Genomic DNA, 57,671 nt, shown 5'->3' with positions numbered 1-57,671 from the left:
TGGCTTTGTAGTGATTTAAGATGTTTGCAGCACCTGTGATACCTTCTTTAGCCATTAGTGAAGGATTAGTCGTCACGCCGTCTAATACTCCAAGTGCTTCTGCTTCCTTAATTTGATCTAAGTTAGCGGTGTCAATAAAAAACTTCATAAATTTAAAACTTAAAATTTGTTATGTTGTGTGCCAAAAATACGATATTAATTCCCGTTTACCGTATTCTTCTGCCTCTTTTTTAGCCTTTAATTTTATAGTGATTCATTAGGAGTTTTTCATACATTTTTCCTGGTAGAATCTTTTTCAAAAACAGCGAAAACTTTTGCATTGGTGCACCAATCACGTAGCGTACTTTGGGGTTAGGAGTTTGGATAATTTTGTATATCGCATGTGCCATTTCCATAGGGTCTCCTCCACTATCTACGTGTTCATTCATCATATCTAAAGACATTTTGTAGACATCTTCATAAGGGGATTGCTCTAAGACAGGGGCATGATAACGTCCTGCAGCAATATTGGTGGCAAAATCCCCCGGAGCCACATTCGTTACTTCAACACCAAAAGGTTTAACTTCCATACGCAAGGATTCAGTGATTAGCTCTAAAGCTCCTTTTGAAGAGGAATAATACCCTCTAAAAGGCAACCCCATATAACCTGCAATGGATGTAACGTTAATGATTAATCCTTTTTTCTGTTTGCGCATCGTTGGCAAAACTGCTTTTATTACTGCAATGGGACCGAAGACATTGGTTTGAAAGTTATTGACAATTTCTCCTGTCGGCACTTCTTCAATTGCACCTGTAATTCCCACTCCTGCATTGTTGATCAAAATATCAATGCGCCCTTCTTTCGCAACAACTGCTTGAACAGCTGTTGTGATACTCTCTTCGTCTCGAACATCTAATTGTACCAAAGGAAATACCGAAGTGGCTACGCCAGCTGGATTTCTACTTGTTCCATACACTGTAAATCCCTTTTCTTGTAAAAAGGTTCCTATTGATTTTCCGATACCTGATGATCCACCTGTAATAAAAACTACTTTACCCATGCTTTTTCTTTATTTCAACAAATATAACACAACTAACAAAAAAGACAATTGGAAGTAAGCTTTTAAAAAACAAATGAATTATACTACACGCTCAAACATTCAAAATAATTAGTATTTTTGAAACAGGCAAAATGCCTGTATTCCAAAAACAGCTTTCCATATGAAAAAGTATATCCCCTTACCCGCACTATTTTTAATAGCGTTGGCTTTCGTACAGTGTCACTCTCCTCAAGCGGTGGTACAACATGATCCTATAGCTACTAAAGAGGCTTATTTTAACCGAATTTCTAGGGACTCCATCCAAAAGAGCTTACTAGTTTTAACAGCAGATAGCTTAGAAGGACGTCGTACAGGAGAGCCTGGTCAGAGAAAAGCAGCTCATTATTTAGCAAGCTACTATAAGCGATTAGGCATTGGTACGCCACCAAACACAAGTAGTTACTTTCAACCTGTTCCCGCTTCTTTTATGACCAATTGGCAAATGAAACTAAAGGATAGTGAAAATGTTTGGGCTTTTATTGAGGGAAGTGAGAAACCTGAAGAGGTATTGGTTATTTCTGCTCATTTTGATCATATGGGTATTCTGCTTAACAAGGTGTATTATGGGGCAGATGACAATGGCTCGGGAACTTCTGCGGTTATGGAAATTGCCCGTGTATTTCAATCACTCGTAAAGGAGGGAATCAGACCGAAACGATCGGTTCTTTTTCTCCACGTAACAGGTGAAGAGTTTGGCTTATTCGGCTCTAAATACTATACACAAAACCCACCTATTCCCCTGTCTCAAACAATTGCCAATCTCAATATTGACATGATTGGAAGACGAAGTGAAGAGCATCCCTCTACGCAAGACTATATCTTTTTAGTGGGATCAGACAAACTAAGCCAGGATTTACACGATACAGCGGAAAAAGCCAATACGGAATCTGTACAGCTTGTTTTGGATTATACCTTCAACGACGATGACGATCCCCAACAGATTTACTATCGCTCTGATCATTACAGCTTTGCCAAAAATAACATCCCAGCGATTTTCTTTTACAACGGAACGCATGAGGACTACCATTTACCTTCTGATACTTTTGATAAAATAGATTTTCCTATTCTAACCAAAAGAACACAACTAATATTTGAAACAGCTTGGAAATTAGCAAATGGAGACCACAGACCCAGACTCAACTAAATTGAGGGTAAAAATGGCAAAAATCGCTGATATTTCGATTTTTGTTCTGTGTTTTATTCACCTCATTCTTTGGATCATGCGCGCTTCCTATATCACAGGTTCTCACACAGGTGAATGGACGGCATGGGTATACAATCAGCTATACACGGTGATGTATTATGCGCTGTATATCTTACCTATTGCCTTGGGGTTGAGTGTAATCAACAGAAAATTATCCGTCGACTCTTTTGCTTTCTTGTCTTTGAAGTCGTTGGTTATTACCTATATACTTATTTTTATTTTGAGATAAAAGGATGAAGCATTATGCGCTTCTGCTAAGGCAAGACTCCCTTCTTTTCTCTACTTTGAGTCGGGCATTGACCAATAGCCTACAATCGTTTGTTGCTCCAAAAGTACTTCTACTGTTATCTTCTGTTCATTCTTAATTAATATTGCATCCCAAGGTTGAAGATCCCAAAGATCGCCGTTGATTACTGCGGATCCTACTTCTAATGCAAATAACAAGATAAAAGGTTGATGGGTTTTAAAGGGGTGATTGCGTACCTCAACTACCTCATCGATAATACGTTTGTGAAGCATCAAATTGAAATCAGTTCCTTGCGTATAAGAGGTAATGGAATCGATTGACTTAAATGCAAACAATTCGTGATTTTTATACTGCTTGTCTATTCCATTGATGGTTAATTGCAACGGACCATCGAGCATGGCTAAATAGCGATGGTAGCCTTCGAATTTGGTAAATTCAGAAGGAATAGCCTCTATGGTGGCACTGCTGATTCGAAAGTCAAAATTTCGATTCGCATAAACCGCTTCTTTGGGATAAATTGCATACTCCCTTGTTTGTCCACCTGTCCATCGACTAGTGATTACCCTGTCTTTTGCTATGAATTCAATATGCATGTTAACTGGTTCTTGAAAACTCAAAATTACTACATTTTCTACGTCCTTAACTCCCTAATTCTAGTTGATTTTTTACTAGGTTGTAGTATTCTCCTTTTTGAGCAACTAACGTTTGGTGGTTTCCTTGCTCTATGCATTTGCCGTGTTTCAATACCACAATATGATCCGCTTGTTTGACGGTCGACAATCGGTGCGCAATGATCAATACGGTCTTTCCATTAAAAAAAGCTTGTAAATTATCGTGAATAACTTTTTCATTTTCAGCATCTAAAGCAGAGGTTGCTTCATCAAAGAAAAGGTAATGTGGATTCTTATACACGGCGCGAGCAATTAAAATACGTTGTCTTTGTCCTCCAGAAATTCCATTACCAACGGCACCAATTCTAGTGTGATACCCCAAGGGTAATGCTGAAATAAAGGATTCAATATTAGCTATTCGTACAGCATTAGCTAATTTTGATTCACTAATTGCTTGATCATTTGTTGCAATATTACATGCGATCGTATCCGAAAAAATGTAACCGTCTTGCATGACTACCCCAGCATTTTCTCTAATACTTTTGGGCGATAAGGTTGATACGTCTTCTCCATTATACTGAATACTCCCTTGGGTTGGTTCATAGAATCGTAAAAGCAACTTCATCAGTGTTGTTTTACCACTTCCACTAGCCCCTACAATAGCGGTGACCTTACCTTCTGGAAAAAACAAATTTAGGTTTTTCAATACATAAGGCGATTTGGGGCCTTCATACTGAAAGGAGATGTTTTTTAAATGAATTCCACGGATTTCAATTTTTTCTTGTTTCTCTTTTGTAACAGTTAAGGGTCTTAAAGACTCTTGCTCTTCGATGGAATGTTGTTGCACTTCATTTAATCGAGTTAAACTCAACTTTGCATCTTGGAGTGATCGGAAAAAAGAGATGAGTTGATTTATTGGACTATTCATCTGACCGATGATATAAGAAACACTAAGCAAAGCACCTAAGGACATTTTTTGATGCACCACTAAATAAGCTGCAAGAAAGGTTACAACGATATTTTTCAACTGATTGATACATTCGAATCCAGAGAGTTGCACTTGATCTACTTTTAAAATCCTTCTATTAATAACGAAAAGTTTTTGTTGTATTTCTTCCCATTCGATGCGTTTGCTTTCCTCTAATTGGTTTAATTTCATCTCAGCAACACCATTTATAATTTCATAAATTGCTTCTTGGTTTTCACTGCGTTGTTGAAATCGAAAATAATCAAGTGCTTTTCTCTTTCGCATCCAATACAAAGACCAAGCAATCGAAACAAGGGTTAAAGTCAAATATACAAGAACAATTTGTATGTCATAATACCACAATACCCCGAAGAATACAGAAAAGGTAAACATCGAAAAAACCGTTAATAAACTATCTGAGGTTAAGAACTGTTCAATTCTTTCATGATCTTGAATCCGTTGATTGAAATCGCCCATCAATTTAGTATCAAAAAATTTGATGGGCAGTTGTAATAGCTTCTTTAAAAAATCGGAGATAATTTGAATGTTGATTTGGGTTCCCATAACCAACAAGATCCAATTTCTAGAAACACTGAAAACAATATTCCCTAAAAAGAAAGCGAGTTGAACAATCAATACATAGGTAATCACCGCTAAGTTCGATTTATTTACTCCTTCATCAATGAGTTGTTGGGTTAAAATAGGGAAAACCAGGGTTGTCAATGTTCCTAGAAACAGTAATCCAACTAACTGTAACACTTGTTTACGAAAGGGTTTGAGGTAGTTGAGCAAATAGTGAACTGTTTGCTTCTGGGGTTTGGGTATGGACTGATTAGAAAAGGATTTTGTCGGTGTCAAAAGCAAAGCAACTCCTCGCTCTCCATCAGCTAACCAAGCTTTTTCAAATTTCTCTTGGGATAAGGCAATCAATCCAAAGCCTGGATCTGCAATTTTGTATTGGGTTTGTTTAGTAAAAATGGAAGTTGATCTTTTATACAGAACAACAAAATGATTTTGATTCCAATGCAAAATACAAGGTAGCAACGCTTGTTCTATATCTTGTACTTTAATTTTTACTGCCTTTGATTTTAATTCTATTTTCTTAGCAGCCAAACTAATCCCCAATAAGGAAACGCCTTCTCTCGAAATGAAACACTGTTCTCGGATGTATTGTATGTCTACTTCTTTGCCGTAATGTTTGGCTATCATCGCTAAACATGCAGGACCGCAATCCATTTGGTCGTGTTGGGGGGTGAAGATCATTTATGGTATATCTTATTTATTCATTGTTAATAAAACATGTTCAATATGTTGCTTATCTTGAGTTCTATTCTTAATAAAACTGTGTATTATATTCTGACAATCTTTAAAAGTACAATCATTATTCTTCATTAATATCAACTCTAGTTTTGATAAGATTGTACAGAGCATAATATCTGGCAAAATATTTTGAACAGGTGACTCAAACAAATCTATAATACATAGCTTAGCCTCCATATAATTCTCCTCGTAATACAACTTTAAAAAACTAAATCCTAGATGAAAAACCGAATTATCATCATTATTGCTTTTCAATTCAATCTGTATCATTAAGTCTCTTAATTTGTCTTCAGCTAAATATTTTAAAAGTATAGCATCTACAATATGAGACGTCCAATAAAAGCTACTTTCAATATTTCCTACGTCATACTGTTTCAATAATCTACCTTCCTTATTGTAAACAGAATACAAAATAAGTTCTATTGCAAGACTATTTGCGGTTTGAAAATCTTTGGAACGAAAATATACTTTAAACAAGTTTAAAATTTGTTCGCCTTTTAAAAGGGTTTCTAACTTTAAATTCCCTTTTAATATCACATTCGCATTTTTTATACAATTCTCTATATCATATGATGCTAATTTGAAATTTGAAATTGAATAGTAATAATAAGCACGCATAGGAAGATATGAAAGGCTTAAATAAAATTTAAGCTCGTTATCAAGGGAATCATACAATCTATCCATTTCTTGTAGGTCAGCTTCACTCTTTCTATTGGAATTATTTTTAAATAAGAGAAAAGTCTTTTGTATTTTAGAAAATGTATAAATCATCAATACTCTTTTTTTACTTGGAATTAGAGAATTAATAAAATCCAGTATTTCTAAAAAAATAAAACCTCTTTCAATGTTTTTCAAAGGTTCATTTTTTTGTAAATATTTTTCTAATAAAAAAGCGGTGTTATCCATCATCAATCATTTGTAAAATTATACATGATATCGTCAAGATATTGAAGAGAGAGTCTATCCTCAATATTGTACTTAAAAGAAGGGCATGCTGGATTTCCTTTATACCAATTTATTGGACAACTACCTCCACAGACTGGAAGAAAATTACAGTTCTTACACCAAGTATTATATCTACTATTTTTAATATCTTCATACCAATTACCTAGAGGAAGTTTCTGTCTATTTTTCTTACTAAATTCACTATTTATATGACCTATGATAAAAGGACTATCCACATAATCAAACTTTGGAGTATAAGGTACTTCCCAGCAATAGGCTATTCTACCTTTAGTGTCAATTATTTCCGAATTTTTATCTGTTATCATACAAGTAGAAAATTTTCTTTGTGGTAATAAAGGGAGATTTCTCTTGAACCCTAACTGTCTTAATTTAATTAAATAATCAATTTCGATTTCACCAAAGGCTTCAGATGAAAGACCAAATTCCTGATGAGCTTCATTTTTCCCCCAATCATGAATCGGTTCAAACTGCATGCTTATCTTCTCTTGTAATCCTAATCTATAGATACTATCGATAAGATTATTAATGTCTAAGTAATTTTTTTTACTAACATTACATCTGATTAATATATTACATCTATATTCATCGTAATTAGCGCTGTTCACTGCGTTTTTAATATTAGTCAAAATTTGGTCATAGGTCTTTCCCTTTTTACTTTTCATAAACCTACTACCATCATGTAATGATTCAGTACCATCTAATGTTATTTGAAATTGGGTTATCCCCATTTTAGTAAGTTCCATAAAAACCGACTCTTTCATTGCTAAACCATTTGTAATAATAGATGCCGTATATTGTATGTCTCTCAATTCTGTATAGTTAATTAATTTTTGACTTAAATATCGCATACCATTAAGTCCCAACAAGGGTTCAGCTCCATACCAAGTGATTTCTACTCTTTTATAATTGTACTTATCTATCTGATTTTTCAAATATTCAAAAATTTGGTTTGATTGATCATTTGTTAGGTTAATCTTCTCATGAACTTGTCCGCAATATTCACATCCAAGTTGACAATTGGCTGAAGGTTGAATTGTATAGCTAAACACGTCTGAACTTGTTTCCATAGCTGCAACAAAAGAATTAATTATCGTTTCAAATTCATTTTCTTTTTCAGGAACAAGAATCTCATTACTAAAAAGTTCTAGTAAAGAAGAACTATTAATATTTTCTAACTCATGCTTTTCTATTAAACCAAAAATTAAAGATTTTATCCTCAGTAATTGTGATGTTCTTGTAGAATACACCAACGTAAACCCATTTTCTAATTCAGTTTTTGCTATATATTGAGACAGTTTAAACATTTTTCATTTTTTTTAATTTCTCTACTACTTTTTAATGTTTTTCCCTACTTATAAATAGTCTTATTGAACTATTAAATAGTTCAATAAGACCTAATTAGTTTATTTATTTGGTTCGAGCACATGATAAACTCCACATGCAAATCCTGAACAATCAGATTCTTTTTTCTTCAAAGCTTGATTTCCCCCTCTCAACTTAATAATTTCTGAATCTTTTAAATCTGATTTCTTGTCGATGTCTTTAAGAAAGACTCTTAATTTTTCATTTTTCATTTTTGATAAATTTTTAATTTACCTAAACTTGAATAGGCTTTAGGCATCTCCTTTATTTATATATAAATGTTTTTGTTCCTTTTCATTTATTTAGAACAGCTATTTTTAATCTATATTCTTTTAAGAATTATAACAAATTAGTAACAACCATGACATCTCCTATAACAGCGTCAGCGTCTTAAAGAACAACTAACCCACAACCGCTTATTCAGTTAATACACCCTACCCTTTTCCTCTTCATTACTCGTATTTTGTTGTTTTACTGAAATATTTTTATTCCCAAAGGAATAAGACAGAGAGAATCGAACATATTGTGTATCATAGTATTGTTTGAACGTTTGAAATACATTTTGAGTTGTATTAGAAAGTAACATTCGATCCGATCCGAAGATATTATTAGCGTTCAATGAACACTGCAATTTCTTATCTACTAGTAAAAACTTTATTCCTGCGGTTACATTGGAATTTGGACCTGCCTTATTTCCAACATAGTAGGAATCAAAATCTTGTTCATAACTAATTTCAGCTATCACTGTCTTTGCTTTATTAAAGGTCAAGGTAGTCGTAGCGATAAAATAAGCGCCCCAGCCAGAATATTTGGGTTTTAAATAAATCGTATTTGTTTTGGATTCCGCATAAAATGTATTGAATTCAAATGTATTGGTCCACCAAGAAAGAATATCAATACTTGCATACATATTGTAATTAATACTATGCGTGGAATAATAATTTGACTGCGTAAATTTTTGAAAATTGTGTTCTTCATTATGCGTCGTCAGCTGTCCAAATCCGTCCTTCACTTGACTAAGAGATACCGTCGTATTCAATCTATTTTTGAAGGAGTGAGAGAGTTCTAAAGTTGTAGTAAAAGAAGGCTGTAAAAAAGGATTACCTTCTTCGTAGGATGTTGAACTTAAATACCATCGGGCTGGATTCAAATTCGCATAAGAAGGGCGTTGTATCCGCTTACCATAGCGAAAGGAGATATCGTGATTGTCATTTAATTTATAAGCAACATATAAAGTAGGAAACAACTCCATATACTTTTTCTTGTTGGTTTGATTCACGCTAAAAGAACTCCCTTCATTTTGGGTAGATTCAGCGCGTAAACCGGCTTTTATCTGCCATTTTTCTCCCCATGATTTAGCACCTGAAAAATAGAGTGCCTGCGTATTTTCTCGATAAATAAAATAATCCTCTTGCTGATTTACTGGTTTTAGTTCTTCTACTGTCTCAATATCAATATCACTGTTGATTTTAGTGAAGCTTATTTTTCCGCCAAATTCCAATGTTGTCCAAGCATAAGGAAATTCAAAATCAATCTGACTCGACAAATTATCAATATGTTGCGTATTGCTATTATTTACTATTGTAGTAGCATGGAAGGGATCCGAAGCCTGAATCATTTCAGTGGTTTGTTTATTCTTTTTAGCTGAGGAATAGAGGAAATAATCCACATCTATTGTATACTTCTTACCTAGCGTATCTAATTTCGTCTCCAATGCTACTGTAAAAGCATGATTGTAATTATTGTTCTCTGCATTACTTTTGGAAGATAAGTCCCTAGATAAACGTTGATCTTCTTTCTTGTAAATCGCTGTTACCCCATCTTCCTCCGTCTTTGGTGTAGCCTTACTCCCTATGTATTGAAAACTAATCTTACGCTTATCATTAATAGCGTAACCAAGGTTAAACATACTAGAAAAACCTAAATTTTTCATCTGATCATATAAATCACTTTTCCAATGTTCTTGAGGATAGTAGTAATGAATTTCATTGGTGTAAATAGTTTTGTTTTGCCTCAGTGACGCGTCTATTAATAGGCTTACCTTATCTTTTTGATAATTGAAGGTATTACCAAAAGAAGTCGATGGGTAAGTTGCCTGTGTATAAGCAATTCTACTGGTATTGCTCCAGCTGTTCTGTGTTGATTTTTTTAATTTAATATTAATCATTCCGCCATCTCCTTCAGCACTGTACTTTGAAGGTGGAGTTGTCATTACCTCAATACGCTCTATATTGGCACTAGCTATTCCCTTTAAATATTGAATTAATTCATCTCCTGATAATAGGATAATTTTATCATCAACCAAGATTGAGAGATTGGACTTACCTGCTACGTCAACCTTATCATTTTTAACTCGAACACTAGGCGTTGCTTTCAGTGCATCTAAAGCATCTCCACCACTAGCAGCAACCGAATTCTCCACGTGAAAAACCAAGCGATCTACTTTGCGTTCGATGAGTTTATTCTTTGCTGTAATGGTGATACTATCTAATACGACTCCTTCATCAACTGTGAGTTGACCTAAGTTGATATCTTGAGTTAACGTGATAGCTTGACTGTATTTTTCTTTGCCAAATTCTGCGAGTGTCAACGTATAGTTTCCACTTACAGCAGATAACGTAAAATTGCCTAAACTATCCGTATAAGTATGAGGCGGGTTAGAATCAGTGGCATTCACGAGGTAAACATCCACAAATTCAACAGGGTGATTTTTTGTATTGACGACCTGTCCTTCTAAACGAAAAGATTGACTATAACTCGCACCTCCTAAGAGCAATAGTATAAAAAAAGAATGAAGGGGTATTTTATACATAATAGAACTATTTTTTAAATCAATATATAAAAATCAAACACAACGAGTTGACTATCATTATATTGTGATTTATTTTATCTAAATTATGTGATTTGTTTTTATTAGTTGCTACACTCAGGGGTAGTTTTTTGTATCACATGTCAAAACCGCTCTTTAGGGAGTATAAATAGTCCCTACTCTTAGGAGTAGTTGAAAGATTAAACCTCTCATACAATTAAGAGTCGGTGTAGGCACATGCCCCTATTCCTAACACTATTCAAACATTCAACACTTATTACATACAGCTAAGAAATATCTTTGATTTACATCTATTATTTTCTATTATTTTTAAAGTAAAACCTCTATACCGATTATGGAAAAAAGAAAAAAAAGAAATGGACAACAGGAAGAAATGGAAACAAGCTCTCCTAACTATCAAGAAGCTGTACAAGCCTTAGCTAGAATGACATATAAAAGCATTTACATCATTGATCATCAAAAGAAAGTATTTGATTATGTATCGGATAATCCACTTTTTCTTTGTGGATATTCCGCTCAGGAAGTACAAAAAATGGGATTTGATTTTTATACGCAATGCATCCCAGACAGTGATCAGAATACATTAATTAAAATAATGAAAGCGGGATTTAATTTTTTGCAAGCTATTCCCATTGAAGAACGAATACAGTATACATTAGCCTGTGATTTCCACCTTAAACACAGGCGAATTCCCGTCTTTTTAATTCACCACGAGCTAACTCCACTTTGTTTAACAAAAACCGGAGAATTGTGGAAATCTATTTGTATTGTCTCTCTTTCTACCGCGCATCACATAGCAAATAGTAAGATCTTTAAGCGAAACAGCGCATCTACATGGACGTATAATTTAAAGCACAACACATGGAAACCCGAAATCAAACCTAAACTTTCCCTTAGAGAATTGGAAATTTTACAATACTCCATCAGAGGGTATCAGATACAAGAGATAGCTTCTTGTCTCTATTTAACATGCGATACAATTAAATTCCACCGGAAAAAGATTTTGGAGAAACTCCAAGTACATACTATAGCGGAAGCTATTCGCTTCGCTATTGTCAACAAATTACTTTAACAATCCCTATTCCATGTCTCCCTATAAGTACAAAACACGAACTGCGTTCATGTTTTGCATCATAAGTTTACTCTTTTAAAAAAAGCGTTTGATCACATGGAAGATTTGAAGAACATCTTTTAAATCATATTCCATAATGGAATAATTAGCATTGCGACTTGACAATTGGACCTTTTGCGTCTTAGAGTCGTATTGAATAATATCCTTGTGTAGAATATGATCTTTGGTCACCAAAATAAAACCATACTTGGTTCGCTTAAATCCCTCTCCCCACAAATCTCTATTCACCTCTCTAGTTAATACCTCTGCACCGTTAGGAGTATCTTCTATATTTCCTGCATTCATTGTTTCTCCAATGACTTCAAAGGCTTGATAATATCCTAATTCAAAGTAATCAACAGAAAACTCAACGCTGTCAAAGTACTTTTTTAACTCTTCTACTTCTAAATAGTGTTTACTATAGGTTGCGTGTTTAGCAAATGGAACCTTAAAAACCTCAATATACATCTTTCCGCCTGGATAAAACGTAAAGGTATTTCCTCTCTTATTATAAAGAATCTCAGGTATATCACTTTTTGTCAAGTAGGTCGCTTCATTGTCCATCAACAAATTAATCCCTTTCATTTGTCCTTTGATTACATCTTCTTGCACAATTTTGGGCTGTGATAAAAACAAACTTCCCTCTCCAGTAAGCAACCATTTTCTATTTAAAATTGGCGCAAACGTAACAAGTCGATTGACAAAACTATTGCTGAGATTGACACGTCCATTAATAATCTGAGAAAAAGAGGACTTCTTGTACCCTAATTTTTGAGCTAAGTCTGTGTGATTTTTAGCTAGCCCTTCGAAGACCACCCATTTAACTGCTTCATTGACACGTTGAATTTTATCCATATATATAAAGAATTTATGAAAAATACACGAACAGTATAGGTAATAATTTTGGAAAATCTAAAACTTCGTTCGTATATTTGTTTTCTACCTAAAAGACAAAAATAAATAAAATACAGCAACAAATAACACACAATAATGATAATTAAACAACAATTACAAATATTACTTATAAATAATACAATAATCAAATATTTAAAATTCAGTTCTTATGAAGTCAAATTTATCTTTCCCATCTCAACTTGACTTTTCTTCCGATTTATTGCAAAAAGTAAATCGATGTATAGAGGAAAATCTCATTTATACCCTTTGGTATGGTCCTGTTTGGGGGTCTCAACAATTTCGCGTTTTATGGATGTACACATCAAACAAACTTGAACTCGAGCGTATATTTTCGACGAGCTATTCTACCTCCCTTTTTTCTAAGCATCAGGTGCTTATAATCGTACTCGATGCAAAGGATATGTCCTTCCACGATCAAATAGGCAATACGCTTTTTAAAACTAGCTTAACGAAAGACCGCCTCATTTATCAGCAAAGAGATTTCTCTTTGCAACCGCGACTGTATAAGCCTATAAAGGAATTTAAAACGCAGTATTTGGATAAACATGCGCTACTTGCTGGATATTGTCACGATTTTGTTGCTTCCAAAATTAGCGGTAGTAATTTGGCGTATATGAAGTCTTTAGCCTATAGCTTTGAGGTGCTAGAACTTCTTCTTTTAGGAGTTAAAAATACGTGTGATTCGTTTACGGATCGACTGCTTTTATTGGAGCGTATTCTTCCTCAGATGAAAACACTTTTTGTAAAAGGCAAGAATCGATCCTACTATATGTTAGATTATTTGGATCAAGACGATACGTGGAATGATGCCCTAGAAAAAGTGCAACAAAATCTCCTGGAAATTGTATTGGATGTCTTAGAGGATATCGATCTGGAAACGACGCTACTCACTTCTAAACAAAAGAGCAAAAAGAAAACGAAACCTTCATTCAAATACAAAGAGAAGCTACTGCCTCTACTTGAAACAAACTTGGTTGAAGAGATCTACCAATTTCACGAGACGCTGTATTGTAAAGAAGGAAGGCAAATCCGACAATGCTATCTCGTGGTGATAACCACTAAAAAAGCCACAAAGGAGTTTCAAGAAATAAGCAGGGCTATTGCCACAAAAGACGCTGAAATTCACTTTACGATGCTCTCCCATACTCGGCTATATATTCAAGAACATGCCGATTTATTTGCAGCGTTTTTTAAGCCTATTTTAAAACCAAAAAACTGCCTCTACTCTAGTGGTTATTACCCCCAAATTCACTGGCAGAAAAAATACTGGACCTCGGAACAGGACTACCCTGCTCTTTGGAGAAAAAACTTAGAAAAATCGGATAAAATGATTCAACATGATTTACAACAACAAACGAATGAAATGTTTATCAGCACGTATCAATTACACCAATGCCTTGTCGTAAAGTTACAACTTTACATCCTACATCACCTTGCTTACTTACCTAATACGAGTCACTTAGACACTTTACTACAACTAGCCCTTTATGCACAAAATAAGGAGGCGACAACGTTAAATAGTCTATACAATCAACTGGGACCTTTACTATTTGTGTATACGTCTCAAAAAAGAGAAGAAAAAAAATATAATTTGGTATTAGATCCTCCGACGATTCAACGCTTAAAACAATTTTTTTCTACTATTGAAGTCTTAAAAGCCTAAGTAGCTAAAACAAATAACACTTAGGCACATGATGCTAAAAAGCCTAGATTATAACGCTGATCAGGGGATAATCTAGGCTTTTTACGCCATCTATAGGGGAATATAAATCTTCTGTAAAATTTCTTCGTACTCTTTTTCACCAATACTAGCAAAGGTAATTCCTCCTCCACTCTTGTAGAAAAAATGTTCTCCCTCTTGTTCTATAAATCGAATCATAACTGCACTATCTAGTGTATTTCCATCAAATATTCCGCAAATTCCTGTATAATACTTGCGTGCATAGCCTTCGACTTCTTCAATGATCTCAACGGTTTTTTCTTTGGGTGATCCTGTTATAGATCCTGCTGGTACTAGCTTATTTAATAAATCTCCGAGTGTATCTTGCCAATCTTCTTCCAAATCTCCACTTATTTGAGAGCTCATTTGCAACAATTCCCCTTTGGAAGTTTTCAATTGGTCCAAATAGCGAAAGCGATCTACGCCTACATTTTTTGCCACTCGGTTTAAATCATTGCGAATTAAATCGACAATCGTATAGTGTTCGGCTGTTTCTTTCGGATCTTGTAATAGCAACTGTTCGGCTTGTGGTAAGGAGGCATCAATAGTTCCCTTCATCGGATAGGAATAAATACGATTGTCTTTGATTTGCACGAAGGTCTCTGGTGAAAAACAAACCATTTGCTCTTTTATCCACAATTTATACTTGGCCTTACTTGCAAAAAAAACATCTTTTAAGCTTCCTTCTAATGCAATGGGTGTGGATACGGTAAGGTTAATTAAATAGGTATTGCCCTTTTGTATTTGATCTAGGACGTGATCAAACTTTTGCTTGTACGACTCATAATCAAGGGGATATGCTTTTAATTGGGGCACTACCCCTCCTTCTTTAAGGTTCTCTCGATTGGTCTTTGTATTGAAATGATAGCAAACTTCTTCTTTATCTAAAGTATCCAAAGGGATAACGTCACCTTTTTCACCTTTATAGTCAATAAAAAATAAAAAAGGTTTTCTTTCCTTTCCCAATTTATTCATCTTTGAGATAATTGTATCTTTGATCCCCATATTCACACGTCTATTGAAAGTCAAAAATACAAATTGTTTATGAGCCAAAAGAAGGAAATACTAATTATCGACAATCGCGATTCATTTACGTATAATTTGTATCAGTTATTTGATGAACATCCTCTTTGTAACGTGCATGTTCAGTACAGTGATGAGGTCAATCTCGACGATCTAGAGCGCTATGATCAGCTAGTAATCTCCCCAGGACCTGATGTGCCTCGTGCGTATCCTATCTTATTCGAAATTCTGGCGCGTTATGAACACACTAAACCTATCTTGGGTGTTTGTTTAGGTCATCAAGCCATTGGTGAATATTATGGCGCTAACCTTTACAATGTACAACACGTTTTTCACGGACAAGCAAGACCTCTAGAGTTACTCTCCCCCGATCTTCTATTCAACAATATAGAGAACCATACTGTTGTTGGGTTATATCATTCCTGGGCCTTAGCTCAGGATCATTTTCCTTCAACCTTAACTGTTACGGCCGTAAGTAGTGATCAGATTATTATGGCTTTTAGGCATCAAACTAAAAACGTTAGGGGAATTCAGTTCCATCCGGAATCGTACATCACTCAAAAGGGTAGGCAAATGATAGCCAACTGGATTGAACAATAGAGGTCAATTCCTTGCTTGGCCGACTTTTTTTGGTGTTTTTATTGGGCTAATTCAAGTGTTTTTTCCTCGACATTTTGCCTTACTTTTATAATTCTACGCTAAATATATTGCCAAGCTAAATGTAAAATAGTAACTTCAATCGATAAAAAAGAAATGTATCTTTAAATGGAAGCAGGAATAATACAAGACCCCAAAGTCCAAAAATATCTCCCTTATCTCGGTGCACTGGCCATTTTTATGCAAGCCTTGGATGGTACAATCCTAAACACAGGACTCCCTTCTATTGCGGCTAGTTTGGGAGAATCTCCTTTAGAAATGCAGAGTATTATAGTGTCCTATACGCTTACTGTAGCACTGTTAATTCCGTTAAGTGGCTGGTTGGCGGATCGCTTCGGAACAAAGCGTATTTTTATTCTTGCTGTTGCCTTATTTACTTTAGGATCTTTGTTTTGCGCGTTGTCCAATACATTAAATGAACTGATTTTTGCGCGTATTTTTCAGGCCATTGGCGGTTCTATGATGGTTCCCGTCGCACGTCTTACTTTGCTTTATGCATATCCTAAGGATCAATTACTCAAAATTATAAATTTCATTACTATTCCTGCTTTAATTGGCCCTATGTTAGGTCCAACGGCTGGTGGTTTTTTAGTGGAAAAATTATCTTGGCATTGGATTTTCTTAATCAACTTGCCCGTTGGGATTATCGCCATTCTTCTCGCTCGATCTATTATTCCAAATTTCACCAACAAAGTGGATCGCTTTGATGTAATGGGATGGATATTATTCAGTGGTGGATTGACTATGCTGACGTTAGTGATTGAGCGATGGAATTCTCCTGCTTTATCGGCGACTCAATTGGTCGGTCTATTTGTTGTAGCAGTCTTACTCATCATTGCCTATATTGGGTATGCTAAACGCAGTACACATCCGTTGATTAAACTAGAGCTATTCAAAATAAAAACGCTCAATATTGGTTTAATTGGCAATTTAGTCACTCGTTTTGGCATTGGTGGAATGCCGCTAATGATCCCCCTTTTGTTGCAAATCGGATTTGGTTATTCTGCTTTTTACGCCGGCCTAATGATGATTCCTCAAGCGCTATCGAACTTGATTTCTAGAAATTTTGTCGTTCCGATTGTCAAGCGTTTTGGCTATAAAAAAACATTGGTATTCAATACTATTGCAACGGGTATTTTAATTAGTCTCTTTTTCTTTGTCAACCACGATACCCCTTTTTACGTTATTATTCTATTGATGGTTTGCAATGGTGCTTTTAATGCCGTTCAGTTCACCTCTATGAATACGATTTCCTTAGCAGATTTAGACAACAACACCTCTAGTGACGCCAATAGCTTACTCTCAGTTACGCAACAATTGGCAATTAGCTTGGGAATTTCTATATCAGCTATGTTTTTACAACTCTTTCGAAATAGTAATATTGACACTGTGGATCATCCAACGGCCGTTTTTAACTATACGTTTTTAGTCATGGGTGTCTTAACAATCTTATCTAGTACCGTATTCATGAAACTCAATAAAAACGATGGTGCGAGTTTAGCCGGAACGCAAGCGTATGATTCTACTAAAAAATAAACCTCAAGCCATTGGCTTGAGGTTGCTGCAAATTAATATAAAACAACATAACTAAATAGTTATAGGGATTGCATCAATAGCATAGAAGGCGCGTGATTTAACCAGATACTTCTCGTTTCAACCAACTTCTTCCAACTGTCTAAGCTTATCAGCATCAAATCAAATTCTTCGATGAATTCTTTTGATACGACCTTATTGCTAATGAGGCGAATATGATTGGGCTTATATTGCTCAATAAGCCTGATATTTTCTTTAAATTCCGTGTGATTCTCTAATTCTCCTGTCGCATCTAAAATAGATACTTGTACTTCGTTATTTCGGATCATTTTTTGCGCATAGGGCAGTAATTTCAAATCTCCTTTACTAAAAATAGGCAAGAATACGTGTTCTAATTTTTTAAAATCTTTGTTAATCAAAATGCCCAGTGGCACTTTCGTACGATTCATAATTTGTTGTGTACGTGCATTAAACCAAGAATTTTCAAACAGTTTTTCTCTACCAGTTACTTTATTCAACAGTACGTCTGGGTTGATGATTCGCGTGGTAAATCCCAGGATATTTCCTAAAACGGAACCGCGATAGATCGAGTATCCCATTTCAATAAGAAGCAAATCACAGGTTTCTTGATGGACCATGCCGACCACATCACTTTCAATATCGTTTGAAACTTTGTAATACGTTTGCACTTCTTGGTCCATTTCTGTTGCTTGCTCTTGTACGGCTTCAAATATTTCTTCCTCGTAATCTTGTGTATGGAAGGAATTCAACTCTTCACTGTCAATCATATGCATAGCTGTAATGCGAGTATCAACGGTTGATTTTCCTGTAAATGCATGTGCCAATCGCATCAAGGGAGCTAGACTCAATTTATTTTCAAAGAAAAGAAAGACTTGATATTTTCCGATGACTACACCTTTGTGTTGCGGCTCATCACCTAAGGGACCAAAAATCTTGGCTATTAAATCCAAAAGAGGTCCGGTCATGAAGGTAGTCGCTAAAGCCATAATAACCATCATGGCAAATACTTCACCGGTCATAACCCCTAGATCAAAACCAATATTCAACACGATCAACTCCATCAATCCACGGGTATTCATTAAAGCACCAATCGTTAGACTATCCCGCCAATTAATACCCACAAATTTTGCTGTTATTGCACTACCTACAAATTTTCCAACAGTCGCAACTAAAATAATTAGTCCTGTTATCTTCCACAAATACGGTTCGTTTAACAACCCTATTTCTGTACGCAATCCAGTATATACAAAGAACAAAGGTAAGAACAACACAACGGCAACATCTTCTACTTTTTCAATAAAAATAGTTCTAAACTTCATGTTATCAGGCATAATAGCCCCTGCCATAAACGCTCCAAACAAGGCGTGAATTCCGATTACCTCTGTACAATATGCTGAGATAATTAAAATTAACAAGAAAATTGCTACTGTTCCTTTGCTTAGTAATTTGCTACTCCCTTGATACTTAGCAATACGAGCCAAGAAAGGACGCACGAGTTTCAACATCACAATGACATAAAGAAAAGCTAGCGCGATGATATAAAGAGAACTGACAAAACTACCTGCTTGTACAATAGCAATTACAGCGGCTAATAAACACCAAGCTGTAATATCATCAGCTGCTGCACAGGTAATTACAATCGTTCCAATTCTGGTTTTTTGGAGTCCTCTTTCTTGTACAATCCGCGCCAAAACTGGAAAGGCGGTAATACTCATTGAAATTCCCAAGAACAATCCAAAAGACAAAAAGTCTACACCAGCAGGTGCAAAAGATTCAAAGATATAATACGCTAATGCCATTCCCAATGCAAAGGGAATCACAATACTCGCATGGCTAATTAAAACGGCATCATGCGCTTTGTTTTTGAGTATTTTGAGGTCTAATTCCATTCCAATGACGAACATAAAGAGGATTAAACCTATTTGGCTTAAGAAGCTAAGATTGCCCAAAGATTGAGTAGGAAACATCACTTCGGAAAACACTGGAAAATACGTTCCCACTAAAGAAGGACCTAAAGCGATACCGGCAATAATTTCTCCAATTACCGAAGGTTGTCCGATTTTCTTGCAAATCCACCCAAATACTCGGGCTACCAAAACAATGGTCACGATTTGTGCTAATAGCAAAGCTAGAGGACTTTTTAAATTGTGTATTAAGGTCTCTAGAAAGTTTTCCCAAGCCGTATTATCAGATACAATGGCTTTGGTGTTTACTTCTAACTTTGAACCTTGTGTAACTACCCAATAAATTAAAGCTGTACACCCTCCAATAATGGACACATAAAGAAGAGAATTCCTATATTTTGACATGATATTTACGATTTTCTATTTCAAAGACAAAAGTCTAAATTATAAACATCGCAAAGCTTCTTACTGAGTTCAAAACAAGCTTTCTTGTAATGAAGAACCAATATCCTGTAATGAAAGTTATATCTTATCTAAAAAATCGGTTTTAAACGTTACCCCTAGTGTAAGTTCGAGGGGCTTTCCATTCGCTGTACTCAGCTGTGTTGTGATTAAATCATGCCCAAAAAATCGCACTATTTTTAAGGCGATAATTTCTCTTTTGTTGATTCTACAAAATTTAGATGCAGGAAGGGCTTCAACTAACTTATCTAAAGCGACGTTTTTTGCGATTAATTGTTGTTCTCCTTCTAAATAAATTTCTTTATCTCTACCGTCATTTTCACAGGTTTTAATATAGAGAATATCGTCAAATTGTATAATTGCCTTCCCTTTATTTGAATTTATCGTCAGAGAGGTGTTTTGTTCCAGTGGCTTTAACTGGCGCATGGCTTTTTGAATGGCACGTTGCAAACGTTCCTTCTTAATGGGTTTAGCAATATAATCGATGGCATCAACTTCAAATGCCTCTAAGGCATATTCTTTATAGGCGGTTACAAAGATCACTCCTTTATTTGTTAAGAGCTGAGCTACACTAAGTCCATCTATTCCTGGCATATTGATATCAAGTATTGCCACTTCAAAATCTAATGTTGTAGCTACCTCTAAAAAAGTAGTTGGATCATCAAATACTTGAACGACTTCTATTTCTGGAATTTGCTCACAAAGCATTTTTAAATATTTCAACCCCAGTAATTCATCATCTAAGAGTATACATTTTAGCTTTGAAATCATATAAGTTTATTTTTAAATGCATGGAATGGACTTGCTCATCTTCAGATTTTTCCAATTTATAGTAAGGGCCGTAGATCAAGTGCAAACGCTCTCTCAATGCGGATAACCCATAGCCGCCTTTTTCTTTTCTCAGCGAAGCTTTAGATGATTTCTTATTGGAAACAACCAAATCAAACTGTCCTTTTTTCAATTTAAACAAAATCGTAATAAAGGCGTCATTTCCCGTCAAATCTGCGTGTTTAAAGGCATTTTCTATTAACTCTACACAAATTAAAGGCGCTACTAGATCTTCTGCATACAAAGCCTCTACTTCTCCTATATTGGATCGAACATCTAAACGGAATAACGGATTGAGCTTGATTTTATTGATATCGATTAAACGCATGGCAAATTCGTGTTCTTCTTTTAACGTCACTAGTTTGCGTTGGCTATCATAGAGAATATAATCTAATACCCCAGCCATCTTATCTAAAGCATAATACGTTTGATAGGCATGAGATTGAATCGAGTTTAATATATTCTTAAACAAATGGGGATCTAATCGAGATTCGAGATTCTCTAACTGTAAGTATCTCAACTTGGTATCAAACAACTCCTTCTCTTTTTCAAAAACAACACGTTGCTTGTTATAGTTGAACAAAAAGTACAACAAGATGCCTATGATGATTAATAGGAGAACAATAATAAATAGGTATAAATACTCCATACTTTTATTTTACTGCTTCTTTATGAAACAAATGTACTGTTTTTTTGTGATGGTGGTTGCGCCTTGGTTGTGGTTGGTTGTGAAGATTTTCAATCAAAAGAGGATTAAGCCGATAACTCATAACCGATAACAGCTAACTAAAAAAAGAGAGAAGTACGGTAGCACTTCTCTCTTTTTTTTATCCGATAAAGGATAACAAGTTTAGAAATCTATTTTGGCAATTTTAAACTCATCTCCTCTTTTAATCAAATGAAAGGTTTCAACTGCACCACTTTTTTCGTATTGAACATCATATTCAAACTCAAACTCTTTGGTTTTTTCTTTTTTATTTTCTTCTGTTAGGTCTCCTTCTTTAAAAACAGCTTTTACGATATGTCCTAATTCAGCTTCTCTTTGTTTCAATTTAGCAAAAAAATCAGCTTCTGTAGTTGTTTTAAAGAAATCTTCATCTAGATATTGTTTCAAATCATCATACTTTTCTTCGCCTAAATTATAATAGTACCATCCTATCAAAGTCTTCCCTGCATTCTCATCCCCCAACGCTCTACTGTTTTTTGTTTCTTTACAGCTAACAAATAGAAAAACGCTACAAATAATCACAAATAAGTTTCTCATAAAAAATGTGGTTTATAGTTAATCAATCCTTTTTCACATCCTATCAACTCGCAAGATGCACTTTAAAGTTAAGAAAAATTTACGATTTTAACAAAATAAAAAACAATTTTTATTAGGAACTTTTCTTCTGAAAATAATAGGTATAAACCCAAGTTAAAGTAAACGTGGGGATGATATCTAATCCGGGGGAAATCTCTTCAATAAAGTTGACAATTGCTCCTACCTTTCCTACTTTACCAGGATACATTTTTGCGAGAATAAAAGCGGAAATAGGCGCCCAAACTACATCACTAAATTCTCCTAGAAATGGCAATAAATAGCTAGCCATTCCTATTAAATCAAGAAATAGTCCAGTAATAAGTTGCCTGCTCTTTATTTGTTTTACCTCTAGCTGTTCTTGTGGTGTCATCGTGCTTATTCTTTCAATTTTGAAGCATAGTTCATTTTAAATTTCTCTACCTTGGGTTTAACTACCATTTGGCAATACGGATTTTCTGTTCCCTTGCGCTCAAAGTAATTTTTGTGATAGTCTTCTGCTACGTAAAAAGTTGAAGCTGGACTTAGCTGTGTAACAATGGGTTGGTCGAATACTTTTTCATCGCTTAAAATTCCTATATACTCCTTTGCTGCTTGCTTTTGTGCTTCATCCAAATAAAAAATCTCACTTCTATATTGCGTACCTACGTCTTCTCCTTGTCTATTCAAGGTTGTTGGATTGTGTGTTGCAAAAAAGATCTCCAACAGTTCGGTATAGCTCACTTCATGCTCGTTGTAGGTAATCTCAACTGCTTCTGCATGTCCTGTTTCACCTGTACAAACCTGTTCATACGTCGGATTGGCATTTTTACCTCCAATATACCCTGGTAATACCTCTACCACTCCTTTTAAACGCTTAAATACTGCTTCTGTACACCAGAAACACCCGCCTCCAAGTATTGCTTTTTTCATGTATCTTCTACTTTTTTTTACTGCCTTTTAATTCAGTCTAAGTTATCAATAATCGACGGAAGTCAATAATCATTTGAAATATTTTTCTATTTTTAATTTTTAATTGATTCAAAACATTGTTATTTTGTAATCGATCCAAAAACAAAGGTATGATACGAGCGACGAATATTAGAAAATCTTATGACCAATTAGAGGTTTTAAAAGGTGTTGATCTGCACATTAAGGAACGAGAAATCATTTCTATTGTGGGAGCATCGGGTGCGGGAAAGACAACCCTTCTTCAAATCTTAGGGACATTAGACAAACCGACGATTCAACCCAACAGTTCGTTAATCATTAACGATACAGATGTTCTCAAGCTCAATGACAAAGAAATCTCTAAATTTAGAAATCTAAATTTGGGATTCATCTTTCAATTTCATCAATTACTTCCTGAGTTTAACGCCTTAGAAAATGTTTGCATTCCTGCCTATATTGCAGGAAAAGACAAAAGAGAAACCGAACAAGAAGCCAAAAGGCTTCTAGACTATTTGGGGGTTTCTCATCGTATGGATCACTACCCTTCTGAACTTTCTGGAGGAGAACAACAACGCGTTGCTGTTGCTCGAGCCTTAATCAATAAGCCCAAAGTGATCTTTGCAGATGAACCCTCTGGTAACTTAGATACCAAAACAGCAGAAAACCTACACAACCTCTTTTTTCAACTGAGAGATGAATTCAACCAAACGTTTGTGATTGTTACGCATAACGAAGAATTAGCGGATATGGCTGATCGCAAGTTGATCATGACGGATGGTTTGATTACTTCGCAGTAACGCATTCGCGAATCCTATTCTATTTTCGACGCTAACTTGTCCAAATTGTCAACACCAAGAACGAGAAGAAATGCCAGTGACTGCTTTTCAATTCTTCTATGTGTGTAAATCGTGTCAGCCCCTCTTAAAACCCTTAGCAGGTAATTGTTGTGTATTTTATAACTATGGAAATATAAAATGCCCGCCGATTCAGCGGAGCAATTCTTGCTGTTCCTCATAATAATTTCCTAGCTTTGTTAGATGAATCAAACAGAACTCAAAGAATTTTTAGACGAGAAAGTAGTCCTGTACAACAATCCTTCTTTTATCGTGGATGACCCAGTACAAATTCCTCATTTATACACCCAAAAAGAAGATATTGAAATTGCAGGTTTTCTAAGTGCTACTATTGCATGGGGTAATCGCAAGATGATTATCAAGAATGCGCATAAAATGATGGATCTCATGGGAAATTCCCCCTATGATTTCGTAATGAATCACAACGAAGACCACTTAGAGGCTTTGGATGGTTTTGTTCACCGTACCTTTAACAGTATTGACTTCGCTACTTTTATCCAAGCGTTACAACATATTTATCGCCATCATGGTGGATTAGAAGAGGTGTTTAGTACTTCCGATCTGCCACTACAAGCACGCATCTCTAAATTTAAAACGCTGTTTTTTGAGATTCAACATCAAGCACGTACACAAAAACACATTTCTGATCCGTTAAAAGGTTCGGCTGCAAAAAGGATTAACATGTACCTAAGATGGATGGTCCGCAATGATAATGCTGGTGTAGATTTTGGTATCTGGAAAGGCGTATCTCCAAGTGAGCTTTCTTGCCCACTTGATGTACATTCAGGAAATATGGCACGTAAATTAGGAATACTAAAACGCACACAAAACGATGCGAAAGCCCTTTTAGAGTTAGACACCGCTTTGCGTGAACTGGATCCTATTGATCCTGTAAAATATGATTTTGCCTTGTTTGGATTGGGTGCGATTGAAAAATTTTGATGATTGTTCGTTGTTAAATATTTGTTGATTATTGTTCTTCAAATAAATCAACTATCAACTAATAAACAATAGTTTGGTATTCCAACGGAATTTTACCGAAGTAAATCGCTTTGACAATTCCATCGGATACCCCTATTTTAGGGACGTAAATTTGTTTGGCTCCACTGGATTTCATCGCAAAGGTATAAATGCGCAACGCAGGAATAATTACATCGGCTCGATCGGGATTTAACCCTAAAATGGCAATGCGCTCATCGTACGTCATCTCTGACAAACGGGTTAATTGCTGATTCAAATAACTATAAGTCAAAGGTTTATCCTGACTTTTTCCAGACATCTTGAAAGCCTTATTGATATTTCCTCCTGATCCAATAACAATCAAATCATTCAGGTGTTTGGTTTCTTCTTTGACCCAGCTTTGTATATCATTCCAAACGCTTTTAGAAACCATATCATTCAACAAACGCACGGTTCCGTTGCGGAAAGATTTAGAGGCTATGGGCTCCCCTTCTTTAAAAATGGTAAACTCTGAACTTCCCCCACCTACATCTACGAACATGACATTCTTCGTTTGGTTGATGAAGTTTTTTAAATCCGTTGAGGCAATAATCATCGCTTCTTTCTCTCCATCAATGATGTTAATTTTTATTTTTGATGCGGCTAAAACAGCTTCTGCTACTTCCTGTCCATTTTCTGCTTCCCGCATGGCACTTGTTGCACAGGCCATAAAGCGATCTACCTTATTGACGCGCATCAACAAATAAAAAGCTTGCATCGCCTCAATCATGCGTTGTTTGGATTCGATGCTGATTTCGCCTTGTGTAAAGACATCTTGCCCCAAACGAATGGGAACGCGAATTAACGAACTCTTATTGAAAACAGGATCTTTCCCTTTGGCTTCCACAATATTCATAATCAACAAGCGCATGGCATTGGATCCGATATCGATGGCTGCATATTTCTTTATTTTTAGCATGTATTATCCTTTAAGTTTGTTCTTGTAATAACGGTACATCTCCTTTTGTGATTGAAAATCCGCCTCCCCTTCTCTTTTTCTGTATTTATTGGAAAGATCTCCTGACTGAATACGCGTTTTGATATTGCCCTTCCACCCGATCTCGAAGGTCTCTATCAATTCTTGCTTGATGTTATCATCGTAAATTGGACAGGTTACTTCTACGCGTTCATCTAAGTTACGCGTCATAAAATCGGCAGAGGAAATATACACTTCTGGATTGTTATTGTTTCCAAAAATATAAATGCGCGAGTGTTCTAAGAAGCGATCTACTACACTAATTGCTTCGATATTCTCGCTCATTCCGGGGATTCCGGGAACTAAGCAACAAATACCGCGAATGATCAGCTGTACTTTCACTCCTACATTACTCGCTTCATACAGGCGATCCACCATTCTCAAATCAGATAGACTGTTCATTTTTAGTCGAATTGACGCTGGCAATCCATTTTTAGCATTGCGTATTTCGCGATCAATTAATTTATTAAATCCTGATCGCGTATAATGTGGAGAAACTAAAAGGTCTTTGTACTTGTGTACGCGATAGTTCACTTGCAAGAATTCGAAAACTTTAGAAACCTCTTTCATAATTTGATTATGAGCGGTTAATAAGGTCACATCGGTGTATATTTTTGCTGAACTTTCATTGAAGTTTCCTGTTGAAACAAATCCGTAGCGTTTAATCTTTTTATTTTCCAATCGCTCAATCACACAAATCTTACTGTGTACTTTTAATCCTCTTACACCAAAGATCAACTGTACACCTTCTGATTGCATTAATTCTGAATAGTAAATATTACTTGCTTCGTCAAAACGCGCTTGTAACTCGATTTGTGCAATTACTTTTTTTCCATTCTTTACCGCATTGATTAGAGAACTAATAATTTGTGAGTTTTTAGCCAAACGGTAGAGCGTAATTTTAATCGACAGTACTTGTGGATCTAGAGCTGCTTCTCGCAACAAACGCACGAGATAAGAAAACGATTGATAGGGAGTATAAATCAAGTAATCGCGTTTTTGCAATTGTTGGATGATACTGTCTTCCATATCCAGCCCTACAACAGCAGCGGGTATCTGTTTCGGATAGGTTAAATCCGATCGACCAAGTGTTGGAAAACTCATATAGTCACGACGATTGTGGTAACGTCCTCCTGGGATAATACTATCATTCATTTCAATTTCAACATTTTCCAAGAGATAGTCCAACAAGTCTTGATCCATTTCTTGATCGTAGACAAAACGTACGATCTCCCCTTCTTTGCGATCTCTAACTCCACTGGAAATCTTTTCTACAAACGATTTATGAAGATCTGTATCCACCCCTAATTCAGCATCTCGAGTAATTTTAATCATAAACGCTTTTTCTGCTTTATAATCAAAAATACTAAAGATAGACGCCAAATTATGGCGAATAATATCATCGATCATAATGATGTATTTTTTATCATCATCTGAGGGCAATTCAACAAATCGATTGACAATATTGGGAATTTCAATAATAGCGTACCTCGTTCCCTTTTCTCTTTTATTCGCTTTACTACGCTTAGAGCGCAAAGCCTCATCGACTTCTAGTTTCACTGCCAAGTAGCCGTGGGTATCCCTCAATAAAGGAAAAGGCGCTAAATCACTGAGAATTACGGTTACTAAATCGTGAGACAACGTATGTAAAAAGTAATCTTTGACAAAGGCCTTTTGCTTGTCATTGATTATTTTTTCGTTTACGATGAAAATATTTTCTGCTTCTAGTTGTTTTTCAATTTCAGCTAGAATGCGTAAACTTTCATTTTGCAGGACAATTACTCGGTTGGTAATTTCCTTCAATAAATCTTTCACTACAACACCACTCCCTAATCGGCGATTACCTTCACCAGTTAAGACCATACGTCGAATCGTTGCATAACGCACCCGGAAGAACTCATCTAAATTATTGGAAAAAATTCCGATAAAACGCAATCGTTCGAGTAAAGGGACGGTTACATCACCTGCTTCTTGTAAAACTCTCTCGTTAAAAGCCAACCAGCTTTTCTCACGATCAACATAATAATATTTTGGTGTTACAGTAGTTGTATTCATTTCTTATTTTAAATCTCTAGGAAAAACTTTACTTATTACCGTTCCGTTTTTAATCTCTTTCCATTCCTCTTGGGGGAAGTCCATCACGACTACTCCTGATGTGGGGACATTATCAATCGAAACCATACCAAATTTATTAACAAAATCTGTGATAGCATCATTATGTCCGAAAATAATCAGTGCATTGTGTGTATTTTCACATTTTTTTATCGTTCGTGCCAGTTTCTTGACGTCGAAAGTATAGATATCTTCTTTTTCAATGACATAAGCTGGGTTGATATCGAGGTTTTGACAAAAAATAGCAGCCGTTTGTTGTGCGCGCTTGGCTGTACTAGTCCAGACAAGAAATCGCTCTGGCAAAAGAGAGCCGATGGCATGAGAAACCAACAGGGCATCTTGCACCCCTCTATCTTTGGAGATGGGTCTATTTTTATCCGCTGTAATAGTGTCCCAACACGATTTAGCATGTCTGATTAAAATAAGGGTTTTCATAACTAATTATTTTTTTTACTAAATTTAATTATAATTTAGTGGTTGTTTTATTTTATTTTCTCATTCTTCTTATTAAATCTAAGGAAAATAATTATAAAAAAATATATTTTAGCCTATAAAATAAAAACTTTACTTTTGAAGTATTATATTTTAAGCTCATACAATGAAAAAATTCTCTATTGAATTCAAATGGGCAGCTTTGGCAACCTTAGCGGCTCTAGTTTGGATGTTTATAGGAAAATCAATGGGATTTCACACGGAAAAGGTGCGTTTTGAAGTACTGCATGAAATGCTATTTAGTTTTTTACTCTTTATTTTTTACTGGTTGGGAATTCGCCAAAAAAAGCGTGAATACTATAATAATGTCATGCAATGGCAACAGGCATTTATGACGGGATTAGTACTATGTGTAATGATTACGCTTTTCTTTCCTATCATTCAATTCATCACCTTCAATCAAGTGAGTCCACATTTTATGGAGACACTACAACAAGCCTTGATCAACGAAGCGAAAATGGCGCCTGAAGAAGCTTTACAAAATGCTTCTTTTGACTTATTTTTAAGAAATGGTGTGATGAATAATCTATCATTTGGTATTATCTTTACTACTGTAATTTCGTACTTCATGAAGACGAAGAATTACGACCAAATAAAAGCGGCTGCTCAAAAACCAGAAATGGTAAAAGTGAAGAAGCAAAAAAGTAAAGCAAAAAGAAAATAACACAATTAAAAACTCAACTATGGATATCCGAAATATACCCCTAATAAAAAATACAGAGGCCGATAATTTCTTTTTATTGGCTGGTCCTTGTGCTATTGAAAGTGAAGATATGGCGATGCGCATTGCAGAACACATCATCAAAGTAACGGATAAGCTTCAAATTCCCTATGTATTTAAAGGGTCCTTCAAAAAAGCAAATCGCTCAAGAATTGACAGTTTTACTGGAATTGGAGATGAGAAAGCTTTGAAGATTTTAGCCAAAGTAGGAAAAGAATTTGGTGTACCAACTGTTACCGATATACACGAGTCTTCAGATGCGGCTTTAGCTGCTGAATACGTTGATGTTTTACAAATTCCTGCTTTTTTGGTGCGTCAAACAGATTTAGTGGTTGCAGCAGCCAATACAGGAAAAGTAGTCAACTTAAAGAAAGGGCAATTCATGAGTCCGGAAAGTATGAAACACGCGGTACAAAAAGTATTGGATTGCCAAAACGAAAGTGTTATGGTTACGGATAGAGGAACCATGTTTGGCTACCAAGATATGATTGTTGACTATCGTGGAATTCCAGCCATGAAACAGTTTGCAACGACAGTACTAGATATTACGCATTCCTTACAACAGCCCAACCAATCCAGTGGTGTAACAGGTGGTCGACCAGATTTGATCGAAACTGTTGCCAAAGCGGGAATTGCTGTAGGTGTTGATGGAATCTTTTTAGAAACGCACTTCAACCCTGCTGAAGCGAAAAGTGATGGAGCCAATATGCTCCACTTGAATCACTTCGAAGATTTAATGACAAAATTAGTTGCTATTCGGCAAACGGTTCGCCAGTTCTAATACACCTAGTCCTGAAAAATCGATACAGGATTAATAATTTAAAATTATAATACTTAACAGTAGTAAGCTTTAGTTTGCTACTGTTTTTTTATACTCTCTAAATTTGATATTCTTAATTTTAGACATTTGATTAGGAATTAGCGTATAATTAGCTCCATGAGGTCTATCTTGATTGTATGTTTCAACAACTTGTTTGACTAGTTTTTTCATTAATTTCTTCTACCCATTGTTTGGCTTGTTCTTTGGGTTTTTCTTCATTCATCGTAAACACGTCACTTGCATCGACATAAAACGTATTGTTTGGGGGTTGGCAGACAACAAGGGAAACAACAAATCAGGAATGACGTAGTTCCACTCTCCTAGATAACCTGAGTATGTTTGATGAGTTTCAGAGTCTATATTGTAAATGTAGATGCAATGTGCCATAGCTTTATTTTCAGTCAAAAATAAAGCGAACCCAATTTTAAAAAAACAACCAGCGTATAAAAAGTAAAAAAATCACTAGAATTGGGTAGTATTCTTCCTATACTTCTACCCTATTTCAATTTAATTTCTTTAATCAAGGCATTCATCGGGATTACTTTTATCTCTTCTCCTTGTTGTAAAAAAATATAATCAGTCGTTTTGCCGATTAAAATTCCCTCCGTACGGCTGTTATCCGCATAGGTAACGCCAATCAAATCTTGATTGACCACTGCGCGTTTATAGCGTTCGGCATAAACATGAGCTCCTAAGAACAGATATAAAACAAAAAGCAGAATTCCCGTGCTGAGTTTTTGCTTCGCGTACCACTTTCCTGGATCGAGGTTAAACATCCACTTGGCATACGAGTTCGGGTGTTTTTTTTGCCAAAACACATCCACTCGATAGATGAGAACCGTTAAAAGGATGGTTCCCAAAGTAAATAGTAAAATCATAAAGTCACCGAATGGTGCAATCAGGAAATCAAATAACCCTGCATAATCAAAAACATTGATCTCAAATAGAATAAATTTCTTGTAGTTGAACAACATACCGATGCCAACAGCTACTAAGTAAGCGATGGTCAACAGTGTTTGGACATCTTTAAACAAACGCTTGACCACAGTATTAGTCGTAAATTGATCATCCATGAGCAAAAAGATAGGGCTAAAAAAGGTTAGTATTGGTTGATTTCTTTTGCGAATGTAAAGAAAAAAAAGTTTGATTTGACCGTGTCTTTAAACAAAAAAAAACGAGCAAGTACACGTTGGTGTACTCACTCGTTTTACTGGTTTGAAATTAACAACAACTTTACTTATTTCGCCACAGCTTGTTCTACTTCGTCAATCATCATTTTGATTGATTTTAGCCCTCCTCCTGATAAATACCAAGTTTCAGGATTTAAGAAGATGATTTTATCATTTTTATACGCATTTGTTTGTTGTACTAATGCATTTGAAAACTCTTCCTTGCTTAATGTAGCGCGTTTGATTGCAGCACCTCTATCGATAACAAAAATGTAATCAGGATTTAATTCTTTAATCAACTCGTTCGAAATAACTTGCCCATGTGTAGCTACTTCAATGTTCTCATCTGCTGGTTTTACTCCGAATACATCGTGAATAATTCCAAAACGAGATCCCTTTCCATAAGAACTCATGCGTCCTTCGTTCACTAATACAATTAAGCCTTTTTTATCTGAGTTTTCAGTACTGGCTTTAATCTTAGCTATACGAGCGTCGATGTCTTTTAATTCTTGCTCTACTTGCTCTTCTTTGCCAAACAATTGGCCGATAATACGTTGATTTTTCTTGAATGAATTCAGGTAATCTTTAGCATCTACATCTAAATTAATCGTTGGAGCGATCTTTTTGAATTCATCGTACATCGAAGCCGTACGACCAGAGATAATGATTAATTCTGTATCTGCTGCATTTACTTTTTCTGCATTCGGTTCTTTAATTCCTCCAACATTATCGTATTCACTAGCATTGAATTTTTCTAAGTACTGTGGTAAATTTGATCCAGGTACTCCTTTTACAGGAATTCCCAATTCGTCAAAGGTATCCAATATCCCATAGGTTAATACCACTGGATTCTTCGGATTAACGTGTACTTCTGAAGTTCCCGATAAATGATCCACAGTCACTACTGTAGGTTCCGTTGTTGAACTTTGTTCTTCGTTTTTTGTTTCTTTACATGAAACAAACAAAAAAGTTGCTGCTGCTAGGCAGCTAATCATAAATTTACTCATAACGATGGTTTTATAAATTATTTAAAATAGACACAAATTTTGTGATCTCCATTATCGATAATTCTCATATCGATATCGAAAACATCTTTCATTTTTTCCTCGGTAATCACTTCGTTTGTTGGTCCGAAATAGAGGATTTGATGGTTTTTTACAGCAGCAATATAATCTGCATAAGCCGCTGCGTAATTGATATCGTGAACAACAATCACGATCGTTTTTTGATACTTATCTGCTAATTCGCGTAACGTCTTCATAATTTCGACCGAGTGTTTCATGTCTAGATTATTCAGGGGTTCATCTAACAAGATGTACTCTGTATCCTGTGCTAAAACCATAGCGAGAAACGCGCGTTGTCGTTGCCCTCCACTGAGCTCATCAATAAACTGATCCTCAATATCTTTCAACCCCATAAAGGCAATACTCTCTTCTATTTTTGTATGGTCTTCTTTTTTTAATCTTCCTTTCGAATGTGGAAAACGTCCGAAAGAAACGAGCTCTTTAATTGTTAGGCGAATATTGGGGCTATTGCTTTGTTTGAGAATAGCTAAGCGTTGAGCAAAGTCTTCATGGGTATAGCTCAATACTTCTTTGTTGAGTAAATTAATCTCTCCTTTATCTCGGGATACTAAGCGACTAATAATCGATAACAAGGTGCTTTTTCCCGTTCCATTTCCACCAATAAAACACGATATTTTTCCTTTGGGGAAGCTTACACATACCTGATTTAAGATCAGTTTCTCTCCATACGATTTGGATACTTGATTAACTTGAATCATACTTTATTACTTTTTAACAGCAAGTAGATAAAATAAATTCCTCCGACGAAATTGATGATAATACTTACTGTAGTTGTCAGATTAAACAGATGTTCGACTAAATACTGTGCGCCGATAACGGTAACTGAAGTCAACAAACAACAGGTAAACACGAGTAAGGCATGGTTATTCTTCTTCACCAATTCATAAGTTAAATTGGCTACTAAGAGCCCTAAAAAAGTTATAGGTCCAACTAATGCCGTTGATACAGCAACCATGATCGAAATAAAAATTAAATTGGCACGCACCACCTTGTGGTAATTTACACCTAAGCTAATTGCGTGCTCCCGTCCTAAACTAAGAACATCGAGTTGTTTGAAATAGCGAATACCATACAGCATTGTTGCGATTAGTATCACTGCTGCGATACTCAAAATTTTCAGATTAATGCGTTCAAAAGACGCGAACATTGCATTTTGGATAATGGTAAACTCATTGGGATCAATGAGTAACATAATAAACGACGCTCCACTTTTGAACAAGGTCCCGATTAAAAGCCCCACGAGGAGCAGAGTATACAATCCTTTACTTTCACGTCTAAATACGGCAAAATACATCACCACGGCGAAGACCATCATCAAAGCTACGGACAAGACAAAGTTCCATTCCGAGCCTAATACTTGAAACGTTCGATCTCCATACCAAAAAACAATCAGTGATTGCAACAGCAAGAAAAAAGAATCAAACCCCATAATAGAAGGCGTTAAAATTCGATTCGCTGTAATGGTTTGAAAGACTACAGAAGAATAGGCAATCCCAAAAGATACGAGTAACATCGCTAGAACTTTAAACCCACGACGAGGTAAAACATAGTCTAATTTCGTTCCCGTAAATGTAAACATATAAATGGCAATACTAACGAGTAAGGCCACAATCAACAGAGTTACTAATTTAGTTTTAGGCATGTTTTGTCTTTTTTAGAATTAAATATAAGAACACGACACCACCAACAATGCTCACAGTAAGTCCGATTGGTATTTCGTAAGGCGCAATCAATGAACGGCTAATTAAGTCGCAAACCAACAAGAATATAGCACCAACTAAAGCGGTATAACTGATGGTTTTGCGCAAGTTATCCCCGAAGATCATGCTCACCACATTGGGTACGATCAACCCTAAGAAAGGAATCACCCCTGCAGTGAGTACCACTACAGTAGACGTAATCGAAACAAATACCAATCCGATATACATAATACGCTTGGGATTTAACCCCAAACTCGTAGCTGTATCTTCCCCTAAACCTACAATAGTAAATTTGTTCGCGTATAAATAACATAAAATAACCACTAAAACACCGAGGTACAATATTTCGTAATTCCCTTTTAGTATAGAAGAGAAATCTCCCATCATCCAACCATCCATATTTTGAACAAGGTTATAGCGAAAGGCAAAGAAAGTAGCAATAGCACTTAATATATTACCAAAGACAATACCGATTAAGGGAATAAAAATGACGTTTTGCACTTTGATCTTACTCGCTAAACGCAAAAAGACAATACTAGCCAGTAAGGCTATGGTGAAAGATAAGACTGTTTTAAAAACAATTCCTCCATTGGGAAACAGAATCATACTAAATAGAATTCCCATCTTACAGGCATCAAGGGTCCCCATGGTGGTAGGAGAAACAAATTTATTCAACGAGATTTGCTGTACAATCAAACCCGAAATACTCATCCCTACTCCTGCAATTAGTACAGCAATTGTTCGAGGAACGCGGCTGACAAAAATCACGAGTAATTCATCCTTATCTAAACGATGCAAATCAAAAATAGAAATCTCTTTTACACCCACAAAAATGGATAAAAAAGAGAGTACTATCAATAGCATAACTAAGCCTATTCTTAGCATAAAATACCTTATTTTTATTTAGAATAAAATCAAATAAGAACAAATATATAAAACATGAGGGAGTAGAAAAAAATAAATTTGTTTTCTTTTAGCCAAAAGGAATCATTAAAATTCTCATATCTTCAACAGCTTAGCTCACAAATCAGAAAGCTTTAAACTTTTGGATTGATCTTGCCCAAAGCCCAAATAATCTGGTGTAATTTCCAAGAATACCACAATTCGACAAAAAACATATTTTTTTTACGAGATAAAGCTAAAATAACACTTTACTTGTATACGTGCAAATGCGGAAGGGTTTCAAATTAGCCAACGGCTGTACTCTCTTCGCAGAGGGATTTCACCTTACCCCTCCTTCGACAGTTTTACTTTGGTTGAGCCTTAACTTAAAATTATCCTTAAAAAAAACTTAACTTCGCGTTGCTTAAAACAAACGAATTATGTTCAAAACACTCCAACTAGTAGGTTTAGCTAGTCTTTTACTTTTAGGAAGCTGTAGTTCAGATGACACTCAATCCACTTCTACTACGACTTCCAAACACTACCTTTTAAAACAAGTCAATTCGATCTATTACAACGTTGAAAGTGATGCCACAGGCAATCATACCAGTAGCAAGGAAACAAAACAAGTTTCCTATAACTTCTACTACAAAAACGCTACGCAATTAGATTCTATCCGCAGAGACACGCATGTTTTACAAACGGGAGTCCCCACTATTGCTATACCTCATCCCATAACGTATAAATGCAATGAAAACAATGATCTGACTTCTTATGAAGTACAACATCGAGGCGCTGCTATTACAAATCACACCTTTACCTATGATAACAGATTAGTCCAAAACTACACCATATCGGATATTGACCTCGGTTTTTACGAGCATCAACTCAAGTACAATTCAAATCAGCAATTCGTAAAATCGCATAGTACGAATACAACAAATGGAGTTGAGTTCGAGGTTAATTATTCATATAATGCAAAAGGAGAGCTTATTAAATTAACTGATACGTATAATTATACGGTTAATTTTACATATGATCGTGGGAAGAATCCGTTCTATTCATTGCCTTTTGACTTAACCACGCTTATTTTTAACGATCTTTACTTCATACCGATTACATATGCCTTTCCGCATACGATCAAGAGTTATAAAATTGGAAGTGAACCGACATTTACCTTTGAATATACCTATAATGAAGATCATTTTCCGATAACAACAACGATTTACAAAGGAGCAAAAACCAAAAGAAATTTACATATGAGGTTGTATTACGACTACCATATCGTTCCTTCTATTTAAATCGCATACTAAAAATCGAGCTACAGTAAAAATATAAAACATCCCTTCAGCAGGATGTTTTTTTTATGGAATATGGCGAACGGAAAACCTCCGTTTCCAAACAATTGCAATCTTAGGAATAAACACACAATTGCTCCCCGTATTTTTCCTGTATATTTGTATTCTATTGAGAAGAAAAAGAAAATATGCTAAAAAAGTGGTTGAGTTATCTTACACCTGTCCCCGTGAAGAAGATCCGTTCCAATGTCAACTCGAAACTCGAAGTAACTTGGCAAAAAGGACAATTAGTTCTAGATACGAAGAACACCAATTACTCCTATGGTCAATTGGAACAAGTCTTTAAAAAGGGATTAAAATTTATTGGTTATTCTAAAATTAAGGCCATGAACCAAGTATTAAACTTGGGATTAGGTGCAGGAAGTACGGTTCACTTGCTTCGCGATGAGATCAATTTTACAGGAGCCATCACGAGTATCGAATTAGATGATGCTGTTTTATTTGTTGCGCGTAAATACTTCAATCTCGATCGATATCGCGACAAGCACAACATTGTCCAAATAGATGCTTTTGAATACATGCTAACCTGTCAAGAACAATATGATCTGATTATTATCGATATTTTCCAAGATAGCTATATGCCCTCTTTCCTTTTCGAGCAGTATTTTGTCAATCACCTCCAACGATGCTTAACTATCGATGGTTTTATCATTTTTAATACGATTGTCTTGACCGATGAGGATAAAGAACGCAATGAAAAATTCAAGAAACTTTTCAATCCACTTGAATTTTCAGTACGATCAATGCCTTCTTCTCCTACACACAACAACTTACTCACCATCAAACGATTAGTCTAATATAAAAAAATCCAACGCGTAACTGCGTTGGATTTTTTTTGGATCTCTATCCTTTTATCGTTTAATAGTTGATTTGCAACCACCCTGTACGTTCCTTTCCATGAGCAATTAAGATGTAGTAATAAGTTCCCGATGGAAGTTTATTGCCCGATTTATCTTGTCCTGCAAATTGATGGGTATACCCTTGTCCATGCGCATAAACTTCAAGTCCATGGCGGTTAAAAATTTGGATTTTAGATACGCCATATCCCGATAAGTCAAAAGTGTCGTTAAGTCCATCTCCATTAGGTGAAATCCCTTTGGGCAATGGGCAGTCTTCATACGCAATATGAAACGAACTTTCATCTGCACAATAGATGGATGAAGACCCTCTCTTTGCGTAGACATACACCGTCATGGGCATCATGAGTTCCATTCCTTCATACAATTCAACCCCTTCTCCATGAGGTGCTGTAAAATAGCGATTCCCTTCAGACAAAGGAGGCAGTACATAATTCTCACATGAAACCACGACATCCTCTAGTTGATCCGCTTGTATTGGTTCGTGAACAACAAGTGTAAAAGCGGTTTCATTTTCACAATCGTAGGCTCCCTTTTTATACACATACAACTTCGATGAGCCATAAATTTCATAGATGTCTCCAGGATCATATGCAGTTCCTTGTCCTTTCGTTTGTGTAAAATATCGTTCCCCTTCTTGTAAAGGAGGTAAGGTATAACTCCCACACACCTCTACATTTTTCACTTGCGTTACTTCGAGTAGTGGCAAGCGAATAAGGCGGAAACTACTTACGCGAGAACACCCCGTTTCTTTACTTGTTACCTTGACGTGAATTTGTGTTGACGACAAAATCTCAACCTCATCCAACAAGGGCTCTATAAAATCCGCATCTGCATAAAAATCAACCGTATAACGATCATTTGCTGTTGCACCTAACGCCGTTAAAACGGCCTCTCTCTGATCGGCAATATTCACGCGAATGGGGCGATTGGCGGTTTCTATGGTGCTACAGATCCATTGATCTTCCAATTGAGGTACTTCGAAATCATCTTTTACGAAGTTAAAAATGCGCTCCACCACTAACTCATTTCCTTGACAACTTTGATACACTGCTTTGGCCGTATAGTTGACAGATTCAGTTACCGTTACTTCAATTTCCTGTTCTTTCGAAAAGACTGCACCATCTTTATACCAATTAAAGCTTACCGTAGATTCGCCATTAGGCACAAAACGCCAGGCTTCATTGGTTGCATTCCAGTTTCCCGTATTTCGATTAACCCCTCCGTCTTCACCAGGAAAATGCGCACGCGTACCATCTTCATTTTGAATACCGATTAACCCGCTACTTCTGTTATGACTTGATCCGAAATCTTGTGCTACAGGTCTATTTTTCACGTGTACTTCAATCACATTCGTTCCTTCATACAAGATAATCTGAGAAGTTTGAGTTGATCCTTCCACATCTTCCGGATTGTAACGTCTTCCAAACAAGCCTAGGTGATAGATATTAAAGACCAAAGCCCTACACGGAAAGGTTCCTAAAATCTGATAGTTAATTGAGTAGTCCTCTGGCGAAGAACTTGGATCAAGGTCTTGCATTACCCCAAAGATGGCATTGACAAAAGGCGCTTCAGTAGTGGTCGGTTGAAAGGGAATAGGCTGCCAAAAACTCCACGGACTATGTGCTTCTGGCGTATAGCGTCCACCCTCTACCTCTCCGGCAATACTAAACGTAATTGCACCATTGGTGGTAATCAAAACTTTGTCGTAGGTCTTGCCAAAAAAGCAAAAATCAAATCCTAAATTAACGGTATTAGACCAATAATCATCTCTTGTTAAATCAATCATATCCCCACCATAAAACGGAAAAGGAGGATTGTAATCAATAGCCTCAACCTGATAGGTATCTGTTGTTTTAACATCAAAGTAATTTGCTTCTAATTTTCGCTTGACAGGACCTTCCTCGCAAATGATATAGTCATTTGTTTCGGAAGGTGGAATTCCTTCAATTCCCCCTTGTAAATCTGCACAACTATCAGGTACGAAATACGAGTATTTAATTGGTCCTACCCAAACGGATTGACTCTCTCCATGTTCATCCAGGCAAATTGTGCGAACGTAATAAACATAATAGCGTCCTGTTTCTACGTTTTCTAACAGAAGCGTTGGTTCATTTACGACAATACCCGTTGTAGTATCCGTTGGTGCGGACATTCCCTGTTCGGTTATATAAACTTCCCATTGGCTTTCTTCCTGTTGTGCTTCCCAAGACAATCGAATATTAGAGGTATAACGCACAAGTTCTGCTTTGGGGTTACGCGCACTCAAACAGGTGGATACGCTTACCTTAAAATTATCTATCGCTGCTGGAGACTGCTCTCCAAGGGTTGTATTGTTCACCCATTCAAAAACTAGGCGAATTACCTCCCCTTGATTTTCACTCACATCCAAAACAGCAACCGCCTTTTTCCACCCTTCTGATTTGACGTAATAAGGATCTCCTATCACGATATTCTCTGTTGCTGATTGTATGGGCGTGTTTCCATCCAACGTTGCTGTTAAAGGCACTTTAAGCAGCCTGAAATAGTCCTTGGGATTATTTCTTGATAATTCACCTTGAACCTGATAATCGTATTCTATCAGTAGTTCAAGCGCATCGTCAGGTACCACAATATCTCTATAAGCATGTGAAACAGAGGCTTGGGTGATTTCATAATGGTTGCGCAAGCCCAAATCAGAAGAAACATAGAGCGACTGTCGACTAGCGTTACCTATTGCGCTGCCAATTTCCCATTTGTTTCTTGCTTTGAGGGTTGTAGTCCATTGCTTATCCTGTTCAAAATCATCTGTTAACGGCAAATTTCCAGGGATTTGTAGGCTCACAAAATCGATACTATCTTGCCAGAAACTCGTATGAGTTGAACTACAAGCGGATCGCACCCAAACGTAATAGCGTGTATTTGGGGCTAAGTTTGTTAAAGAAAAAGGCGCCGATACGCCACTATACGTGGGTCTTGTAGTATCTAAAGGTCTGGTGTTTTCAGTCGTAACATAGAGATCATAAGCCGTTACATCCGCTGCATTGGTCCAACTCACCTCTGCTGTTGTTTGGGCAATTGCACTTACTTCAATGTCGGTTGGTCTTGCACATTGCATGACACTGACATTTAAATTATCGATTGCAGCAGGTGGTTGTGCACCTCGACTACTATCATTTTGCCATTCAAAAAGCAAGCGCATGGGTTGATTGGCAAACGCAGCTACAGGTGCATACAGGCGAACTTGCTTAAAATCGGGCGATAGAAAAAAAGAATTTGTATCCAATTGAATACCTGAAGTAGCTAACTCCGTTACTTTCACACCGCTTGTTGGCACATAGTTCGTGGGAACCAACCACACCCTAAAGAAATCTTTTCTCTCTTCTCCAACATTTTTCCAATCCATCTGTACTAACAACTCCTGCCCTCCAGCGGGAATAAAAATATCTTTATAAACATGAGAAGTTTGTCGTTGATTCAATGTATACTGATAATTCCCTTCTCCATTGGTGATGTGAAGCGCTTGATTGCGTCCTTCATGAGGAGCAGAACTAATCATCCAATGATTTTTTGTATCGTTGCTGAATTCAAAAACAGGCTGATTTTCAAAATCTTCTACATAGGGCAAGTCAGTTACCTCCATAGGGGACCTAAATCGCACAGGACCAGCCCAAGGGGAATACATCGGTTCATCTAAAGGGTCAACCTGACATTTAGCGCGTACATAAACCTCATAATCCGTTGCAATGGCAAGGTTTTCCATGGTGTATTGCGGTTGATTAACCAGTGTTCCCCCTGTCGTTGGTCTTCCGCTACGAGGAGGTTGTACCACTACTTCCCATTGCGTTTCTGTTCCTTCTGTTGACCAATGCACTTCATTAGAAACTACATTAATTGCGATTGGCGTAGGACACAACGGAATATCTTCTACCGTCACTTGATTGACAGCCAACGCCCATCCATTGAGTTGCCCTGGAGGCACGTGCCAAGCAATTGTGACATCCCCAGTTATTCCCACTCCATTTGCGTCTACCAAATCCACTACATTTTCTCTATATTGCGTGTGATTATAGGTTGTTGTTGGAACCAGTACCGTTGTAAAATGGTTAATTACTGTACCATTTTGCGATAGAACTACCCGAAATTCATTGGGTAAATCTGCAGATTGTACGCGATACGTATAACGCAAACGTTGATTTCCCGTTAATCGTATCGTGGGAGTCATCAACCAATCGTCGTTATTTCCTCTAGCGCCATTCGTGTGCATCACAGCAGCTTCGATTTGCGTATTGGTTTCCGTAATCTCGTTATAGACAAAGTCCGTTGCAAACTTCCAAAGGCGAAAATCATTGTTGTTATTGACAATCGTCCAACAACTTCTTGTTCTCGACAAACTAGAAAAATCTTCCACAAAAGGCAAGGTTGTTATAGTAGGACAAGCCACAGCTTCAATCTTTAACTTGCGGACAGCTGCGGGTTTGGTTGGCCACCCAATTGCCCCATTGGTCCATTCAAAAATCAACTTCACTTCTTGTCCAACCAAAGCTCCTACTTGTACGGTTTTAGTTTCATGACGCAAACGTCCATTTTCGACATATTGTCCATCGTTAATCGTAAATCCACCGCTACGCTCTTCTGAAATAGCTTGATCTGCAACAGGAACGAACGAATTGGGAACTAGCCATACCCGCATATAATCCATAGGAACCGATTCTAAAGTAAGCCAATTCGTATCAGCATATCCCTCGCTTATCCAATCAAAACTCAGCGTAATTTCATCAACATCAGCAGGTAATTGAACCGTTTTATACGCATGAGACACTGCTGCCGCACCAAAAGAATACGTAAAAGCACCTTCGGTATCACTTAGATACAATCCTTGTGCTGCCTCGCCTTCCTCTAGATAATCTTCGGGAAATCCAGCATACCACTTATTTACGGAAGAGTTGACCATCGTCCATCCTTCAGCCTGGTTGTCAAAGTTGTCCTGTAAGATTACATTTGCATTGGAATCATTCGTTTCATTCCTTGTATGAATCAGAGGGATGGACTGTTTCGCCTCACTAAATACCCCATACATGGTTGCCGACAAAGTCACGGTTGGAACAGCTAAAAGCATAGCTAATGTCCACTTGTTTAACCGCCTTAGATTAATCATAGATTATCAAATTAATTTTAACGAGTCTAAATTAATCTAATTTATAAAATTGTATTTTTGCCTGCATTGCTTATATCGGAAAGAGAAGTCGGCAAAAAAACAAATAATATTATTTTTAATAAGTTTAAATAAGAATTAATTACCACTTTTTAAGATCCTCACAAATAAAATGAAGTTGTGTTAAATCTTAACATTTAACATTTACAAGTGTGGACCTCCTTGCGTCTACCGCTTGTTAACGGGAATTTATAGCGGATAAAAACGCAATAACAGTATAAAATTTAGTATTTTTAGCGCGATTTTAGATTTTAATTCAACAGCAATGATCGAAGTTAAACAAGCGATTACCAAAAAAGAGATGAAGGAATTCGTTCAATTTCCTTTCACCCTATACAAAGACAATCCATACTGGGTTCCTTCCATAATCAAAGAAGAAGTAAAGAGTTTTGATTCCTCCAATGATATTTTTAAAACAGTTGCTGTGCGTTTTTTCCTCGCCTATAAAAACCACAAAGTCGTAGGTCGAATCGCGTGTTGTATTAATTGGACAGAAGTAAAGGAGTTACACAAACCCAAAGTTCGATTTGGTTGGTTTGATTTTATAGATGATCTCGAGGTAAGTAAAGCTTTGTTAGCAGAAGTAGAGCGATTTGGTCAAGCGCATGATATGCAATATATGGAAGGTCCTATGGGTTTTTCCAATATGGATAAAGCGGGTATGCTAACTAAGGGATTTGATCGTTTAGCTACGATGATCGGTTTGTACAATTACGAGTATTATCCGCAACATTTAGCTTCACTTGGTTTTAAGCCTGAGGCCGAATGGTTGGAATACAGCTTAGACATCAAGGCCTTTGATGAAGAAAAGATCACCAAAATGTCTCAAATGGTTCAACAACGTTATCGCGTTAAGCCACTAGAGTTTAAAACAACAAAAGAGTTAATGCCCTATGTTGACGAAATGTTTGCTTTGCTAAACAAAACCTATGCAGATTTGCAGAGTTTTGTGCCTATCGAGCCTTTTCAAATTGAGCATTACAAAAAGAAATACCTTCAGTTTATTCATCCGGACTTTATTTCTTGTGTGATGGATGAAAACCATAAAATGATTGCTTTCGCCATTACTATGCCTTCTTTTTCAAAAGCTTTTCAGAAGACGAAAGGCAAATTATTTCCCTTCGGATTCATTCATTTGTTACAAGCAATGAAAAACAATAATCGAGCAGAATACTACCTCATAGGCATTGATCCTGACTATCGAAATAAAGGAGTTACTGCGATTATCTTCGAAGAAATCTACGCGTGTTTTACGAAGCATAAAATCGAACATATTGAAACCAATCCCCTACTTGTTGAAAACCTAAAAATTCAACAGCTGTGGAAGCATTTAAACCCTGAAATTCACAAAGAACGCAAAACCTATAGGAAAGATATTTAATGGCGAGAAGAATTCGAAACGTAGTGAAAATCGTAACGTAGTGCAAAATCGGAGCGAAGCGAAAATCGGAGCGAAGCGTAGATTCATCGAACACCAAAAACAATATAAACTAGGTGAGATATATTCATCGAACACCAAAACCAATATAAACTAGGTGAGATATATTCATCGAACACCAAAACCAATATAAAATAAGGGAGATAAAGGAGAAAGATGGTACTTTCAGTAAACCGTTCAACGGTATTTAATCCTGTATTTAGACCAATTGTCCTTGCTCCCTACTGCATTTCTTGAACCGAAACAGTTCAATAATAAGCGATAAAAAAATTAACTAAAAAAATACATTTTTCAAACAAAAAACAAGTATTCAATACACATAACAAACACAATTAAGTATATTCCAAATTGAATAATTATTTTTACCCCCATTTAAAAAATATATTATGAAATTCAGTTGGAAAAAATCAATTGACGACCAGCATTTACTTTCTTTATTTGTGTGGGTTGTTTGCATTGTTTTGTGCGCTAGGGCCTTCTTAGGTAAGACGAATGAAATTTGTTTGTTGCTGATTCGTTATGCTTCTCTTTTGGGGAAAGCAATTAAAAGCAGTATGCCTACTAGCTCAGTAGGGATGTTTATTTTCTTTATCCTCACACGCAAAAATCAGGAGAAAATTGCATGTGATACAATGTCCTATCTATCAATAAAATCGATATAAGACAATGGAAAATACCAAGCTATATATCATTTTATTCGTCTGTATCTTTACTCCTGCTGTTCTGCTCTTTCTCTATTTATTTCAAAAGAGATCGAATCGCGAATTTGAAACTCCTGAAAAACTAAAGGAAGCTCCTTCAATTACTGTAGAGCTCCTCAACAAGGAATATGCTCTACTTGCTAAAGAAATGCAAGATATTCCTATTCTTGCTTTTACCCAATGCTCCTACATCAAGAGTAACACAACCCAAGTCTTGGAGACCGGGTGGTTGGCTCTGCGCATTGTTTTGTTGGGGTTAGTTGGTGTTCGAGCTCGAGTAGTCCAATCTACTGCTGTTTCATTTTTTGTTCTTTCCTCGGACAACTTACACTTCCTTACTTTTGATGAAGAACTGGTGGAGGAGCATTTGATTTTTACTCAAGATCAACTATCCCAGGGGAAAATAACGAAAGTAAAAAGGTCTGATTGCTATCAATTATCCATTGATGTGGAGGGTAAAACACTCGCTTTCCTTGTAAAAAAAGCAATTCAAGATCCTATCCAATCGTATGATTTTAGAACATTATACAACCCTAAATCAACACCTAAACTCCAAGGAAAAAAACGCTTGATGACGCTATACTTTATCAATAAAATAAAGGAGTTGTATCCCAATTTAACGAAGCTATAATTCCATTTTTATCTCTAGTATCAACAACACCTTTGTCTTTTACAACAAAGGTGTTCTTTCTTTCGTGCAATTCCCTAAGACATCCGTTTAACACCCTATTTCTTTAATTTTCGCGCACTTTTTTTATCTCGCCTTTTTTTATAAAAAAAAACAAAGGCTGACCCCAGCGTAGGCAAGGCTTCCCTCCTCCTTTTGTTTTTACATTTTCATTGAATAATTCTCAATTAAACGCAAATAAAAACTCGATTAATTCTAAAATATTTGCGAGAAGCTCTCGTTTTTTGTACTTTTATGGTTTAACCCTTTTATTTTACAATTTTCAACTATTGTAATGGGTACTTATAGGTTAATCTACCGCTTCGAATTATAGTTGCATTTTTACGCACCTTTATCTGTCAGTTTTTAGGCTGATTTCTTATAATTTATTTGGTTTTTACTTAGGTACTCCAGCATGGTTGTAAAAAACAAATCACATGATTCAAATAGAAAAAAAGAATTCAGACAGTCCCGTCACCCCAGAACAAGTAACACAATATGTAAATTTCTTATTTCAACACCTCGAACAATATGGAGATGCGAAAGAAGATATTGCCAAAGCCATTGATTATGCGTTAGGACGAAATAACAAACCTGGTGGTTTGCTTGCCATTGCAAAAGAAGGCGAGGAAATTGTTGGAATTACTGTTGTTTTACATACGTTAATGGAAGGGTTTATCCCCGAACATATTTTGGTTTACATTGCTACAGATCAAGCACAAAGAGGAAAGGGTATTGGTGGAAAACTCATCGATAGCGTTAAAACAGCACTATCGGGTTCTATTGCCTTACACGTAGACTTTACCAATCCGGCGCAACATCTATATGAGCGCAAAGGATTCGAGAAAAAGTATATAGAAATGAGATTAAACAACAAATAATGGCTTATATCACTTTAAATAAGACAAAATTAAAACACAATTTCAATTTACTTCAGACGTTGTTCGACAATGAAGGAATTACTTGGGCTGTTGTGGGTAAGCTGCTCTGTGGTCATTCGCAATTTTTAGAACAGGTCTTAGCACTCAAACCCAAACAAATATGCGATTCCCGTGTTTCAAATTTAAAGAGTATCAAGTTGATTGACCCTACGATTGAAACCGTATACATTAAACCTGCACCTAATGGCAGTATTGAGGAAATCGTTGAATATGCGGATATTAGCTTTAATACGGAGTTAGAAACGATTAAACTCCTATCCCAAGAAGCAGTCAAACAAAATAAAGTGCACAAGATCATTATTATGGTCGAACTAGGAGAACTTCGAGAAGGCGTTTTACGAGAAGATCTCATCTCCTTTTACGAGAAAGTCTTTAGTTTACCTCACATTGAAATTATAGGCTTAGGAACCAATTTAACGTGCATGTATGGTATCTTGCCCAACAATGACAAGCTGATTCAACTCAGTTTATACAAGGAGGTGTTGGAGTTGAAATTCGATAAAAAATTGCCATTTATCTCAGGTGGTGCATCTGTAACGATTCCGCTGATAACCAATAATCAGTTGCCGAAAGCAATCAATCATTTTCGCATTGGCGAAACGCTTTTTATGGGAACGAATGCCTATGATGGCAGTCAATATGAGGAATACGAGCAAAATATTTTTAAACTTCATGCAGAAATTATTGAACTTCATGAAAAACCCATGATGCCTAGTGGTGAAACGGGGATCAACATGACGGGTGAAAAGATAGCTTTTGATCCCGCATGGGAACACATAACAAAGTTTAGAGCTATTATCGATTTAGGTTTACTCGATATTGACATGGAGCACTTCTTCCCTGTTAATCCGAAACACCAACTCGTTGGTTCTAGTTCAGATATGATGGTGATAGATTTGGATGCTAACCCGGAACAACTCAAAGTTGGGGATACCATTTCTTTTCACATGGATTACATGGGAATCCTTCGTTTAATGAATTCCGATTATGTAGAAAAAAAAGTAATCGAATAAAAAAAAGGAGAAGCTTGAGCTTCTCCTTTTTTGCTATAAATTTTGCAAGAAAATTTTCTCTAAATCCAAGGGAGCCACGTATTTTCCATCTTGGTACACGCGCATATTTCCACCGGAAATTTCGTCAATTAGCATGATTTCATTCGTTGCTTTATCTCTACCAAATTCTAATTTAATATCGTACAATTCTAAGTTTTTCTTTGCCAATTCTTCTTTGACCATCCAACAAATTGTCTTGGTCAATTCTTTCAATATACTGTATTCTTCGTGTGTTAAGATACCTAACATAGCTAAAGCATCTTCTGAAATTACGGGATCTCCTTTTTCATCGTCTTTGATGGTAATTTCAACAAAGCTATCCAAGGCTTGTCCTTCTGTACAGTAGTCGTTATATCTTCTGAAAAAACTCCCCACTGCGCGATATCTACAAATTACTTCCAATCCTTTACCAAACGAAACGGCCTCTTTTACAATCATAGAAACGTCTTCTAAATCTGCAGAAACGTAATGTGTTGGGATTTGTTTTGCATTGGCTAGCTCAAAAAAGTACTTGGTCATTTTTAGACCGCTTTTCCCTGCCCCATCAATCGTTAATCCTACTGTATTAGCTCCTGGATCAAAAACACCGTCTGTTCCTGTTACATCGTCTTTAAATTTCAAAAGCACTTGATGATTGGCTAAGCTGTAAACATCCTTTGTTTTTCCTTGATACTTTAATTCCATAGTTGTGTTGTTATTTAGGCCCCAAAAATAAGAAAAACTCCGACATAATGGTCATTTTTCACTGGTTAAATAAACGGAGGAATAAAAAAAACCGATGCAATCATCGGTTTTTTTACTGTCTTATAAAAGGAGGAAATCGCAACGTCTAAAATCCTTTGCTGTTCCTGCTGATCCATCTCGTGCTGTGGCATTTTGAGCCAAGGGCACAACATCTTTGACTAATCGATTCGGACTAATGCCGTTTTCTATTAAAAAGTCTATGACACGTTGGGCTCTGCGCTCCCCCATCCAAGCATTATACTGCCCGTTGTTTCGCGTTTCTACATAAGAGCGCACAACGATCGACTTGGAGGTATTGATATTCATGTATTGCAATAACTGAAAAGCTACTGCTCTATTCTCATCCGTAAAATAAGAGCTGTTAAAATCGTATTGGATGTAGAAAGGCAATAGGTCTTTTGCATTTGAAGCAGATGCTATTGTTGATTTCCCACTTGATACGGTTGTTTCTTTGGCTTGTTTTGTATGTCCTAGTTCTTTAGTCAATGTAAAGTTAACTTCCAAATCATCTAAAATAGTACTAACCACAACTTCTGCCGAATTGAATCCATCCGCTGTACCCACAATTTTTTGAACCTTTTCTACATTCTTGCTGTTAATTTCAAAACTCCCGGTTTGGTCCACCATCATTTCGATTATTTTTTGTCCTTTTTCATTGTAAAAGGTTACCCATGCATCGTCTATAACTTCATTTGTACCTCTATTATAGAACGTTCCATGAATACTTTGGGCATAAAAATACGGTGTACTCATCAAAGACAACCCCAAAACTACTAAATACATTTTTTTCATACTACTCCTAATTTTTACTAATATCAAACTCTTATGCACTTATATTAGTTTTTAACATAAACAAATCAAATATAATTAAAAAAAGAATACATTTGTTTTTTATTTTTCACACTTTAAACAAAAATAGACTTTTTACATTTCTCCTAATTCCACCTCTAACTTGCTATGGCGTCCTGTAATTCCTTGGCCTATTTCTTTTCCCATCGCATGATAGCAGATATTGGAAGCAAAAGTACAGTTCTAGCACAAACTATTTCAATATCTTGTAAAAAAGAATAAAAAAAAGCGTACTCCCTGGCTAAAAATGCTTCATCTGGTTGAGCTGCCCCTTTTATTTAGCATAAATAAGCGTTCTTTACTTATTTATCACTTTTTTCATCTATCCAAAAATCATTCATGTTAATAATTAAAAAATCCCTAAACAAAAACCCTTTTTACTAAAAAATAAATAACAATAATGAATAAAAATAGCGTTTTTTTTAACTATTAACCACTACATTTACCATATCTTTAATTACTTTTTAAGAGAATAAATTAGTTCAACTAAAGAAGGTTATCTAAATTTGTTGATGAAAGCTCCTACACAAGATAAGTGAACTAATTTGGATTCGGATTTTGCCTCCCAAATCTCCCTTCTGGTGTACTGAAAATTTGAACTATATAAAGTTTTAAACTTTATCTAAGTTATATGTTGTTTCCTATGCAAAAGCCCTTCGAAAATCGTGGGGCTTTTGTCCTTTACTAGTTAAAACCAGCGTTTCCATTTAAAATAGCCGATCATCAATAAAACTAAAATAAACATGCCCATTAACGTAAAGAAATAACCATCTTTAGCTTTCAATTCAGGCATATTCTCGAAATTCATTCCGTAGACTCCAACAATAAAAGTCAGCGGAATAAAAATCACGGACACAATCGTCAATACTTTCATTATTTCATTCATCCGATTACTTTGGGAGGAAAAATAGTAATTGGTCGCACTGTCGAGTTTATTTAAACTATAGTCAATTTGGTCCAATATTTCAATACTTTTATACTGCAATCGATCAAAGAAAACCAAACTTTCTTTACTGATTATGGTTAAATGGGTAGTCTTCTTGTCGTGTAGGGTTTTGACGTTGTTTAAAATCTCACGCATAGGTATTACCGCTCTTTTGATATCGTTGAGTTCTTGTGTGTATTCCTCAATATTAATCAAGATATCTTTATGATATTTTGTACGTGCTTCTAGTAGGATTTGTTCTACATTGTCTTCTACAACATCTAAGGTGATGAAAAAAGAGTCCATTAACGAGTCCATCAACAAATACAGTAAATAACTAGTATCTCTTTTTCTAACTTGTCCGATCTTCTTTCGAATACGCTCGCGAATAATGTGAAAGAACTCCCCCTTTTTCTCTTGAAAAGAAAGGAGTAAGTTTGGGCGCATAATGAAACTAATCTGTTCAATATCGACACTTTGTTGCAATGTTTGATAAGGCAATAGTGCTTTTACACTGAAGAAAAGGGTATCGTCTAAATCTTCTACCCGAGTTCTACGACCAAAGTTTAGAATTTCAGCCATAATGTAGGATTGGATTTGAAAAAAATCGCCAATTTCCTGTAAAAGTTCAATATCGTGTAAGCCGTGTAGGTTAAACCACTTGATTGAATCTGCACTAGAATTTCGCAAAACCTCTTCTATTTCCCTCAAGCTTAAGTCATTATACTCCTCAAATTGTTCTTCTGTATAGATAAACAGCTGCATGGAGATCGGAACATCAGGAGAAGAACCAGAATATTCTAAAGAATTTGGCTGAAGTTTTCTTATTTTACTATATTTAACTCGTTTCACATTAGTAAATTTGTTTAAATATATGACATTTTTAAAACGTACTTTTATAGCTATCAAAAAAAATAAATAAAAACGATGAGAATCTTACTAAAAAACATAAAAGAATTACTACAAACGAGAGCAGAGCACGTGGACATGATTGCTGGAGCGGATATGAAGGTGTTGCCTAAAATTGAGGGTGCTTTTTTATTAATTGAAGGGGAAGACATCTTGGATTACGGGCCCATGGATCAATGTCCTGTGGAAGATGACAGCATTTCAAAAGTGATTGACGCGGCGGGGTGCGTTGTTCTTCCTACGTGGGTTGACAGCCATACACACTTAGTTTATGCGGGAAACAGGACGCTAGAATTTGTAGATCGTATTAATGGTTTAAGTTACGAAGAGATCTTCAATCGCGGAGGCGGTATTCTCAATTCAGCTAAAAAACTACAAGAAACTAGTGAATCAGCATTATACGAACAGTCTAAGCTGCGTTTAGAGGAGGTTATTGCGCAAGGAACAGGTGCAGTAGAGATTAAATCAGGATATGGATTAACGGTTGAATCCGAATTAAAGATGTTGCGCGTAATCAAGCGATTAAAGGAAAATTACCCCATTGCGATTAAAGCTACGTTTTTAGGTGCTCATGCCTTTCCGAGTGAATACAAAGACAATCACACAGGATATATTGATTTGATTGTCAATGAAATGATACCAGCTATTGCCAAAGAAAATTTAGCAGATTACATTGATGCATTTTTAGAAACAGGTTATTTTTCAGTAGAAGAGACAGAACGCATCATGGAAGCAGGAAAACAATATGGGATGCGTGCGAAGATTCACGTGAATCAGTTTACCGCTATTGACGGTATTGCAGCTTGTGTGAAACACGGGGCGCTTTCTGTAGATCACTTAGAAATTGTTACCGATTCGGATATTGAGGTTTTGAAGAACAGCGGCACAATGCCTGTAGCTTTACCTACGTGTTCGTATTTCATTTCAATTCCCTACACACCAGCTAAAAAGATGTTAGCTGCAGGTCTTCCTCTTGCTTTGGCTTCTGATTCTAACCCGGGGACTACTCCTTCTGGAAATATGAATTTTGTAGTAGCTACTGCTTGTATTAAAATGAAATTAACTCCTGAAGAGGCTATTAATGCTGCAACCATCAATGGCGCTTATGCTATGGGGGTTGGTGCAACACATGGCAGTATTACCAAAGGAAAAAAGGCGAGTTTAATTATTACAAAACCCTTACACTCGTTTTACGAAATTCCGTATGCCTTTGGTAGTAACCTCATTGGAACTGTCATTTTAAATGGCGAAATTCAACCATATAAAAACTAACCTAGGGCAGACCAAAAACAACGCGACATGACACAGGTAAAACTTACATTTTTCACAAGAGATAACCTACTTGAATTAACGAGTTTAAGAAGTGGTGAAATCAAATTGGGCGAACGCGTCAACTTGATTCAAGATCCTTCTAATTGGGAAAAAGAACTCGCGCAACAGGAAAGTAAATACGTTCTTCTTGGTATTCCAGAAGACATTGGGGTAAAAGCCAATTTTGGTCGAATGGGTACTGCTTCTGCTTGGGATAAGTTTATTGCTACCTTTTTAAACATCCAACACAACCGATTCAATAAAGGGTATTGGGTAACTATTTTGGGGCATCTCAACTTCAACGCTGAGGTTGAGGAAGCCAAACAATTAGACCCTTCCAACAAAGCGGATCGAAAACGCCTTTTCGAATTAGTGCAAGCGATCGACAAAGAAGTGTCTCACTTGATTGCTAAAATTGTGAAAGCGAATAAAATTCCCATCATCATTGGTGGTGGACACAATAACGCTTATGGCAATATCAAAGGAACGGCTTTAGCCAAAGGCAAAGCGATAAACGCCATCAACTTCGATGCACACACGGACTTTAGACCTTTAGAAGGAAGACATAGTGGCAACGGTTTTTCATATGCCTTTGAGGAAGGATTCCTCAAGAATTACTTTATTTTTGGTCTGCATGAAAACTATACGTCCAAAAGTATTTTTAGCGCTATTAAACTCCACGCTGATCGCGTAAAGTACAATACATACGAACAAATGAATATCCGAAAGGAGAAATCATTTAGCAATGAATTATTAAACGCAAAAAAACACATTGACACTGGATATTACGGAATAGAAATTGACTTGGATGCTATTCCAAACGTCGCGAGTAGTGCCATTACGCCTACGGGTTTTTCGGCAGAACGCACACGTCAATTCTTAAATTTCTTTGCCGATTCGTCTAATGTCGCTTATTTACATATTTGTGAAGGAGCTCCTGATTTAGACTTTCCAACCAATAATCACGTTGTTGGAAAATTAATCGCGTATCTTGTGTCCGATTTTATGAAATCAAATTCAAACAGTAATAAATAGTGAATATCTTATTAGTTGAAGACGACAAACGAATTAGCGAATTCATAGTCAAAGGATTAGAAGAGAAAGGAATGCATGTTCAACTTGCTTCATCGGGTGATGAAGCAAGAAGACTTGTCCTTACTGGCGATTGGGACTTGATTCTCATGGATATTATGTTACCGGATATCGACGGTATCCAACTAACTAAAATGATTCGCTTTAAGAAGGATTATACGCCTATTTTAATGCTGAGTGCGCTGAGTGATACAACAGATAAAATTGACGCTTTAGATGGAGGTGCAGACGATTATCTGACTAAGCCCTTCCACTTTAGCGAGCTATTGTCACGAATCAATGCCCTAACAAGACGCACCAAGTTCAATTACGAAAACAAAAACAATTTATATCTCTGTGGGGATCTTCAACTAGATCCCGAAAAACACATTGTCAGTCAAAACGGTAAAATCATTGATTTATCCCCTAAGGAGTACAAATTACTATTGTATCTCTTGGAAAATAAAGGGCGTGTTATCTCGAGAACGCAAATCTTAGAACAAGTTTGGGGTATCCAATATGACACCAATACCAATGTCGTAGATGTGTATATTTCTTATATTCGAAATAAAATCGATGAGACACAACAAAAGCTAATTCACACCATCAAGGGAACGGGGTATATGCTTCAAGAGTAGTGCGTTGTACGTTATTGTATTATTTCAGTTGAAGGAAATTTAATTTTCTCTAAAACAAACAACAGTTTACAATCCCCTATATCCTTGTTTGCCAAATTGTTCTATAACCATATCCTGTAATACCAAAGCCGTCATGGCTTCTACTATGGGAACTGCTCGTGGTAAAACGCAAGCATCGTGACGTCCTTTTCCCTGAACCGTTACGACTTGGTTTTGAGTATTAATTGAAGGTTGATCTTTCATAATAGTTGCTGTTGGTTTAAAGGCAACGTGAAAGTAAATATCCATTCCATTGCTAATTCCCCCAACAATTCCCCCGGCGTGGTTGGTCTGCGTTTGACCATTAGGCAGCAGGATATCATTATGTTGACTGCCTCTTACTTGAGTTCCAGCAAAACCACTGCCAAACTCTATGCCTTTTACTGCATTAATACTCAGCATGGCTTGAGCTAATAGAGCATCGAGTTTATCAAAAACAGGAGCTCCTAATCCAACAGGCACATGTTGTACCACACAGGTGATAATTCCACCAACAGAATCGCCTTCTTTTTTTACTTGTCGAATCAATTGTTCCATCTCTTGTGCTAGGACTGGATCGGGACAACGAACGGCATTAGATTCTATTGCGTTCAAATCTAAATCGGTATACGGCTTGTCCAGACGGATCTCTCCCACAGCAGACACATAGGCTTTAATCTCAACGGGAGCTAACAATTGCTTGGCAATTGCCCCGCCTACAACGCGACAAGCGGTTTCTCGTGCCGAACTTCTCCCCCCTCCTCTATAGTCTCGGATACCGTATTTTTTATCGTACACATAGTCAGCGTGACTTGGTCGATAAGCGTCTTTAATATGCTCGTAATCTTGAGATTTTGAATTGGTATTTTCAATGATAAACCCAATAGGTGTTCCTGTTGTTTTCCCTTCAAATATACCAGATAAAAAGCGCACCTGATCGGATTCTTTGCGTTGGGTAACTAAGGTTGATTGCCCCGGTTTACGTCTATCCATTTCCTCTTGAATAGCCTGCATATCTAGGGTAAACCCTGCCGGACATCCATCAATAATTCCCCCTAGTGCTTCACCATGTGATTCTCCAAAGGTTGTTAAACTAAAGTATTTTCCAAAGGTATTTCCACTCATAATCTCACTGTTTCGTTGTATTGAGAAAAACAAAGATAATTCAAACCAAGGGTTTCTGCCTTCTATTTAGCTAAAATCAAGCGTTGACGCTCCACATAATCTTCAATAAGTACTAAGTAGCGCTCAAATAAGGGTAAACGATGAGAATCATCAATAAAAATAATTTCACTATTTTCACAAGTATAAGGATTAACCTGCTTCAAATCCAACGTTTCGTCTTGTTTACCAATCAAGAGGAGAGCCTCCGTTGGCGAGAGAATATCTTGTAAGCTATTTTTTAAATTCGCTGTAAATATCAATTTTTTATTTAATCGATGACCATAACTCAACAGCGGACTTAATAAAACGAGTATCGTTTTTAATCCTTGTGTATTGCGCATTTCTTTTAACTGATACGCAAAATTAGCACCTGTTGAATCGCCAACTACAACAATCGTTTGCTCTCGTTTAACCGAGTTGAAAAGTTGATTTAACCAAGCAGTAAAATCGGTTTCTGGTGTCCATTCTGGACAACTAGCTCGATAGGTTGTTAGCTGTTTTTCGAGTAAAATATACTTTCTAGACTCACAATTGGAGCCATAACCATGAATATAAATAAATTGCATCATTTGTTATTTTTCGATAATTTTTGATTGATTGACTTCTACAAATTCGCGGTAGTAAATTTTGATCAACCACATGAACAACGAGAAGAGAATAGGTCCAAATATAATACCAATAAAGCCAAAAATATTAACTCCGACAATCACGCCAAAAATGGTAATCAACGGGTGAACATCTGCCATTTTCTTTTGTAGTAAAAAGCGAATTAAATTATCGGAAGTTCCCACCACTAAAAGGCAATACAACCCTAAACCGATAGCACTTCCCTGTTGTCCATTGGCCAATAGCATCAAAACTAAAGGAATATAGATAATAGCCGAACCAACAACCGGCAACAAAGATGCAAAAGCAGTTAGAATAAAAAACACAAAGGCGTCTTCTACTCCAAAAATCAGATACCCAACAAAAGCTACAACCCCTTGAATAAAAGCGGTTAAGGGAACTCCAACACTATTAGACACCACCAGGCGCTTCATATCTACTTTCATTTCATCGATATTGTTTTCTTGCATCGGTAGGTATTGCATGATCCAACGTTGCACTTGTTTGTATTCCTTAAACAAGAAATACAACATCAAATAGGCAACCCCAATTTCTACAACACTATTAACCGAGGTATTGACAATTGCCTGAAAGGCTTCTGTACCGAGCTCCGTTGCTTTGCTAATGGTCTTTTCATTAAAGATATTAATGCCGTAATTATCTCTTAAACTTCGAACGGTAGATTCAATTCCCTCTTGAATTTTATCTTTATCCTGTAGGACAACTAATACTTTTTTAGTCAGCGTTTGTATGAGTAAATACAAAGGAGCTAAAACCAATAAACTACTGCCTAACATAAGGACAACAATGGATACATTTTTATTCCACTTTTTATGCTCAGTCATCCAGCGATAAGGCGTTAAAAGCAAGACAAAAAGACATAAAGCTCCTAAAAAACCAGGAAGGAAAAAAATCAAATTACTCGCCAAGAGATAAAACACAAAGGCGATGAGTACTAAAAATCCCAATTGAATAAGAATTGAATTGGGAATCAAGCGTTTTGAATTAGCTGTCATAAAAAAGTTGTTTAACTTATTCGTTAAATTTATAAAAAAATACTGATGTCCCGCGCATCACATTCCGAGACTTTCATTTCTTTCCTTTTAACAATGGCATTTTAGCACTTTATTTTAAATATTTTTTAACTATATTCACATTTCACTAACATTAAAAAAGAACCATGAACAAACGTTTCGTATTGCTTAGTTTATCCCTTTTTAGTTTACTCTTGGGAATTTCTTGTTCCTCTGATAATATAACAGAGCCCGAGATCATCACAGACGATGGTATCATTATCCCTCCTCCTATCAAAGAAGGAACTTTTAACTACAAGACTTTTAAGGATGTAAAAGTAGGTTTTGGTGATGGTTTATCCCAAAGTTCAGAAGGCACCTATACTTTTCCAACAGACATTGAACAGGTAAAAACGATAAAAATGTACGTTCAAAACCCTTGCGAAAATAAAGAGTGTGACGAATGGGATCGTTTTGCTAACGTCTATGTAAAAAATAAAAAAACGAATGAATGGTATGAAATCGGGCGTTTTATCACGCCGTATTGGGTAGGTTCAGAGAAACTTGAACGCGGATGGGAGTTTGACGTAACGGATTTCAAATCGCTTTTAACAGGTGAAGTAGAGTTAAAAATATACACGGAAACTTGGTTAGCGAAAGGGCGTGTATACAGTGTTGATTTTGATTTTACCTATGGAGAAACGGCCTATAAATATTCAGCTGTAACACCTTTATATCAATACAACCAATCGTCTATTGATGGAGTGCCATACGGAACGAGTCAAACGACAGATCTAGCTCGAAGTGTAAAACTACCTGCAAATACTGAATTAGCGTATTTCAGAACAACAATCTCGGGTTGGGGACATGCCACACCATTTGATATAGATGAAAATAAAGTAAAAAGAGGTTGTGCAGAATGGTGTTTTCGAACCCATCACATTCAATTGGATGGCGCCAATGCTTTTGAACACTATATGGGGCCTATTGGTTGTGCATCCAACCCAATCAACAATCAAACGCCAGGAAATTGGAAACCCGATCGTGCTGGTTGGTGCCCAGGAATGGTTGTTCCTCCTTACATCAACAATTTATCGGGTGATTTGAAAAATAAAACGTTGAATTTTAACTATGAATTAGAGCCTTGGACCGCAAATAACCCAGAGGACAAAGCATTTTACGCTATTTCAACGTTTATTGTCGTACACAGTAATACGCCGATTGAACCTGCTGTTGTGCAGTAGATGGATCAGGTGGTTGAGCGTTGTGAGATTTGCTCGTTGTGAGGTTTGTGCTTTGTGAGATTTGTGCTTTGTGAGGTTTGCTCGTTGTGAGGTTTGCTCGTTGTGAGGTTTGCTCGTTGTGAGGTTTGCTCGTTGTGAGGTTTGCTCGTTGTGAGGTTTGCTCGTTGTGAG

At 36.4% G+C, this 57,671-nt stretch carries 53 protein-coding genes (1 of these 53 running past the window's edge); 21 read left to right on the top strand and 32 right to left on the bottom strand.

Features of this window, described 5'->3' with window-relative positions; genetic code table 11:
- On the bottom strand, positions 1–148 hold the 5' end (the start) of the coding sequence (fsa, locus tag ACPDG9_RS08305) for a fructose-6-phosphate aldolase (protein ID WP_430527296.1). Its footprint begins 509 nt before the window's first position; the window shows 148 of its 657 coding nt (coding positions 1–148); the start codon lies at positions 146–148; the stop codon falls past the left edge of the window.
- 82 nt (positions 149–230) lie between these two features.
- Positions 231–1,040 carry an SDR family oxidoreductase gene (locus ACPDG9_RS08300; RefSeq protein WP_430527295.1) on the bottom strand — a complete coding sequence of 270 codons (810 nt, stop codon included), beginning with the start codon at positions 1,038–1,040 and terminating at the stop codon, positions 231–233.
- Between the two features lie 160 nt (positions 1,041–1,200).
- On the opposite strand from ACPDG9_RS08300, the gene ACPDG9_RS08295 reads away from it, so the two are divergent.
- On the top strand, positions 1,201–2,223 hold the full coding sequence (locus ACPDG9_RS08295) for a M28 family metallopeptidase (protein WP_430527294.1): 1,023 nt from the start codon (positions 1,201–1,203) through the stop codon (positions 2,221–2,223).
- A 13-nt stretch (positions 2,224–2,236) separates the two neighbouring features.
- Complete coding sequence (locus ACPDG9_RS08290) at positions 2,237–2,512, top strand: hypothetical protein (protein WP_430527293.1); 276 nt, start codon at positions 2,237–2,239, stop codon at positions 2,510–2,512.
- 50 nt (positions 2,513–2,562) lie between these two features.
- Here ACPDG9_RS08290 and ACPDG9_RS08285 read toward each other — a convergent pair whose 3' ends face one another.
- From ACPDG9_RS08285 to ACPDG9_RS08260, 6 genes are all read right to left on the bottom strand, one after another.
- Positions 2,563–3,123 carry a HutD family protein gene (locus ACPDG9_RS08285; protein WP_430527292.1) on the bottom strand — a complete coding sequence of 187 codons (561 nt, stop codon included), beginning with the start codon at positions 3,121–3,123 and terminating at the stop codon, positions 2,563–2,565.
- Between the two features lie 46 nt (positions 3,124–3,169).
- A complete protein-coding gene (locus ACPDG9_RS08280) occupies positions 3,170–5,371 on the bottom strand; it encodes a peptidase domain-containing ABC transporter (protein ID WP_430527291.1) in 2,202 nt (733 codons plus the stop codon).
- A gap of 12 nt (positions 5,372–5,383) precedes the next feature.
- Positions 5,384–6,337 carry a hypothetical protein gene (locus ACPDG9_RS08275; protein ID WP_430527290.1) on the bottom strand — a complete coding sequence of 318 codons (954 nt, stop codon included), beginning with the start codon at positions 6,335–6,337 and terminating at the stop codon, positions 5,384–5,386.
- Positions 6,337–7,698, bottom strand: a complete 1,362-nt coding sequence (locus ACPDG9_RS08270) for a radical SAM protein (RefSeq protein WP_430527289.1) — start codon at positions 7,696–7,698, stop codon at positions 6,337–6,339. The genes ACPDG9_RS08275 and ACPDG9_RS08270 overlap by 1 nt, the downstream gene beginning before the upstream one ends.
- Before the next feature lie 99 nt (positions 7,699–7,797).
- Positions 7,798–7,968, bottom strand: a complete 171-nt coding sequence (locus tag ACPDG9_RS08265) for a hypothetical protein (protein ID WP_430527288.1) — start codon at positions 7,966–7,968, stop codon at positions 7,798–7,800.
- Positions 7,969–8,180: 212 nt separating this feature from the next.
- A complete protein-coding gene (locus ACPDG9_RS08260) occupies positions 8,181–10,568 on the bottom strand; it encodes a TonB-dependent receptor domain-containing protein (protein WP_430527287.1) in 2,388 nt (795 codons plus the stop codon).
- Positions 10,569–10,920: 352 nt separating this feature from the next.
- Between ACPDG9_RS08260 and ACPDG9_RS08255 the strand changes: the two genes are divergently transcribed.
- Positions 10,921–11,658: a response regulator transcription factor gene (locus ACPDG9_RS08255; RefSeq protein ID WP_430527286.1), complete on the top strand. Its 738-nt coding sequence runs from the start codon at positions 10,921–10,923 to the stop codon at positions 11,656–11,658.
- Between the two features lie 75 nt (positions 11,659–11,733).
- On the opposite strand, the gene ACPDG9_RS08250 is transcribed toward ACPDG9_RS08255, so the two are convergent.
- On the bottom strand, positions 11,734–12,552 hold the full coding sequence (locus ACPDG9_RS08250; RefSeq protein WP_430527285.1) for a hypothetical protein: 819 nt from the start codon (positions 12,550–12,552) through the stop codon (positions 11,734–11,736).
- Positions 12,553–12,760: 208 nt separating this feature from the next.
- Here ACPDG9_RS08250 and ACPDG9_RS08245 point away from each other — a divergent pair, with 208 nt between their 5' ends.
- Entirely contained in the window at positions 12,761–14,275 is a 1,515-nt protein-coding gene (locus ACPDG9_RS08245) for a hypothetical protein (RefSeq protein WP_430527284.1), read from the top strand.
- Positions 14,276–14,365: 90 nt separating this feature from the next.
- Here the strand turns inward: ACPDG9_RS08245 and ACPDG9_RS08240 are convergent, their stop codons facing one another.
- Positions 14,366–15,337: an aminodeoxychorismate synthase component I gene (locus ACPDG9_RS08240; RefSeq protein ID WP_430527314.1), complete on the bottom strand. Its 972-nt coding sequence runs from the start codon at positions 15,335–15,337 to the stop codon at positions 14,366–14,368.
- A gap of 39 nt (positions 15,338–15,376) precedes the next feature.
- Between ACPDG9_RS08240 and ACPDG9_RS08235 the strand changes: the two genes are divergently transcribed.
- Positions 15,377–15,955: an anthranilate synthase component II gene (locus ACPDG9_RS08235; protein ID WP_430527283.1), complete on the top strand. Its 579-nt coding sequence runs from the start codon at positions 15,377–15,379 to the stop codon at positions 15,953–15,955.
- A gap of 165 nt (positions 15,956–16,120) precedes the next feature.
- A complete protein-coding gene (gene mdtD, locus ACPDG9_RS08230) occupies positions 16,121–17,548 on the top strand; it encodes a multidrug transporter subunit MdtD (protein ID WP_430527282.1) in 1,428 nt (475 codons plus the stop codon).
- A gap of 59 nt (positions 17,549–17,607) precedes the next feature.
- On the opposite strand, the gene ACPDG9_RS08225 is transcribed toward mdtD, so the two are convergent.
- From ACPDG9_RS08225 to msrA, 6 genes are all read right to left on the bottom strand, one after another.
- Positions 17,608–19,875, bottom strand: a complete 2,268-nt coding sequence (locus ACPDG9_RS08225; protein WP_430527281.1) for a cation:proton antiporter — start codon at positions 19,873–19,875, stop codon at positions 17,608–17,610.
- A 117-nt stretch (positions 19,876–19,992) separates the two neighbouring features.
- Positions 19,993–20,703: a LytR/AlgR family response regulator transcription factor gene (locus ACPDG9_RS08220; protein WP_430527280.1), complete on the bottom strand. Its 711-nt coding sequence runs from the start codon at positions 20,701–20,703 to the stop codon at positions 19,993–19,995.
- Positions 20,669–21,409 (bottom strand): sensor histidine kinase, encoded by a 741-nt coding sequence (locus tag ACPDG9_RS08215; RefSeq protein ID WP_430527279.1) that lies wholly within the window; start codon positions 21,407–21,409, stop codon positions 20,669–20,671. The genes ACPDG9_RS08220 and ACPDG9_RS08215 overlap by 35 nt, the downstream gene beginning before the upstream one ends.
- 201 nt (positions 21,410–21,610) lie before the next feature.
- Complete coding sequence (locus ACPDG9_RS08210) at positions 21,611–22,024, bottom strand: hypothetical protein (protein WP_430527278.1); 414 nt, start codon at positions 22,022–22,024, stop codon at positions 21,611–21,613.
- 112 nt (positions 22,025–22,136) lie between these two features.
- The gene (locus ACPDG9_RS08205; protein ID WP_430527277.1) at positions 22,137–22,433 is read right to left on the bottom strand and encodes a hypothetical protein; all 297 of its coding nucleotides are present in this window, start codon (positions 22,431–22,433) and stop codon (positions 22,137–22,139) included.
- 5 nt (positions 22,434–22,438) lie between these two features.
- Positions 22,439–22,972, bottom strand: coding sequence for a peptide-methionine (S)-S-oxide reductase MsrA (msrA, locus tag ACPDG9_RS08200; RefSeq protein WP_430527276.1), 534 nt, complete (start codon positions 22,970–22,972; stop codon positions 22,439–22,441).
- Positions 22,973–23,121: 149 nt separating this feature from the next.
- Between msrA and ACPDG9_RS08195 the strand changes: the two genes are divergently transcribed.
- Genes ACPDG9_RS08195 through ACPDG9_RS08185 form a run of 3 tightly spaced genes read left to right on the top strand, consistent with a single transcriptional unit; the run spans position 23,122 to position 24,786 of the window.
- Positions 23,122–23,787, top strand: coding sequence for an ABC transporter ATP-binding protein (locus tag ACPDG9_RS08195; protein ID WP_430527275.1), 666 nt, complete (start codon positions 23,122–23,124; stop codon positions 23,785–23,787).
- Between the two features lie 16 nt (positions 23,788–23,803).
- Positions 23,804–24,007 (top strand): GDCCVxC domain-containing (seleno)protein, encoded by a 204-nt coding sequence (locus ACPDG9_RS08190; protein WP_430527313.1) that lies wholly within the window; start codon positions 23,804–23,806, stop codon positions 24,005–24,007.
- A 20-nt stretch (positions 24,008–24,027) separates the two neighbouring features.
- Positions 24,028–24,786, top strand: coding sequence for a TIGR02757 family protein (locus ACPDG9_RS08185; RefSeq protein WP_430527274.1), 759 nt, complete (start codon positions 24,028–24,030; stop codon positions 24,784–24,786).
- Between the two features lie 58 nt (positions 24,787–24,844).
- Here the strand turns inward: ACPDG9_RS08185 and ACPDG9_RS08180 are convergent, their stop codons facing one another.
- Genes ACPDG9_RS08180 through ACPDG9_RS08170 form a run of 3 tightly spaced genes read right to left on the bottom strand, consistent with a single transcriptional unit; the run spans position 24,845 to position 28,366 of the window.
- Complete coding sequence (locus ACPDG9_RS08180) at positions 24,845–25,762, bottom strand: Ppx/GppA phosphatase family protein (protein ID WP_430527273.1); 918 nt, start codon at positions 25,760–25,762, stop codon at positions 24,845–24,847.
- A 3-nt stretch (positions 25,763–25,765) separates the two neighbouring features.
- On the bottom strand, positions 25,766–27,874 hold the full coding sequence (gene ppk1, locus ACPDG9_RS08175) for a polyphosphate kinase 1 (protein WP_430527272.1): 2,109 nt from the start codon (positions 27,872–27,874) through the stop codon (positions 25,766–25,768).
- A 3-nt stretch (positions 27,875–27,877) separates the two neighbouring features.
- Positions 27,878–28,366: a SixA phosphatase family protein gene (locus ACPDG9_RS08170; protein WP_430527271.1), complete on the bottom strand. Its 489-nt coding sequence runs from the start codon at positions 28,364–28,366 to the stop codon at positions 27,878–27,880.
- 163 nt (positions 28,367–28,529) lie between these two features.
- Between ACPDG9_RS08170 and ACPDG9_RS08165 the strand changes: the two genes are divergently transcribed.
- Together ACPDG9_RS08165 and kdsA are read left to right on the top strand one after the other, a co-directional pair.
- Entirely contained in the window at positions 28,530–29,087 is a 558-nt protein-coding gene (locus ACPDG9_RS08165) for a DUF4199 domain-containing protein (protein WP_430527270.1), read from the top strand.
- A 19-nt stretch (positions 29,088–29,106) separates the two neighbouring features.
- On the top strand, positions 29,107–29,925 hold the full coding sequence (gene kdsA, locus ACPDG9_RS08160) for a 3-deoxy-8-phosphooctulonate synthase (protein WP_430527269.1): 819 nt from the start codon (positions 29,107–29,109) through the stop codon (positions 29,923–29,925).
- 69 nt (positions 29,926–29,994) lie between these two features.
- Here kdsA and ACPDG9_RS08155 read toward each other — a convergent pair whose 3' ends face one another.
- The 6 genes from ACPDG9_RS08155 to ACPDG9_RS08130 form a co-directional block, all read right to left on the bottom strand.
- Positions 29,995–30,135, bottom strand: coding sequence for a hypothetical protein (locus ACPDG9_RS08155; protein WP_430527268.1), 141 nt, complete (start codon positions 30,133–30,135; stop codon positions 29,995–29,997).
- A gap of 326 nt (positions 30,136–30,461) precedes the next feature.
- Positions 30,462–31,037 carry a hypothetical protein gene (locus ACPDG9_RS08150; RefSeq protein ID WP_430527267.1) on the bottom strand — a complete coding sequence of 192 codons (576 nt, stop codon included), beginning with the start codon at positions 31,035–31,037 and terminating at the stop codon, positions 30,462–30,464.
- Positions 31,038–31,201: 164 nt separating this feature from the next.
- A complete protein-coding gene (locus ACPDG9_RS08145; RefSeq protein WP_430527266.1) occupies positions 31,202–32,140 on the bottom strand; it encodes a siderophore ABC transporter substrate-binding protein in 939 nt (312 codons plus the stop codon).
- Between the two features lie 17 nt (positions 32,141–32,157).
- A complete protein-coding gene (locus tag ACPDG9_RS08140; RefSeq protein WP_430527265.1) occupies positions 32,158–32,916 on the bottom strand; it encodes an ABC transporter ATP-binding protein in 759 nt (252 codons plus the stop codon).
- Positions 32,913–33,860: an iron chelate uptake ABC transporter family permease subunit gene (locus ACPDG9_RS08135; RefSeq protein WP_430527264.1), complete on the bottom strand. Its 948-nt coding sequence runs from the start codon at positions 33,858–33,860 to the stop codon at positions 32,913–32,915. The genes ACPDG9_RS08140 and ACPDG9_RS08135 overlap by 4 nt, the downstream gene beginning before the upstream one ends.
- A complete protein-coding gene (locus ACPDG9_RS08130; RefSeq protein ID WP_430527263.1) occupies positions 33,853–34,803 on the bottom strand; it encodes an ABC transporter permease in 951 nt (316 codons plus the stop codon). The genes ACPDG9_RS08135 and ACPDG9_RS08130 overlap by 8 nt, the downstream gene beginning before the upstream one ends.
- 437 nt (positions 34,804–35,240) lie before the next feature.
- On the opposite strand from ACPDG9_RS08130, the gene ACPDG9_RS08125 reads away from it, so the two are divergent.
- Together ACPDG9_RS08125 and ACPDG9_RS08120 are read left to right on the top strand one after the other, a co-directional pair.
- A complete protein-coding gene (locus ACPDG9_RS08125; protein WP_430527262.1) occupies positions 35,241–36,101 on the top strand; it encodes a hypothetical protein in 861 nt (286 codons plus the stop codon).
- Between the two features lie 185 nt (positions 36,102–36,286).
- Positions 36,287–36,955, top strand: a complete 669-nt coding sequence (locus ACPDG9_RS08120) for a spermidine synthase (protein WP_430527261.1) — start codon at positions 36,287–36,289, stop codon at positions 36,953–36,955.
- 61 nt (positions 36,956–37,016) lie between these two features.
- Here ACPDG9_RS08120 and ACPDG9_RS08115 read toward each other — a convergent pair whose 3' ends face one another.
- The gene (locus ACPDG9_RS08115) at positions 37,017–42,152 is read right to left on the bottom strand and encodes a choice-of-anchor J domain-containing protein (protein ID WP_430527260.1); all 5,136 of its coding nucleotides are present in this window, start codon (positions 42,150–42,152) and stop codon (positions 37,017–37,019) included.
- Between the two features lie 322 nt (positions 42,153–42,474).
- Here ACPDG9_RS08115 and ACPDG9_RS08110 point away from each other — a divergent pair, with 322 nt between their 5' ends.
- From ACPDG9_RS08110 to ACPDG9_RS08095, 4 genes are all read left to right on the top strand, one after another.
- Positions 42,475–43,590, top strand: a complete 1,116-nt coding sequence (locus ACPDG9_RS08110) for a GNAT family N-acetyltransferase (RefSeq protein ID WP_430527259.1) — start codon at positions 42,475–42,477, stop codon at positions 43,588–43,590.
- A 723-nt stretch (positions 43,591–44,313) separates the two neighbouring features.
- Positions 44,314–44,979, top strand: a complete 666-nt coding sequence (locus ACPDG9_RS08105; protein ID WP_430527258.1) for a hypothetical protein — start codon at positions 44,314–44,316, stop codon at positions 44,977–44,979.
- A gap of 473 nt (positions 44,980–45,452) precedes the next feature.
- Entirely contained in the window at positions 45,453–45,896 is a 444-nt protein-coding gene (locus ACPDG9_RS08100) for a GNAT family N-acetyltransferase (RefSeq protein WP_430527257.1), read from the top strand.
- On the top strand, positions 45,896–46,969 hold the full coding sequence (locus ACPDG9_RS08095; protein ID WP_430527256.1) for an alanine racemase: 1,074 nt from the start codon (positions 45,896–45,898) through the stop codon (positions 46,967–46,969). Before ACPDG9_RS08100 ends, ACPDG9_RS08095 begins: the two co-directional genes overlap by 1 nt.
- A 33-nt stretch (positions 46,970–47,002) precedes the next feature.
- Here the strand turns inward: ACPDG9_RS08095 and ACPDG9_RS08090 are convergent, their stop codons facing one another.
- The 3 genes from ACPDG9_RS08090 to corA form a co-directional block, all read right to left on the bottom strand.
- On the bottom strand, positions 47,003–47,692 hold the full coding sequence (locus ACPDG9_RS08090) for a phosphoribosylaminoimidazolesuccinocarboxamide synthase (RefSeq protein WP_430527255.1): 690 nt from the start codon (positions 47,690–47,692) through the stop codon (positions 47,003–47,005).
- 120 nt (positions 47,693–47,812) lie between these two features.
- Complete coding sequence (locus ACPDG9_RS08085) at positions 47,813–48,544, bottom strand: OmpA family protein (RefSeq protein ID WP_430527254.1); 732 nt, start codon at positions 48,542–48,544, stop codon at positions 47,813–47,815.
- A 745-nt stretch (positions 48,545–49,289) separates the two neighbouring features.
- Positions 49,290–50,378 carry a magnesium/cobalt transporter CorA gene (corA, locus tag ACPDG9_RS08080; RefSeq protein ID WP_430527253.1) on the bottom strand — a complete coding sequence of 363 codons (1,089 nt, stop codon included), beginning with the start codon at positions 50,376–50,378 and terminating at the stop codon, positions 49,290–49,292.
- Between the two features lie 75 nt (positions 50,379–50,453).
- On the opposite strand from corA, the gene hutI reads away from it, so the two are divergent.
- Genes hutI through ACPDG9_RS08065 form a run of 3 tightly spaced genes read left to right on the top strand, consistent with a single transcriptional unit; the run spans position 50,454 to position 53,455 of the window.
- On the top strand, positions 50,454–51,707 hold the full coding sequence (hutI, locus tag ACPDG9_RS08075) for an imidazolonepropionase (protein ID WP_430527252.1): 1,254 nt from the start codon (positions 50,454–50,456) through the stop codon (positions 51,705–51,707).
- Between the two features lie 27 nt (positions 51,708–51,734).
- On the top strand, positions 51,735–52,781 hold the full coding sequence (locus ACPDG9_RS08070; protein WP_430527251.1) for a formimidoylglutamase: 1,047 nt from the start codon (positions 51,735–51,737) through the stop codon (positions 52,779–52,781).
- Complete coding sequence (locus ACPDG9_RS08065; protein ID WP_430527250.1) at positions 52,781–53,455, top strand: response regulator transcription factor; 675 nt, start codon at positions 52,781–52,783, stop codon at positions 53,453–53,455. Before ACPDG9_RS08070 ends, ACPDG9_RS08065 begins: the two co-directional genes overlap by 1 nt.
- Positions 53,456–53,521: 66 nt before the next feature.
- On the opposite strand, the gene aroC is transcribed toward ACPDG9_RS08065, so the two are convergent.
- The 3 genes from aroC to ACPDG9_RS08050 form a co-directional block, all read right to left on the bottom strand.
- A complete protein-coding gene (gene aroC / locus ACPDG9_RS08060; protein ID WP_430527249.1) occupies positions 53,522–54,598 on the bottom strand; it encodes a chorismate synthase in 1,077 nt (358 codons plus the stop codon).
- A gap of 62 nt (positions 54,599–54,660) precedes the next feature.
- Positions 54,661–55,206: a YqiA/YcfP family alpha/beta fold hydrolase gene (locus ACPDG9_RS08055; RefSeq protein ID WP_430527248.1), complete on the bottom strand. Its 546-nt coding sequence runs from the start codon at positions 55,204–55,206 to the stop codon at positions 54,661–54,663.
- 3 nt (positions 55,207–55,209) lie between these two features.
- Positions 55,210–56,259 carry an AI-2E family transporter gene (locus ACPDG9_RS08050; RefSeq protein WP_430527247.1) on the bottom strand — a complete coding sequence of 350 codons (1,050 nt, stop codon included), beginning with the start codon at positions 56,257–56,259 and terminating at the stop codon, positions 55,210–55,212.
- 164 nt (positions 56,260–56,423) lie between these two features.
- Between ACPDG9_RS08050 and ACPDG9_RS08045 the strand changes: the two genes are divergently transcribed.
- A complete protein-coding gene (locus tag ACPDG9_RS08045; RefSeq protein WP_430527246.1) occupies positions 56,424–57,500 on the top strand; it encodes a peptide-N-glycosidase F-related protein in 1,077 nt (358 codons plus the stop codon).
- Positions 57,501–57,671 lie beyond the last annotated feature (171 nt).

Origin of the sequence: Myroides sp. C6-3 (assembly GCF_050522425.1) — a bacterium.
Classification (GTDB): Bacteria; Bacteroidota; Bacteroidia; order Flavobacteriales; family Flavobacteriaceae; genus Flavobacterium.
This window is presented reverse-complemented; position numbering and strand designations above follow the sequence as displayed.

Excerpts from the sequence above, each read along its gene's own strand:
- ACPDG9_RS08095 (WP_430527256.1), top strand. The coding sequence starts at position 45,896 with ATGGCTTATATCACTTTAAATAAGACAAAATTAAAACACAATTTCAAT.
- ACPDG9_RS08270 (WP_430527289.1), bottom strand. The coding sequence starts at position 7,698 with ATGTTTAAACTGTCTCAATATATAGCAAAAACTGAATTAGAAAATGGG.
- ACPDG9_RS08250 (WP_430527285.1), bottom strand. The coding sequence starts at position 12,552 with ATGGATAAAATTCAACGTGTCAATGAAGCAGTTAAATGGGTGGTCTTC.
- ACPDG9_RS08100 (WP_430527257.1), top strand. The coding sequence starts at position 45,453 with ATGATTCAAATAGAAAAAAAGAATTCAGACAGTCCCGTCACCCCAGAA.
- ACPDG9_RS08130 (WP_430527263.1), bottom strand. The coding sequence starts at position 34,803 with ATGCTAAGAATAGGCTTAGTTATGCTATTGATAGTACTCTCTTTTTTA.
- ACPDG9_RS08110 (WP_430527259.1), top strand. The coding sequence starts at position 42,475 with ATGATCGAAGTTAAACAAGCGATTACCAAAAAAGAGATGAAGGAATTC.
- ACPDG9_RS08240 (WP_430527314.1), bottom strand. The coding sequence starts at position 15,337 with ATGGGGATCAAAGATACAATTATCTCAAAGATGAATAAATTGGGAAAG.
- ACPDG9_RS08085 (WP_430527254.1), bottom strand. The coding sequence starts at position 48,544 with ATGAAAAAAATGTATTTAGTAGTTTTGGGGTTGTCTTTGATGAGTACA.
- hutI (WP_430527252.1), top strand. The coding sequence starts at position 50,454 with ATGAGAATCTTACTAAAAAACATAAAAGAATTACTACAAACGAGAGCA.
- ACPDG9_RS08210 (WP_430527278.1), bottom strand. The coding sequence starts at position 22,024 with ATGAGAAACTTATTTGTGATTATTTGTAGCGTTTTTCTATTTGTTAGC.
- ACPDG9_RS08055 (WP_430527248.1), bottom strand. The coding sequence starts at position 55,206 with ATGATGCAATTTATTTATATTCATGGTTATGGCTCCAATTGTGAGTCT.
- ACPDG9_RS08135 (WP_430527264.1), bottom strand. The coding sequence starts at position 33,860 with ATGCCTAAAACTAAATTAGTAACTCTGTTGATTGTGGCCTTACTCGTT.
- ACPDG9_RS08180 (WP_430527273.1), bottom strand. The coding sequence starts at position 25,762 with ATGCTAAAAATAAAGAAATATGCAGCCATCGATATCGGATCCAATGCC.
- ACPDG9_RS08150 (WP_430527267.1), bottom strand. The coding sequence starts at position 31,037 with ATGGATGATCAATTTACGACTAATACTGTGGTCAAGCGTTTGTTTAAA.
- ACPDG9_RS08115 (WP_430527260.1), bottom strand. The coding sequence starts at position 42,152 with ATGATTAATCTAAGGCGGTTAAACAAGTGGACATTAGCTATGCTTTTA.
- ACPDG9_RS08225 (WP_430527281.1), bottom strand. The coding sequence starts at position 19,875 with ATGTCAAAATATAGGAATTCTCTTCTTTATGTGTCCATTATTGGAGGG.
- ACPDG9_RS08300 (WP_430527295.1), bottom strand. The coding sequence starts at position 1,040 with ATGGGTAAAGTAGTTTTTATTACAGGTGGATCATCAGGTATCGGAAAA.
- ACPDG9_RS08050 (WP_430527247.1), bottom strand. The coding sequence starts at position 56,259 with ATGACAGCTAATTCAAAACGCTTGATTCCCAATTCAATTCTTATTCAA.
- ACPDG9_RS08245 (WP_430527284.1), top strand. The coding sequence starts at position 12,761 with ATGAAGTCAAATTTATCTTTCCCATCTCAACTTGACTTTTCTTCCGAT.
- ppk1 (WP_430527272.1), bottom strand. The coding sequence starts at position 27,874 with ATGAATACAACTACTGTAACACCAAAATATTATTATGTTGATCGTGAG.
- ACPDG9_RS08170 (WP_430527271.1), bottom strand. The coding sequence starts at position 28,366 with ATGAAAACCCTTATTTTAATCAGACATGCTAAATCGTGTTGGGACACT.
- ACPDG9_RS08280 (WP_430527291.1), bottom strand. The coding sequence starts at position 5,371 with ATGATCTTCACCCCCCAACACGACCAAATGGATTGCGGTCCTGCATGT.
- ACPDG9_RS08140 (WP_430527265.1), bottom strand. The coding sequence starts at position 32,916 with ATGATTCAAGTTAATCAAGTATCCAAATCGTATGGAGAGAAACTGATC.
- ACPDG9_RS08295 (WP_430527294.1), top strand. The coding sequence starts at position 1,201 with ATGAAAAAGTATATCCCCTTACCCGCACTATTTTTAATAGCGTTGGCT.
- ACPDG9_RS08195 (WP_430527275.1), top strand. The coding sequence starts at position 23,122 with ATGATACGAGCGACGAATATTAGAAAATCTTATGACCAATTAGAGGTT.
- kdsA (WP_430527269.1), top strand. The coding sequence starts at position 29,107 with ATGGATATCCGAAATATACCCCTAATAAAAAATACAGAGGCCGATAAT.
- ACPDG9_RS08070 (WP_430527251.1), top strand. The coding sequence starts at position 51,735 with ATGACACAGGTAAAACTTACATTTTTCACAAGAGATAACCTACTTGAA.
- ACPDG9_RS08125 (WP_430527262.1), top strand. The coding sequence starts at position 35,241 with ATGTTCAAAACACTCCAACTAGTAGGTTTAGCTAGTCTTTTACTTTTA.
- ACPDG9_RS08220 (WP_430527280.1), bottom strand. The coding sequence starts at position 20,703 with ATGATTTCAAAGCTAAAATGTATACTCTTAGATGATGAATTACTGGGG.
- ACPDG9_RS08235 (WP_430527283.1), top strand. The coding sequence starts at position 15,377 with ATGAGCCAAAAGAAGGAAATACTAATTATCGACAATCGCGATTCATTT.
- ACPDG9_RS08215 (WP_430527279.1), bottom strand. The coding sequence starts at position 21,409 with ATGGAGTATTTATACCTATTTATTATTGTTCTCCTATTAATCATCATA.
- msrA (WP_430527276.1), bottom strand. The coding sequence starts at position 22,972 with ATGAAAAAAGCAATACTTGGAGGCGGGTGTTTCTGGTGTACAGAAGCA.
- ACPDG9_RS08145 (WP_430527266.1), bottom strand. The coding sequence starts at position 32,140 with ATGAGTAAATTTATGATTAGCTGCCTAGCAGCAGCAACTTTTTTGTTT.
- ACPDG9_RS08105 (WP_430527258.1), top strand. The coding sequence starts at position 44,314 with ATGGAAAATACCAAGCTATATATCATTTTATTCGTCTGTATCTTTACT.
- ACPDG9_RS08090 (WP_430527255.1), bottom strand. The coding sequence starts at position 47,692 with ATGGAATTAAAGTATCAAGGAAAAACAAAGGATGTTTACAGCTTAGCC.
- ACPDG9_RS08265 (WP_430527288.1), bottom strand. The coding sequence starts at position 7,968 with ATGAAAAATGAAAAATTAAGAGTCTTTCTTAAAGACATCGACAAGAAA.
- ACPDG9_RS08205 (WP_430527277.1), bottom strand. The coding sequence starts at position 22,433 with ATGACACCACAAGAACAGCTAGAGGTAAAACAAATAAAGAGCAGGCAA.
- mdtD (WP_430527282.1), top strand. The coding sequence starts at position 16,121 with ATGGAAGCAGGAATAATACAAGACCCCAAAGTCCAAAAATATCTCCCT.
- ACPDG9_RS08165 (WP_430527270.1), top strand. The coding sequence starts at position 28,530 with ATGAAAAAATTCTCTATTGAATTCAAATGGGCAGCTTTGGCAACCTTA.
- ACPDG9_RS08045 (WP_430527246.1), top strand. The coding sequence starts at position 56,424 with ATGAACAAACGTTTCGTATTGCTTAGTTTATCCCTTTTTAGTTTACTC.
- ACPDG9_RS08290 (WP_430527293.1), top strand. The coding sequence starts at position 2,237 with ATGGCAAAAATCGCTGATATTTCGATTTTTGTTCTGTGTTTTATTCAC.
- ACPDG9_RS08255 (WP_430527286.1), top strand. The coding sequence starts at position 10,921 with ATGGAAAAAAGAAAAAAAAGAAATGGACAACAGGAAGAAATGGAAACA.
- aroC (WP_430527249.1), bottom strand. The coding sequence starts at position 54,598 with ATGAGTGGAAATACCTTTGGAAAATACTTTAGTTTAACAACCTTTGGA.
- ACPDG9_RS08285 (WP_430527292.1), bottom strand. The coding sequence starts at position 3,123 with ATGCATATTGAATTCATAGCAAAAGACAGGGTAATCACTAGTCGATGG.
- ACPDG9_RS08260 (WP_430527287.1), bottom strand. The coding sequence starts at position 10,568 with ATGTATAAAATACCCCTTCATTCTTTTTTTATACTATTGCTCTTAGGA.
- ACPDG9_RS08120 (WP_430527261.1), top strand. The coding sequence starts at position 36,287 with ATGCTAAAAAAGTGGTTGAGTTATCTTACACCTGTCCCCGTGAAGAAG.
- ACPDG9_RS08185 (WP_430527274.1), top strand. The coding sequence starts at position 24,028 with ATGAATCAAACAGAACTCAAAGAATTTTTAGACGAGAAAGTAGTCCTG.
- ACPDG9_RS08275 (WP_430527290.1), bottom strand. The coding sequence starts at position 6,337 with ATGATGGATAACACCGCTTTTTTATTAGAAAAATATTTACAAAAAAAT.
- ACPDG9_RS08155 (WP_430527268.1), bottom strand. The coding sequence starts at position 30,135 with ATGAAAAAACTAGTCAAACAAGTTGTTGAAACATACAATCAAGATAGA.